Origin of the sequence: Abyssibacter profundi (assembly GCF_003151135.1) — a bacterium.
GTDB lineage: Bacteria > Pseudomonadota > Gammaproteobacteria > Nevskiales > OUC007 > Abyssibacter > Abyssibacter profundi.
In genome coordinates, this window is sequence record NZ_QEQK01000016.1 from 1 (window position 1) to 57,242 (window position 57,242).

Consider the following 57,242-nt stretch of genomic DNA (forward strand, 5'->3'; position numbering starts at 1 on the left):
CAACAGGCGTGCGATGGAACTAAGCGTGGCGCCCTGGCCGTGCTGAATCATGATGGTCGCACGCTCTTCTGGGCTCAGGTGATGGTAGCTGGATGACATGGCAACACTCTTTTTGGATAGTGTTGCACTTGTTTCCTGAGCCTACGCTATGGGCACAACCACAGAGGCCTTGTGATTGAAGTTGATGAAGAAAGGATCACAGAGAACTTTCCAGATATCGACTTTAGAGACGTTGACTATCAGGATGAAGCCCATGATCACATTCTTGATCTTCTTTATACGGCTCTTAAAACTGGGAAGCCTCGTCATACCCATTTTCTCACACAGGCAGTTCTAATTGCCGCGTACTACACGAAGCGAAAGTGTTGGAGCTATGAAGAAGAACGCCGCCTCGTCACTCCGCCAGATCACATCGAGGAATCGAGCGGGTTATTGATTCTTCCTTTGCCTGTATCATGCGTCTCAGGGATTATCTCTGGATATCAGGCGGAGCCAGAAACTGTAAAACTGGCCAAAGATTTAAGCACCAAAATCGGGTGCAACTACTATCACGCCGTAATTGGGAAGAGCACGGCGGAACCGTACTTTTCGGATGCAAAGGACAATATATTCACTTTCAATAACGGCACACTGAGCAGGGCCAAGAGCATTTGTAAAAAGTGTAGAGAGCCTGTCAGTGAAAATGTAAGCATCTGCCCTTGGTGCTCGATTGATGAATCACACCAAAGATACGCGGCTGGACATAACCCCATGCGAGTGATTGATAATTTTGGGCTGCTACAGAATTACTTGCAGGGCATGAGAGAAATTGATGAAGGCAGGGGGCATTGAACCCCGAAGATCGGGGTCAGGTCTTGCATTGCAACAACTGGCCCTAAACCACAATTGAGTGGCATGGCACCTTGAACGAAACGGAAGAAATCCCAGTGATTAAGCGCGTTCGGTGCAGTGGACTCGGCTAGTGGTGTCATTCTGCAATGACCGGACCCTAGGTTCGTTGAATTTGAACAATCCAGCGCTCGCCGGTGCTCTCCGCTCTAGCGCGGTGAACACGTTGGAATCAGGTGTAGCCTTCCATTGCTACCACTGCTCGTAAAGACGAATCTATGGGACTCCACTGCGTGAAACAGACCCACAAGTTACTGAGAACTGACTAGAGCCCCGACATCATGAACCAGGACCAGCTCAACGCGCTTTTCGACCAGCAAGCTGCGGGCTACGACGCCCAGTGGGCGAAGACCCAGGCGGTCAGAGACTGTTTGCACCTGCTGCTGGAGGCCGGCTTTGCTGAGCTGCCGGCACAGGCCTCGATATTGTGCGTGGGTGTTGGCACGGGGGCCGAGTTGGCGCACTTGGCCGGGCAACATCCGGGGTGGCGGTTCACGGCAGTGGAGCCATCAAGCGGCATGTTGGATGTCTGCCGGCAGCGGGCGCAGGCCGACGGCTTTGCTGACCGTTGCGTGTTTCATGAGGGTTATGTGGAATCGCTGGATGCAACGCCGGCATACGATGCGGCGACCTGTTTCTTGGTGTCTCAGTTCATTCTTGATCCATCTGCCCGGATCGCGTTTTTCCGCAGCATCTTCGAGCGGCTGATTCCCGGCGGCGTGCTGGCCAGTACAGACCTGGCTTCGGATGTGGAGTCTGCGGAGTACGACACCCTGCTACGCCTTTGGATGAACATGATGTCGGCATCCGGCGTGACGCAGGAGGGCATGGACCGTATGCGCCACGCCTATGCCCATGACGTTGGCGTGCTGCCACCCGCTGCGGTTGCTGCCATGATCCGCGAGAGCGGGTTCGAATCTGCAGTGCCATTTTTTCAGGCGGGTTCAAGGAAGCACTGATCTATTCGCGCCGCCAAGACGGAGCCGGTTTTCCCGCGAGCCCAGGCGAAGTGAGTGCCGCTTGGTCATTCCAAGTCAGCGAACGACAACGCAGGATCGCGGGAAAACCGGCCCGTTCCGTCAGGATTGCGCCTGCAAACAGGCCAGACTGCGTTGCTCGTCGCTCATTTGGAATGACCAAACTTCATTCCTCGCGCCTTGCCTGGCCAGTTTGCAGGCAGCAACTTGGCGGTGCGAATAGATCAGTGCTTCCTTAATTCATGGCTGGATCTCAAAACGGGCCGGGCGCGAGCCAACGTAGAGACCCGCACTGTTCTGCAGCAGAATCATCAGGGCGGTGGCAACACAGCCACGCTTAAGCACGCGCTGACCGAACTAGGCCGCGCGCCAGCAAAGGGAGCTAGACGATGATCTCAGGGGAATGCTTCTGCGGTGCGGTGAAGTACGAAATGGCATCACCGCTGGTCAAGGCAAGGTGTTGCCACTGCTCCCGGTGCAGAAAGGCATTCAGCGGGGCGGGTTCGGCCTATGCCGAAGTGGCTGCTCCAGATGCCTTCAACTGGGTGCAGGGGCGTGAGTTGCTAAGCACTTATCTGACGCACGCCCCCTGGGGCCTACAGTTCTGCAGCCGCTGTGGCACCACCTTGTGCGGCGTGCATGACGGCGTTGTCCACGGGGTCACGCTGGGCTCTGTGAACGGCGACCCGGGCGTTCAGATTGAGCAGCACATTTTTGTGGATTCGCGCGCACCCTGGGATCACATCGGCGGCGATGCACCGCAATTTTCCGAACACGCACCCTAGGCCCGACCCTATGAACGTTTCCATTGCCCCGCTCTCGGCTGACGATGAAGCCGCGTTTCTTCAGGCCGTGGCGCGTAGCCGGGCCCTGCATGGTGATTGGGTGCAGCCGCCCAGAGATCACGCAGGCTTTCAGGCCCTGCTGACGAAAGCGCAGGGCGAGCGCCATGTCTGCTATCTGGCCCGGACCAGCGAAGGCGAGCTGGTGGGGTGCATCAACCTGAACGAGATCGTACGCGGCGTGTTTCTGTCGACCTACCTCGGCTACTACGCCTTTGCACCCTTGCAGGGCAAAGGCCTGATGCGTGCGGCGCTGGCGGCTGCGGTCGAGCAGGCCTTCGGGCCCCTGGGCTTGCACCGCGTCGAAGCCAATGTGCAGCCGGGCAACACACGATCCATTGCCTTGCTGCGCTCGCTGGGCTTTCGGTATGAGGGCACCTCGCCCAACTACCTGCGTATCGCCGGTGCCTGGCGCGAGCACGCCCGCTATGCGCTGACCACCGAGGATGACTTCGCGGGCGCATGACCCGCTCACCGGCGGTGATACCTTTGGCGACCTCGGCGCTGACGCAGCGCATTTTTTTGAGGAGCCCCGATGTCACTGGCCCGCCTGATGATTCTGCTGACCGCACTGGTGTTTGCCGCCTACGGCGTGGGTTTTATCGTGGCACCGCTGACCATGCTGGAGTGGGCCACGGGCGCTGTGGTGAACACGCCCTCAGCCATCATTGACCTGCGTGCCACCTATGGTGGTCTGTCGCTGGCAGCGGGGCTGGTGCTGTACGGGCTGGGGCGCAGCCAAGGCGGCACACCGCTGGGCTTGCGCGTGGTAATTGCGCTCATGCTGGGCATGGGCGGCGGACGGTTGGTCGGTCTGGTGGTGGACGGCGGCGCCAACGTGGTGATGTACGCCTACCTGGCGCTGGAGATGGTTGCCGCGGCAGTCGCAACCTGGCTCTTACGACGCCTGGAGCAGCCCGAGCACTGAGGCCGCCAACGCGCCCCCGCCTCATCCAGCGGTCGGCGCCTGCAAGCCGGCATGACAGAACAGGAGTGACCCCGTGATCATCGACGCCTGGGCCCAGCACCCGACCCGCCGTCATCTGGCGGACCCGATCTTCGATTCCCTGCGGCGCTGGACCAAGATTCCCCTGCCCGATGAGGAACCGCCCGTACGGACCACGGTGGCGCTGATGGACCAGGCCGGGGTGAATCGCAGCCTGATCTCGGCCTGGGTCGCACCGCGCAACATCATGATCTCCAACGACGAGGTTGCCGGGTTTGTGGCCCAAGCACCGGACCGGCTGGTCGGTGTGGGTTCGGTGGATATTGCTCGCCCGATGGATGCGGTACGGGAGATTCGACGCTGTGTGGATGAGCTGGGTTTCAAGGCCATTCGCGTGCTGCCCTGGCTTTGGGAGGCACCGCCAACCGACCGCCGCTTCTACCCCGTGTACACAGCCTGCTGCGAGCTGGGCATTCCGTTCTGCACCCAGATCGGCCACACCGGGCCGCTCATGCCATCGGAGGTGGGCCGCCCCATTTATCTGGACCAGGTGGCGCTGGATTTCCCCGAACTGGTCATCGTGGGCGGGCATATCGGCTATCCATGGACGGATGAAGCCATCGCAGTCGCGACCAAGCATGAACACGTCTACATCGACACCTCGGCCTATACGGCCAAACGCTATCCGGCGGCGCTGGTGGGGTTCATGCGCGGCCACGGCCGTAGCAAGGTGCTGTTTGGCACCAACTACCCGATGATCACCCCGGCGCAGGCGCTTGCAGACCTGGATGCGCTGGGGCTGGATGCCGAGGCACAGCGGCTGTTTCTCGGTGATAATGCCTGCCGGGTGTTTGGCCTGGATTAAGCAGACGCAGGCGGCGGCATGATGCGGCGCTCATCCGTCCGGACCACTACGATGCGGGTGACCGCATCACCACCATCGAGCCCCTCATGTCTGACCCGACACGCACGCTGATCTTCGGCAACTCAGGCTCCGGCAAGTCGACCTACGCCAAGGCGCTGGCCGAGCAAATGGCTTGCCCGTATCTCGACCTGGACAGCATTGCCTGGGACCCATCCGCGGCCACGCCCACCCGGCGTGCACTGCCTGACAGCGCTGCTGATATTGCCGCCTTTACCCGCCGCTCCGACGCCTGGGTCATCGAGGGGTGCTACGCCGACCTGCTGGAACTGGCGATGGCCAAGGCCACGACCGTGGTGTTCCTGAACCCCGGCGTGGAGACCTGTATCGCCAACGCCCGCAACCGGCCCTGGGAGCCGCACAAATACCCCAGCCCGGAGGCGCAGAACGCCAACCTCGACATGCTCGTTGCATGGATTCGGGACTATGCCGAGCGGGACGATGAATTCTCGCTGGCGGCGCATCGACGGCTGTTTGATGCCTTTACGGGGCCCAAGCGGGAGTTCACATCCAATGAGCGCGGCGTCGATTGAGCTCCGCACCGGCGACACGCGCGTGACCCGATCGCCCGCAGCGGGGCATCATGCGGCCCGGACCCACCCAGTCGGCTCACCGATCATGCGACACCTGCTGTCTGTAGTGCTGCTCTGCGGTCTCTGCCTGCTAGCCCGGCCGGCTAGCGCCCAAGACGCACAGCCCGGCGAGCCCTATTCGCCGGCCGTTCTGCGCGGCGAACTCGCGCATTTGTACGAGTCGCTGCAATCGGCGCATGTCGATTTGTTCGTGCATCGCACCAAGTCGGAGTACGACGAACGATTCAATGCCTCGCTGCGCGCCATCGACCGGCCGATGCGGCGGCTTGATGTGGTCCGGCTGTTCATGCCGTTCGTGGCCTACGGACGGATTGGCCACGCCAAGATTGACTTCCCGATTCAGGACTACATCGCCTACTACCAGGCGGGCGGGACCCTGCTTCCACTGGATATCGCCTTTCGGGACGGCCGCCCGCTGCTGGCGCATGCCTACGTGGATCACCCCGCCCTGGTACCAGGCCGCGAGGTGCTGCGCATCAATGAGCGCCCCATCGCGGACTGGCTGGATCGCACCGGGCGCTTCGTGTCGGCCGAGCGGCCCTACATGGTCAATGCCCAACTGGAGTCGATGTTCCCGCGCCTGATGTGGCTGTCCGAAGGGCGGGTCGATCCGTACAGCGTGACCCTGCAGACGGAAGACGGGGCGCAGGCCACCGTCGAATTGCAGCCCCAGTCGGTGGCCGTGATTGAGGAGGCCAAGGCCGCCCGCGAGGCCGAGGCGCACCGCCGCACGGCCCGCATGCTCGACGACTCCACCGCCTACCTGCGCCCGGGGCCGTTCTATGCGGCAGGCGGCGAGGAATCGCTCGAATCCGTCGTGGCGTTTTACGACACCGCATTCGCAGACTTCATCGCCGCAGGCGCGCAGGACCTGATTGTCGATTTGCGCAACAACCCAGGCGGTGACAATTCATTCAGCGACCCGATGATTGCCTGGTTTGCCGACCGGCCATTCCGTTTCGCGTCGCGCTACGTGCTCAAGGCCAGCCCCGAGACCCGCCGCGTGCTGGATGAGCTGGCCACCCGATACCCCGATGGGGTCTCGGCCCAGATGCAGGCCGCCATGCAGGCCCATGACGATGGAGAGCGATTCGAGTTTGAGATTCCGAAGGTCAGCCCGCGGTCTGGCAAGCGCTTCACCGGGCGCGTCTGGGCGCTGATCAACCGGCACAGCTACTCGAATGCGACCACCGTGGCCGCTATCATCCAGGACAACGGGTTCGGAACGCTGGTCGGTGAACAGACCGCGGACCTGCCGACGAGCTATGCCTCCTCGGCACAGTTCACGCTCCCGGTGACCGGCCTGGCCGTAACCTATCCCAAGGGCTATTTCGTACGCCCCAGCGGCGACACCGCCCTGCGGGGTGTCCAGCCAGACATCCCCCTGCCACCGCCCGCCTTGTCACAGCCTGGCGATGGCGTGCTGGACGCCCTGCGCCAGCACATTGCAAAGCAGGCGCGCTAGGGCGCGGATGAGCTTGCTGCCAATTACCGCCGGATTGACGCTCGGGGCCGGCATTGCCGCGACGGCCCGCTGGGCCGGTTACGACCGCGACCGCAGCTTCTACCCCACCGTGCTGATGGTCGTCGCCAGCTACTACGTGCTATTCGCTGTCATGGGCGGTCAGGCGCTTAGCGTGGAACTGGCCATCGCAACCGGTTTCACCGGTCTGGCTTGGCTGGGCGGGCGGGGGCGGCTCTGGCTGGTCGGGGTCGGCCTGCTGCTGCACGGCCTGTTCGACCTGCTCCACCCCGCCGTTATCGACAACCCTGGCGTACCGGCCTGGTGGCCGGCGTTCTGCGCAGCGGTGGATCTTGTTCTCGGTGGGTGGGTGCTGCTCCTGGCTGGCCGCGTACGCAGGAACGGGCCGCCACCCCACTGAACACGGATTTTTTCAACGCGGCGTCGCTGCTTCAATCCGGCGCATGAAGTCGCTACCCACCCCCGACCTGCGCGCCGCACCGCAGTGGACACAGGACCACCTGGCCGACCTGTTTCGTGATAACTGCACGCCCAGCACTCGCTTTCGGGGTGGTCAGGTGGCGGCCGACAACGCACTCGCGCGCTTCGATGTCTCCGGTTATGCGCAGCGCCGAAATGAAGTGTGGCCGGTGGATCGTCGAGGTGCCTCGGGACTGTCACCGTGGATTCGTCATGGCCTGCTGACGCTGCAGCGGGTTTGGGCGCACAGTGCCGGCAGTCCGGCGCGGGATGTAGGCAAGTTTCGCGATGAATTGCTCTGGCAGGAGTACGCACGCCACGTCTACGCCCGGTTAGGTGACGCCAACGCGCAGCCACTGCGCGGCCAGCCCCACACGACCGCGGACAACGCACACCCGCCTTGGGACCGCGGCATGCGCTGCATGGCGCTTTGCGTGGATGAACTAGAGGCCGATGGGTGGCTGGTGAACCAGACCCGGATGTGGCTGGCGTCGCAGTGGTCGGTGCGTCATGGCGCGGATTGGCAGGCCGGTGAACGGGCGATGTACCGGCATTTGCTGGACGGTTCCAATGCGGCCAACCGCCTGGGCTGGCAGTGGACCATCGGCGCAGGCACACGCAAGCGGTACGGATTCTCGCGCTGGCAGGTCAACAAACGCGCACCAGGACTCTGCGATGGCTGCGCGTTCAGCCATCGGTGTCCCATCGAGCACTGGCCGGCAACCGATCAGACCTCGCCCGCCATCGAGCATCCGGACCCGCGGATCAAACGCGACCCCGATCTGGCCACAACGGCAGGCCCGGATACCCCGCAGATCAGCGGATCGCCGGACGGCGTGTGGATCACCATCGAATCCATGGGCGATGCCGACCCTGCGCTGGCGGCCCACCCCGACCTGCCTGCGGTTTTCGTGTTCGACGAGCCGCTGCTGCGGGAGTGGGACTGGTCCGCCAAGCGGCTGATATTTGTGGTCGAAAGCCTGGCTGATCTGGCCCGACGGCGGCCGGTCGAAATCCTTCGCGGTGACGTCGTAGACGGCCTGCGAAATCGGCGACTGGCCGCTACATTCACGCCGGTCCCCGAATGGCGTCGGGCCGCCGATCAGCTTGATCTGGCAGCAATTTATCCATGGCCGTGGCTGCGCAGCCCGCACGCGCGCTCGCTGCAATCATTCTCGGCCTGGCGCAAGGCGCTGCAGGACTAGGTCCGCTTGCCAGAGGGGCACAGCATCCACCGCTTGGCAGGCCAGCATCATCGCTGGCTGGCCGGACAGCGCCTGCAGGCGAGCTCACCGCAGGGCCGCTTCGCAGCGGCCGAAGCGCTCGCCGGCCGTCAATTCGAGCGTGCTCAGGCTTGGGGCAAACACTTATTCCATCAGTGGGACGGCGATGCCGTCGTTCATATCCACCTGGGTTTGTTCGGAAAATTTCGCAACCACCGACCGCCGGTGCCACCGCCTCGCGACACCGTGCGCTTACGTCTTGAGGCCGAAGACCGCAGTATCGACCTGACCGGCCCCACGACTTGCGAACTCCTGACCCCGAAACAGGCGGCTCGAATCCTGGACCGGCTGGAGCCTGATCCACTGCGCGCCGATGCCGACCCCGACACCGCCTGGGCGCGGATGCAGCGACGGCGCATCGGCATCGGCCAGGCGCTCATGGATCAATCGCTGGTCGCAGGCATCGGCAACATCTATCGGGCCGAGCTTCTGCTCGCCCACGGCATTCACCCGCTGGTGCCGGCTCGATCCATCGACCACGCAACCTGGCTGGCAATGTGGGACACGCTCAGTCGCTGGATGCAAATTGGAGTGAAGACCGGCCGAATCATCACGGTTGCCAACTCAGGCGAGCGTGGCCGGGCGCATGAACGACTTATGGTCTACGGGCGCGATGTCTGCCGCCTTTGCAATGGACCAACGCGCCATTGGACGCTGGCCGCTCGAACGGTCTGGGCGTGTGAGCGGTGCCAGCCGCGACCACAGTCAAGAAGCCTGGAAGGTCCGGGCGATTGAGTCATTCGCACTGGGCCATTTTTGCCATTCGGCGACCAGGCGATCGCGTCCTCTCCGTTTTGCCTCATAAAGCGCTCGGTCCGCTCGGGTCATCACGTCCCGAATTGATCCTCCCGGCGACATCACAGCCATGCCGACGCTACACCTGACATCGACCGCGACGTCATCGACCATCAAAGGAGCTGATCGCAACTTAGCAAGAAAGCGTTGAAGAAATGCTTCTGCTTGGGATTCGCTGCCGACTTGAAGAAGAAAAGCAAATTCTTCTCCTCCGATCCGAGCGGTAAGGTCATACTCTCGCGAGCATAATTTCATCAGGCCGGAGACATGTCGAATGGCCTGATCACCCACATCATGTCCGTATTGATCGTTGATTTTCTTGAAGTAATCGATGTCCAGCACCGCGGCATGCAGCGGGCTGCATTGTCTTCGCGCACGCTCGCGCTCGGCCTCCGCGCGCTCGAAAAACCCTCGCCTGTTTAGCAGGCCAGATAGCGGATCCTCAGTTGCCAGGCGCCGCAGTCGGTTTTCGAGCGCCTCGCGACGCTTGACCTCGCACCGAAGGTCTTCGGTAATCTGCCGCGATGCCGTGATATCGCTCTCGATCGCGTGAAACCCCGTGACTTCACCACCTTCGTCGGTGATAGGCCGCATCGAGATCCTGACCCAGTAAGCGCGCCCTGCTTTGTCGTAGTTTAGAAGCTCCCCGGTAAACGACTGGCCCCGCTGGATCGCCTCTCTCAGTTCGCTGACTGCATCGAGACTCGTCGCAGGACCCTGCAGCAAATCACCCGGCTTGCGCCCGATGAGTTCTTCTCGTGAATAGCCGGTGATCTTCGCAAAGCCCTCATTGCACCACTGGGTCACTCCTACCGCATCAGTGACCACCACACCCTCATGGGTTGACTCAACAATGTCGTTTAGCTGCTCCAGACGTATGCGCTCCTCGACCTCAACCGTACAGTCTTGGAAGACGCCAAACAGGGCGACGACATGGCCCGCCGCATCCGTCTCGACCTCGCCCTTGGCTCGGACGTGCCGAATGCCGCCATCGCGGTGAATCAGTCGGACCTGGAATGTCCAGCCAACCTGCTCGCTGATCGCCCTTTCGACCACGGCGCTGACCTTATCGCGGTCTTCTGGGTGGTAAGCGTTTATCCCGAATTCGAGGTCTGGAATGATCTCATTGGGCTCATACCCATGAATTCGAAAAATTTCGTCGGACCAGAACAAGTCGTCAGACAACAGATCCAGTCGCCAATGCCCCAATCCGGCGAGTCGTTCCGCCGCGAGCAGCATGCGTTGCTGTGTGATCGAGTTGGGTTCCAAATCAACGCTCTGACTGTTTCGGCTCGGGCGCCGAGGGAAGTTGGCGGATTCTCTCAATGGTGGATGTTGATCGGCCGGCTGTGGTCTAACTTGAGCCACCGCCTCGGGCTGCCTATGTCATGAGCCTGCAATCCTCCCGCGCATGGCCGGTTTGGCCTGCACCTGAGAGGCGACGTGAACGTCCGGTGCCTGCAGATTTAGCGTATGGACTCGTCCATCGCGTGCTCCGGCGTCTTCGACGCCGAGAGGGCGAATCAGTCGAAGCTGGCCTAACCCATCGGGACGACTGGCCAGCGCAGCGTGAATGTGGCACCGCGACCGGGCTCGGCGTCTGCAGTGATGCTGCCACCGTGCCGTTCCAGCACAAGCCGGGAGACGGCCAGTCCCAGGCCGGAGCCCTCCGTGCCCCGCTCCAGCCGCTCGAACAGGCGGAAGATTCGCTGGGCGTGCTTGGCTTCGAATCCGCGGCCATTGTCTGCGACGGTTAGCCAGACGGTGGTGTCGTCCTGCCCGCCTGTGATGCGAATAACAGGCGGCTGCTCGCCGCGATATCGCAGGCTGTTCTCGATCAGGTTCTGCAACACCTGGCCCATGAGCCCGGGGTCGCAGAACGCGGTTGGCAGGGCCTGGCGCTCGATCTCGGCCTGGGCGGCATCCAGCTGCGTGGCCAGGTCATCGCAGACGTCATCCAACAGGCGGTCCAGTGATGTGCGCTGCTGGTGCAACGCGGCGCTTCGCACGCGCGAGATCGACAACAGCCCTTCGATGCGGGACTGCATGCGATCCATCGATTGCAGCAGGTACTTCACATAGTGCTCGCGTCGCCCCTCCAGATTCGGCCCCAGCTCCTGAATCAATAGCTCAGAGAAACTGCGCATGTTGAGCAGCGGTGAACTCAGGTCATGGCTGGCCACGTAGGCGAAGTTCTCCAGGCTTTGATTGCTGAGTTCGAGTTCGCGCTGGTGCCGCTCCAGCGCACGCATGTGTTCGACCAGGCGCGCCTGCTCAGCAGCCAGTTGCTGCTTGAGTTCAACCTGGGTGGTGATGTCCTGAAATGCGCCGGTCAAACGGGTGGTGCGGTCATGCTCGCGCTCCGCCTGCCCGACCGCGCGCACCCAGATTCGCGTGCCGTCTGCCTGAATGAACGGCAGCTCCAGATCGTAGGGGGTTCCGTTGTCGAGGCACTTGCGCACGGCCTCCTGAATCACCGGCCGCGCCTCGGGCGCGTAGAACTCGATGGCGCGATCCAGCGACGGCATGTCGCCGATCGACAGTCCATGAATCCGGTAGGTCATATCCGACCACTGGAGCTGGCCGGTTGCGCAATCCAACTCCCAGCCGCCGATGCCCGCGACTTCGCTGACGCGAGCCAGACGCCCCTCGCTGTCCCGCAGGGCCTGCTCGCGCTGCTTGCGCTCGGTGATCAGCTGGTGCACGCCGTACATCCACTCCGGCTGGCCGTCGGCGGTCCAGGTCCGCACCCGGCCACGGTCCAGCACCCAGACCCAGGAGCCGTCGCGGTGCTGCATCCTGGCCTCGCATTCGTAGTACGGCGCTTGCCCGGCGAAATGAGCCTCCAGCGCAGCGCCTGACCGGGCTAGATCGTCCGGATGGGTATGCTGGGTCCAGGTATCGATGGAGGTCGGCTGAAGCTCTTCGAGCCGATATCCGATGAACTCCGCCCAGGCTTCATTGAATCGGGTTTCCCCGGTCTGGACATTCCACTCCCAGGTACCGAACTGGGTGCCGTCCAGCGTGGCGGCCAGCCGCCAGTTCTCTTCTGTCAGCGCAGCGCACCGGGCTTCGAGTGCGGCAGAGGACCGCAACGCCTCCAGCACCCCGGCCATGGCGCTGGACTGAGCCTGCAGTAACGCCATTTGCTGGCCGGGCAGCGGCGCCGCCCCCGTTGTGACCGCACACAGCAGGCCCAGCGGCACACCATCGGCAGTGCGCAGCGGCGTCACGAACAAGCTATCCGCCGCAGGGGCCAGCACGTCGCGCAGGGCGGCCGGCGCGGCAACCTGCGTACTCACGCTGATCACGTGCGCCGCGGTGCCTGCCAGCACATCGGCCAGCTGCGCAGCGGCCGCGGCACTCAGACCCCGCCAGGCCAGCGGCTGCATCTGCTGTTCCGACGCCTGCAGCACCAGCAGCTGATCCAGTCCCGTGCCCAGCGCGAGACTCTCCAACAGCGGCCCCAACACGGACGGCGGCTCGACCGCCGCTCCAAGCGGCAGGTCCTGGGCGGCCGGATCAAGCATTGTTTGGACCGGTCGAGGGGGACGGGATGGCTCGCATTCGGCCGCAACCGGGCTTGCATTGGGGCCTGACAAAGCGGGCACTCCGATCAAGGATGTGGGATTGAACGGACCCTGCCGCAAAGTCTTAAGCGGCTGCAATCACGTTTGCGACCAATGCGTAACGCTCAGCGACGGTCGGTCGCCCCTCGGGCCGGGGCGCAGGCCTCAGCCCGCCCGCGCCTGCTTGATCAGGTCGTAGGCCCGCGTGATCTCGCTGGTCTTCTGCTCGGCCACGGCCCGCATCGACTCGGGCAGGCCCTTGGCGGCGAGGCGGTCGGGATGGTGCTCGGCCATGAGGCGTCGGTAGGCCTTCTTGACCTCGGCATCGGACGCCGAGGAGGAGACACCGATGATCTTGTAGGCGTCGGCGAGTTCATCACGCTGCGGCGGACGACGGCCACCGGCTGCACCCCCGCCCTGGGCCATGCGCAGCGATGCGTCCAGCCGCGCAAGATCCTGCTCGGACAGGCCCAGACCGCGACCGACCCGGAAGATCAACTCACGCTCGTTGTCGGTGATCTGGCCATCGGCAATGGCCACCTGAATCTGCGCGGTCAGAAATACCTGGATGAGGTGGACCTGCCCACGGCAGGTTGCGCGGAACCGGCGCACCTCGTTGTCGACGTCAAAGTCGGGCTGCTTGCCGCGATTAAATGCCGCGATGGCCTGCTTGCGCTGGTCGGGCGTGAAGCGGAAGCGCTGCATCATGGCCTCCAGCGCAGCGATCTCGCTCTTGTCCACCCGACCGTCGGACTTGCTGATGGCGCCCGCCACCGCAAAAGTCGTTTCGAGAAACTGGTGCTGGGCCGCACCGGCGATGAGTTTTGTCGGTGAAATACGGCCGACTTGCCGGCCTATCCACCAGCCGAACGCCGCCCCCATGAGCATGCCGGGCAGACGGCCAAAGGCGAAGCCGAGCACGGCGCCGATCAGAATTGCAGGAAACATGGCGCCGGATTCTACGACAGCTGGTCCTGCGAGGAGATGACAACGCCGCCGGGCGAGTGGACAACCCGGCGGCGCTGACAGGTGGAACGGCTTGGAGCCTGGGCCGGCTAGGGTCGGTAGTCCATGAAGATGCGACCCGAACGGACAACCGGCTGGCCAAAGGCTTCGAGGACCTGATCCCAGTCGGGGCTGTCGTTGGTGGTACCCGGCAGGCTGGCGCCTTCGAAGGTATCGCCATTGTCTTCGCTCACCCACAGCCGGCCATCGGGCGCGGCGACCACGACGTAGTTGCCCACACCGCGGACATCATTGGTTCCCTGCCCGAATACGGTGGTCCAGTTCATCARATCATCGCTGTAGGACAGCCCGCCCGTGGTGGTCACGAAGTAACGCCCATTGATCAGTCGAATTTCGTTGATCGGGCTTTGCAGACCGGGGGGGAGTTCGGTCCAGGTGGACGCATCGGAAGAGCTGTAGAGCTTGCCGCTGCCCCCGCCGAACAGGTACTGGCTGCCGTCGTGGATGATCTCCAGCGAATGGAACCGGCCAGTGCTGCCGCTGTAGACCTGCTCGGGCAACGTCCCGGTGATGTCGGTCCAACCCGTGCCGATGTCGCGGCGAATCTCACTGCTGGAGAAGCCGAACTGCGGATAGGCGAAGAACGTCCCGGCGGCCTCGTCGAGATCGGCGTAGGTGCCGCGCACCAAGGTGTTCTCCAGCGTCCAGTTCTGCGCATCGGCGCTGACGTAGGCGATCACGCGGTTGTCGCTGCCGTCTTCACCGAAGGTGGTCGAACTGATCGCGCCACCGACTGCGACGTACTGCATGCCGCTCCACTCGATTTCCTGCAGCGGCACCTGGCCATTGGGCGAATCGAAGTCCAGCGGCAATGTCTGCTCCTGCCAGCTAAAGCCGCCGTCAAAGCTGATTGCGACAACCGGGTTGATACCGTCTTCGAACCCTCGATCGTCGTAGACAATACGGCTGCCGGCGGCAATGAGCCGATCACCCGCGACGGCCACATCGTTGATTTCGAACGGCGCATGGTGGCTGCGGGTATCCCAGTTGCGGGCATCCGCACTGGCCCAGATCTGACCATTGTTGCCGACGGCGACATACCAGGTCCCGTCATAGGCGATGTCATTGAGCTGCTCGACCGCCTCGCCGACCCGGCCCTGATTGGTCCAGGTCAGGCCATCTGGGCTGGTGTAGACATAGCCACGCACGCCTACGATGACGAACTGCGAACCGTCATACAGGATGGCGCGCGGCAGCCCCAGGCTCACGAAGTGATCGCCAGAGATCGTGTTCCAGGTCCGCCCATCGGTGCTGCTTTGAACGGTTCGGCCATTGAACACGCGGATGAACGTCGTGCCATCAAAGGCGACCGTGGGGCTTTGGTTGGCCTGCAAGGCAGCGATGTACGCGGCATCGTCGGCGGCCTCGACCCAGCTGTGGCCGTCCGGGCTGGTGTAGGTCCGGCTGCCGTTAATGGCCACGAACTGGCTGCCATCGTGGTAGATCTCGTTGACCCGCTCGGTCGGCTCGACCTGACCCCACAAGTCCCCATCAAAGCTCTTGAAGGTGCCTTGCGTGGATCCGCGAACGGCGGCGATGTAGGTCGTGCCGTCGGTCGCAAATGCGGACAGGCTGCCACTGGAGCGATCAAGCAGGCCCGGCGTATTTGCGGCCACCCACAGCTCGGAGTTGGTGCTGCGGAAGATCTGCCCACGGCCGCCGACGGCGAAGAACTGCGTGCCGTCCCACACGATGCGGTTGAGGTCGCTGTAGGTCTGACGTGGTGACACCATCCGCCAGGCGTCGGACGCCTTCGGCGCCGCCGTGTCCTGCGGGTCGCCAAAGTAGCCGGCGCTGCTCTGACCCAGGGCAATGGTGCCGATGGTTCCCGTCGCCACGGTGAGCAAGTCACTGGACAGCGGGTACACCGTCAGGTCACGCAGGTTGGGGCCGATCATCATGACGTCATCACCGACCAGCACGTACAGGCCATTGGCCACCGTGACATCACGCAAATGGGCATTGATGCCGCCCAGCGACAGCCAGTTGAAGCCGTCGGCACTGATCGCAAGCGCATCCTGCCCCACGACCACGAACTGGCTGCCATCCCAGGTCACCGCCCGCAGATCGGGCGTGCCGGGAATCGGGTTGGCCAGCGTCCAAGTCTGACCACCGTCCACGCTGGTGACGATATCGCCGTCCAGCGCCACCGCCACGTAGGTACCGTTGTGCTCGGTGATGTCCTGCAGATTGCGGGAGCTGCCGGTGGCGACTTCGGTCCAGTTGCTCAGATCAGTGGACAGGAAGGCGCGACCGCCCAGTCCGACCCCGACATATCGGCCCGACTGACCCTCCAGGTACTGCATGTTCAGGATGGCCTGATTACCCGGCAGGTCGGTCCAGTTGCTGCCGTCTGTGCTGGTGGACAGGAATGCGCTGCGCACGGCGATGAACTGACTGCCATCGAACTCGATATCGGTCGGACCACCCTCGAACGTGCCCCCACCGGTGAAGTTTGCCCCGTCGGTTGTGACGAACGGCAGGCTGTTGAACTGCCCGGCCATGACGAACCGGCCATTCCCCCATTCGGCATCCAGAATCGTGCCGCTGGGCGGGGTGGCAATCGGTGCCATACCGCCGATCACATCTTCGCAATTGGCATTCAGGATCAAGTCCCGGCCCGGCATGGTGCCCGCCGCCGAGGTCGGGGTGGGTGTACAGCGCTGACCCTCAGGCTGGCGCGTGATCTCGAAGCTATACGGTGCGCCTTCTTCGGCGGTGCCATCCACGATGCGCACCGAGGAGTTGCTCTGCGTGTAGGTGTCCTCCAGCGGCACGCCGTCAAGCGTGAAGCGGTAGTCCAGCGTGGCACCGGTGTCCATGCCACTGATGAACAGATCGACGCTGTAGCGGCCGGCCTCCGAGCAGCTGATGTCGATGTTGGTGATATCGGCACCGTTCACCGCACCCGATCCGTTGGCCACATTGCAGACCAAACCGGACGAGGGCTGTGCCCGCACGGTGTAATCGCTGCCATCGGCCACGGTGGTGGAGTAGGTCACCGCACCGTTGCGCAAGCCGCCATCGTTGGCGATGCCGCCGCCGATCAGCAGCTCCCATTGCCCCATGGATGAGGTTCCGGGCACGCCGGAGATGGTGCCGGACAGCGTGTAGGTGCTCGGCGTCGAGCAGCTGATGTCGACATTGGTGACATGGCCGCCGGACACCGTGCCACTGGCATTGGCCACACTACAGACCAGACCGCCCGACGGCGTGGCCGTCACTTCGTAGCTGGCGCCGTCGGACACGCCGGATGCGTAGATCACCGCTCCGTCACGCAGCGGGCCATCGGCCACCAACGAGCCACCGATGAAGACCTCCCACTGGCCACTGGCCGTGGTGCCTGCTCCGGCAATATTGCCGCTGATGTCGTAGGTGCTGGCCTGGGCCGACATGCAGTTGATGTCGATGCCCGTGACATCAGCACCGGCGACCGTCCCGGCCGCATTCGCCACGGTGCAGCTGTAACCGGTGGGCGCGAAAGCGCGCACGATGTAGCTCGAACCGTCGGCAACATCAGCCGTGTTGTAGGTAATGGGGCCATTGGCCATGGCGTTGCCCGCCACCACCGTGCCATTGACCTCGACCTCGTAGGTTCCGGTGTCCCCGGTGGTGGGCAGCCCGGAGATCGTGCCCTTGAGGTCGTAGCCGGCCTGCTGCGTGCAGCTGATATCGACACCCGTGACATCCGCCCCATTAACCGTGCCTGAGAAGTTCGACGCCGTGCAGTGGAGCCCGCCGGCAGGCGTGGCAATCACCTGGTAGGTGGTGCCATCGGCAACCGGAGACCCGTTGTAGGTGACCGCACCATCGACCAACGGCCCATCGTTGGCCAGCGAGCCATTCAGGAACAGTTCCCACTGGCCGCTGGAGCCGGCGCTGCCCGCACCCGAAATCGTGCCTTCGATATCAAAGCTCGAAGCCGACGCCACCGTCCGCGACGTGAACGCCTGCATCACCGTGCCGACGGTCAGGGTGGTGGTCACGGCCGTGTCAAAGCTGCTGGCCGAGGTATGGCGCACGCACAGTGTCTGACCCACCTCGACCACGCCGGCGGCCGTTGTAAACCCGCTGGGCTGGCAGTTGGGGGACCATTCGCCATTGGCGACCGAGACGTCGACGGTGGAGTCGATCCCGCTGATGGTCACGGTATTGGACGTGACGACCGTATCCAGCGGAACGCCGGTCTGGTCTGCGAAGGCGAACGCATCCGGGGTCTCGTCGGGGCCGCCCGTGCTGGTCATGCGCAGCTGGCCCAGAAATGCCGGTACACCGCTGGCCTGCGCCTGGCTGGCGTCGCCGACATTGATCTCATTGAAGCTGCCACTGTCGTTGTCAGACAGCGCGTACTCGATCTGCGCCGAGCCATCCAGCCAGATGATCTCGGCCGTGTTCGGCGTTCCGCCGAAGCTGCGATAAAAGGGATTGCCCAGGACGCCGGCCGGCACGGTCAGGCGGCCATCGCTGCCCACCGTGACGTTGACCGACTCACCATCGGAGAACGGCCCGCCGGCTGCAGCCTGCTCGTAGGTGAGCGTGTAGCTGCCCACCAGGGCGCTGTTGATCGTGCCCGGTGTGGTGACACCGGCCCCGCCGGTGCGGGTGCCTGGCGCACCGGGGTCAACGACAACCCCGTTGACGACACCATCGTCGTCGCCTCGGCCACCATCGACCAGCGTTAGCGTGACGGTGCGCCCGTTGATTCGCGCGCCCTCGACGCCATCGAAATCAAACGGCGTGAACTGGCCGTTCTGAACCTTGTAGTAGGTGTTTGGAGCGGCCCCAGCAGGCAGTTCGATGGTGACATCCACCGAGCCGCCGGGCGTCAGCCCCGTGACGCTGAAGTCGTAGAACCCATGATCGAAATTAACCCCGGCCGGCGCGGCAGCAGGCGCCGGATTCGGCACCACACGCGCCTGGCTGAGCGTACCTGCCGACGCACTTAGCGAGACGGTACCGCCACCCGGGGCGGTGAGCTGGGTCTGGCCATCGCTGGCATTCAACAGATTGATTTCTGCGGGATCACCGCAGGCGGTAAGCCCAAGCGCCAGAGCGGCGCAGGACAGTGTTCTCAGAATCGCAGGCATGGGTTCCACTCCCCGGGGATTTGGTCGGTGGAACGGTAGGCGCCTGCCGCCCGGGTCCATACCCCCTAGATAGGGGTTCGGAAGAAAGCCGCACAAAAAAGGGCGGCCAAAGCCGCCCTTTTGCTCAACCACTGCCGCGTGAATCCATTACGGTGCCGACAATCGAACCACCCCTGATTCGATCGCAACAGATTCAAGGCGGTTGTCGCGGAAGACTGCTGCGGTTCCGCTGAACGTTGCCTCCAGAAGACCGCCGCTAATCGACGTCACGGTGATCTCGCAGCCCGTATCGCCGGATACGGCGAAAAAGTCGACGCCATCGTTGAGCGAGATTTCGGTATTAACCGGTTCATCATTCCCGGCAAAACGGCAGGCGTGGGTGCCCACTTCGAGCGGGGCCCGCATCGTCCAGCGACGGGTCGCGTTATCTGGGCCTTGCGTATCAGTCACCGCCAGGCCGAAGTAACCATTACCCATATCGTTGTACGGTGAGGCCGACACGATGGTCGTGCGAATGCCATCCACCCGCCCGGAGACACCCGTCTCGCCCATTGCCAACGCGGCATCATCCGACGGATTCCCGGACGCATTGGGCGTCGCAGGATCGTAGTAGAAATAACCGTCGGTCACCGGCAGCTGGGTGACGTTATCGTTGGCGATCAGTGACCCGGTGAAGTAGCCCTCGACAATCGGACCGGCCTGGACCACTTTGATGGTGCACTGACCGTCCTGGGATCCGACACCAGCGTCAGGCCCGGTTCCGGCACCTTGCAAATGCTGCAACTTGACCGCATCCGCAGCCGAGGCATCGTCGGCGCACTCGTAGGTGCCGGCGGCCTTGGTCACGGTTAAGCGCCACTGGCTGGACGGTCCGGTTGCCTGTAGGTAGAAGGTATTGCCGTTGTCCATCAGCACGATGTCATCGGGGCTGGTGTACTCGACACCGTCCACGATCCCGGTGACGCCGTTGTTGACCAGCGCCGCAGGTCCATTGTTGCCCACTTCGGGGTCATTGCTCTCCGCGCCCTGGAGGCTGACCGCGACCTCGCTGCCGGGGCTATCCAGCCCGTCGGTCAGAAAGCGCACCCGCTCCAGATTGCCGTCGCCATCCAGATAGAGATCGTAGGTTGGCTGGTTGCCGTCGCCTTGCACCACCATCTGAATACCCACACGCATGCAACAGTCGATGCGATCGAAGACAGCCTGGTAATCCGATGGTCCGAACTGGATGCCGTCGTCATAGTCGACTGCACCGTTTTCGTCGATCACCACCGTGCCACGGGTGTGGGTGCCATCGAGCACGGTATCGACCGCATAGGTACCGGCCAGCGCAGTCACCAACTCGATCCCGGCCGGACCCTCGCCGCCGCCGGACGACTGATCGACCAACTGCCCCAAGAAGCTAGGAATCCCCTGCGACAATGGATTCGACGCATCGCCGATATTGATTTCGTTGAACGCGCCGGTGGCGTTGTCAGACAACGCGTATTCCAGGTTAGCCGCCGTATCCAGCCAGATGATCTCTGAAGTCTGCGGACTGCCACCGATCTCACGAACGAACGGGTCGGTGAGCACCGGGCCTTCGCCGATCTGCAAGGTGGTGTCGGACACGATCACCATCACCATGTCGCCGTCGGCATAGGGAGACCCGGACTGGTTCTCGGTCGCGGTCAGCGTGTACTGGCTGACGAGTCCGGCGTTGACCGTGCCGGGGGCGGTTGTCCCGTTAGGCCCGGCATTGCCACCGCCGCCGCCTGACGTGCTGACCTGCGTCGACGCCGGGGCCAGCTGTGAGGCATTGGCCTGCAGGTCTGCATTCGCATAGGTGTTCGCTGCCGTGGTCAATGCGGCGGCCATGTCGCTCAGAAAATCACTGTAGGGGGCATTCGCAACGCTGGCGTCGATGGCTCCATCTGCGGCATCGGCCACCAGGGCGCTCAGTACAGCCAGCGCCGGCGACGGCTCACTCGCTGCGACCGTGGCCAGTGCAGCGAGGTAAAGAGCGTAGCGACCGGCATCCGTGTTCGTCAGCGACCCGGCAGCGGTGGTCGCGCCCACCGGGGTCGGTAATGAGGTGATGCTGCTCAGGCCGGGCGCCAGCGCGGCGCGGATCGCCTCATTCGCCGCGTTGACCTCGGTCACAGTGAGCGGAAACAGCCCGTCGTTAACGGCTGTTTGGTAAGCCAACTCGGTGAGCGTCGTCACCGCAATCGACGACCCGGGCGCCGGCGCAAGGGCGCGCAGTCGGGCGCCTGCCGGAAATGGTCGGAGCGTGCCAGCGGCCTCGTCGAAGTACATCGCGTCGATGTCATCGCCGAGAACCTCGACGACCACGGGGCCCGCGTAGGACGAGGTCACCGTCACGTTGACGGCGCCGTCGGCACCCGTCGAACCGGTGCCGATCAACGTCGTGCCGTCGGCTTGGTAGAAGTTGACGTCGGCATCCGTCACCACGCCCAATGAGGCGGCACCGCCGAGTGTCGTGGCCATCGGGGCCGGTGAATCGGCATCGATGTCGATAGACGCGTTGTCGCAGCCAGTCGCCAGGATCGCGAGGCCGAGGGACAGGGCGCAGGACTTGAATTGTTTCATGACGAATCTCGCTCCGTAAAACCAGTCGCAGCGCCCGCCGGGGCGGTACGCCGCCCTTCGCATCGTCACCGGCTCAACGTAACCGGGCTATCCCCCATTCAGGGGGGAGCCCACACCGATACGCTTGTGATTTGCGTCCCGGCTTTCATAATCGGGGCTTGGGTGAGCGCCGTTCTTCGGGAAGCACCGACGGCCATCACAGCGACGGGGAGTGTTCGTGGGGGACGCAGGTTCGCAAGCACAGGCCATGGGCCGTTCGACCGCTGCCCGACGCCTGATCGCAGTGCCCGGCGCGCTGGGCCGTAATGTGGTCGCGTCGCTGTTGTTTGTTGTGGACCTGGTCACGTTCATGCTGCAGGCGCTGCTGCACTGGTGGCAGCGCAGCCCGATTCGCAACCGGGCCACACGCCGGGCGGTGGTGGTGCAGATTCTGTTCAGTGGTATCGATGCCCTGCCGCTGCTTCTGCTGATCGGATTGGCGATGGGCATGGCGCTGACACCACCGCTGCTCATGGCCGGCAATTCCATTGGTGAATCGGAGGAGCTGGCACGCCTGCTGGTCGTGGGTCTGGCGCTGCAGCTCGGCCCACTGCTGACCGCATTGATCCTCATCGGCCGCAGCGGCTCGGCCATTGCGGTGGACCTGGCCCAGATGAAGCTCAACCGCGAAGTCGCCGCGCTGGACCTGCTGGGCATTCGGCTCACCGATTATTTTGTCGCCCCACGCCTGATCGGCGGCGCCATCGCCCAGCTGGCGCTATCCATCTACTTCGGGGCTGTCGCCTTGATTGGCGGCGGACTGGTCAGCGCGTTGGTGTTCAGCGCCGAGCACCTGGCCCTGCTGCCCGCACTGGCGGGCGCGATCACTCCCGGCGATGGCGCCATTTTCGTGATCAAGAACCTGATTTTCGGCCTGATCGTCACGGGCACCGCCTGTTTTTGTGCGCTCAAGGTCGAGGTGTCCCGCACCGAAGTCCCCCAACGCACCCAGCAGGCAATCGCATCCAGCTACGCGCTGGTGTTCGTCATCGCCGCCCTGTTTTCGTTGTTGGAACTGCCATGACGCTGGCGCTGCAATGTCGTGGCCTGCAACCGCAGGGCGAGCCGCCGCTGGCACCGTTGGACCTGGATGTTCGCGCCGGCAGCGTGGTCGTCATCGCCGCTCGCAGTGGTGCGCAGCGGAATCAACTGCTGCTGGCACTGGCTGCGCTGGAACCGGCGCATTGCCGGGCGCACATGATGTCCGGGGTGGATTTGCTGAAGCCGGACCGTCGACGCCGGGGGCGCCGCCCCACCGGCTCGGGGTTCATCAGCCACGCATTCCCCTTGATGAGCAATCTCAACGCCTGCGCGAATGTGATGCTGCCGCTGATGTATCACCGCAAGATGCCCCGGCGCGAAGCCATGTCCGCCGCTCACGCATTGCTCGATGCCGTGGACTTTCGCGCCGACCGCACGGCGCTGCCGGCCTTTCTCGACCGCAGATCGCGCTGGCAGGCCCTGCTGGCCCGGGCGCTGGGCAACCGCCCCCCGTTGCTGTTCATCGACGAACCTTTCGAACTCGACAGCGTGGAGCACTGGACGTCTATTGGTGACTTGCTGCTGTCATTGCAGCAACAGTTCGATTGCACGCTGATTGTGGAGACGGCCAACCTCGAATTCGCGCGTCACCACGCGGAACAAACCGTCTACGCAGACACCCAGACGGCCCTGGTACTCGCGCCCGAAGAAGCGTTTTCGCCGGATAACCCCTATGCCAACTGGACGGCGTACCTGCGCCGGCTTGGCACCTACCCGATACCCGCATGACCACATCTGATCACAGCCGCCCCGCAACCGGCACCGCCCCGCCCCGCCGCGTGCATTACGTGCACACGCTCGACTACAGCTGGCAGGAGCGGCTGGTCGGAGCGTTCGTGATCGGGGCGTTTTTGCTCCTGATCGCAGGCCTGGTCTTCAACGACCGCATCGGCTTTCTGCTCACCGACAGCTTCGAACTCCATGTGCTCACCGACCGGGCCGAAGGTCTGAGCACCCGGACGCGGGTCTACGCCTCGGGCGTTGAGGTGGGGCGTGTTCGCGCCATTGCGGTGGACGAGGCGGGCCGGATCGACGTGGCACTGCAGATTCGCGCCGCCTATGGCGACCTGATCCGCGAGGACTCGGTGGCCACAGTCGGGGCACCGTCCATGCTGGGCAGTGCCACCGTGGACATCAGCGGCGGCAGCGAAGGCGCGCCCCCGATTCTGCCCGGCGCACGGCTGCGGGTGCAGCCCGGCGCTTCGTTGAACGATGCGATCAGTGAAATCGGCCCGGCGGTGCAAAATCTTGCGGACATCCTCAACCAGCTGAATGCACCGAATGCGGACGGCACGCCACAGTTGCAGCAAATGGTGGAGGATGTGGCCGGCGTGACGGCCAATCTCCACCAGCTCAGCGACACGCTGGTCACCGGGGACGGCAGCCTGCCCCGCCTGATCCGTGAGCCGGATGCACTGGCGTCGCTCGAACAAACGCTGGATAACGCCCAGGCGCTCACCCGAAACCTTCAGGAACAAATGCAGGCCATCGAACCGATGATGCAGGATGTGGCGACGATGACGGCGCAGTTGCCGCAACTCAGCGAACGCCTGATGGCGCTGGAAGCCCATGCCAGCGAGCTCATGGCCACATTGGCCGACCAAGGCGAGGCAGTGCCGGGCATGGTTCGCGATATGCAGGCGCTGCTGGATGAAGTCAGCAAGACGGTTGAAGCCGTCAACACGACCTGGCCGATCTCGCGCGGCGTGGAGCGGCAAGAAGCCGCCGAACGCCCCACCCGCACCGTGCTCCCGCCGCAATGAGACGTCTGATTCCAAGCCTGCTGGCCCTCGCCCTGCTGACGGCCTGTGCCGGTCGCAGCGGACCGCAGACACCGCCTCCCAGTGACGCCCAACGGCTGCTCGCTGCCGGCCAGCAGGCACTGGCCGACGAGCATTTCAGCATGGCATTGGGCCGGCTGCAGGACGCCCGCGTGCTCGCCCGCAGTCTCGATGACACCGAAACACAGATTCGCGCTGTGATGGGCCAGATCGATATCGCCCTGATCCGCGAACAATCCGACACGGCCGCGGCATTGGCCGGCACGCTGGATGCCCTGGCACGGCGGGATGGCGTCTCGGCCCTGACCCGCGCCCAGACCACGTACATGCTGGCGCGCGTTGATGCGGCGCATGGACGGTCTGCGCTGGCGCGACAACGCATCGCACCGCTGATTCAGCGTCGGGATGCACTGGGCCAGGTGGCGCGGCTGCTGGACTGCCGGGAGCTGCTGGCTGCCGGACCGTCCAACTGTGCGGAGCCGTTGCATGCCAGCGAGCCGCTGCTCAACGCCCGTATTCAACGTCTGCGGGCCGAGGCGGCCGTGCATGACCACCAGGCCGAACAGGCGATGCAGTGGCTGGAGTCGGCACGAGGCCTGTACCAGCAACTCGGTCAACGCACTGGAGTCGCAGCCACGCTGGAGACACTGGCCCAGGTCGCCGCCCGCGCGGGTGACTGGCCCCGCGCCTGTGACGCCATGACCCGCGGGCTGGGCGCCAACCTGGGGATTCGCAATGCACCCGCCGCGCGGCGTCTGGTCGGCTCATTGGCGCAGCACTGCGCCACCGAACCGCATCGCCAGGCGGTACTGGATCAACTGCGCCTGGCCCTGCCCGAAGAGCGCCCGGCGCGCTGGCATCGCGCGGCGGCGCTGCTGGCGCAGTACGAGGCAACGCTGCACAGCCCCGCGCCTGCCCGCCCTCGGTAGACGCTTGCCGCTGGTCGTGGCCTCAGGTCAGACTTGCCGACCATGTTCACCTCCGTGCTATCAAGCCCCTCGCCACGCCCCTCTTGGTGTGGCCGGCCATGACCTTCTGGCTGGCATTGGCGGTGGGGGTATTGGCCCTTGGCCTGGTCGTGCTGGGTGTGATGCTCAAACGGCAGCAGGCCGCCATCCGAGCCTTGCAGGCCTCGGCCGACTCGCTGAGCACGGCGCAGTCCACACAGGAAGCCATCGCCTCCGAACGCGACCGCATCTACCGGGATTTGCATGACGACATCGGCGGACGGCTGCTGACGCTGGCCCACGGCAGCAGCGATCCGGACACGGCCGCGATTGCCCGGGACGTGCTCCAGGACCTGCGCGCCGTCGTCTCCCGCACCCAGGCTGCGGAGGGCTCATTGCTGGAGATCCTGGCTCAGATCAGAGACGAGATGGAGCAGCGCCTGGACACCATGGGGGTTGCGCTGATCTGGCAGCAAACCACCGACATTCCCGACCCCGACCTGCCGGAGGCGGATGCCCTGCACCTGTATCGCATCGCGCGCGAGGCCATCACGAATGGCGTGCGCCACGCCGAGGCCTCCCGTATTCGTGTCCGCGTCAGCGCGGCCGCCGACCTGCTGCTCATCGACTTCACCGACGATGGCGAGGGCATGCCGCCGGACCGCGTGGGGTCCGGTCGTGGCACGGCCAGCATGCGACAGCGTGCGGAAGAGCTGCATGGGAACATCGACTGGAACCCAGGCACCGAAGGCGGCACCAAGGTGGTCTTGCGGGTGCCGATCCCCCCATCTGAGGGGGGCGCCGGCGCGGGCAATCCCGCATGATCCACCCATGACTGAATCCACCGCCACCCCAGCCCTGCAGCATGGCTTGGTCGTCGAAGACCTGGAAGCCTCCGCGGCCTGGCTTTGTGATGTGCTGGAGGAAGTCTTCCCCGAGATGGCGGTGGCCCAGGCGGGCTGTGTGGCCGAGGGCCGGCAGGCCATCGAAGCCTGCACGCCGCAGCTCGCACTCATCGACCTCGGCCTGCCGGACGGCTCGGGCATCGAACTGATTCGCCAGCTGGCTCATGGCGGTCAGACGCCGCACATCATCGTGTCCACGATTTACGCGGATGATCGCCACCTGTTTCCGGCACTGCGCGCCGGAGCCACGGGCTATCTGCTCAAGGACCAGGCCCGCGAACGGGTCACCAAGTCGCTGCGTGGCATTGCCGCCGGCGAACCCCCGTTGTCGCCTCGGGTCGCCCAGCGCCTGCTGCGCATCTTTGCCCAGGAGCAAACCGAACCCGAGGTGCCGTTGTCACCGCGCGAACGTGAGGTGCTGACACTCATCGCCAAGGGCTTTCGCTTGCCCGATGTTGCCGAGACCATGGGGGTGACCCGCAACACCGCCGCCGGCTACATCAAGGCGGTGTACCGCAAGCTCAATATTTCCAGCCGGGCCGAAGCCGCGCTGGAAGCCAGCCGGCTGGGTCTGGTCGGCGACCTCTAACACCCGCAACAACCCGCCCGCCGGATTTCCAAGCGCTGCAGGCTTGCGTAGTCTTCGCAGCATGTCGCGCCTCGCCATCTATATCCCGCTGTGCCTCTTGCTTGGCGTCGCCAGTGCCGGCGCGCTTGCGCAGCTGCCGGAATTCAGCCAGCCCATTGCCGCCATCGACGATCCAACCACCACCGTGCGCTCGGCCGGCGAGCTGGTGGATTCCGCCGAGCAGTATTTCCGTGCCCATGCCTGGAAAAACCCCGACTGGCATGACGCCTGTCTGACACCGGACTATGTCGCCAAGCCGGCGAAGTGTGCCGCGCCCACCGACCGCATCCCGATGACACGCAACGTGCCCCCCATCATCACGGGCCTGCGCCCCGGTATCGATGCGCGCGATCTGACCAGCCAGTGGTCACTGGCCAATCACTACGACCGCGGGCGCTATCTGCCGCGTGACTATCCCGAAGCCGCCAAGTGGTACGCGGTCGCCGCCCGCGAGGGCCTAGCTGCCGCGCAGTACGAACTCGGCACCCTGTATGCGGAAGGTGTCGGTGTCGAACACTCCGACCAGGCTGCGTTTTCGCTGATGAACTCGGCGGCCGATCAGGCCTATCCACCCGCCGTGGCCTACGAACAGGCCATGCTGGCCGGGCGCGACTATCGCGTCCGCAACGCCGGGGGCGTGCTTTACGATCGCCCGGAGGCATTGACCGGCTATGGCCGGCGCCCTCATCTGCCCGGCGGGATGATCGTGCTGGTCTTTGATCGCCTGCCGCAGTGGTACCGCGTCTACGTCCGCCATCTCGACCGCTGGGGCTGGGTGCGCCGAGACCATGTGGAGTTCCGGGTCGACGGCTAGCCACGGTCTGCCGGTCTGGCCGCTGGCCTGGGCCTGCGGCGTCGTGCCCGCCCTGGCCGTTGTGGCCTGCACGATGCTGTCGATGCATCAAGGACTCGTGCCGAGTTGCGTGCCGTTTGTTGACGGCTGCACAACCGTGAGCGCCACCGGCCGCCACGGCGCGCCGTACTTCATCTTCAAGGCCTTGGTGATTCCCGGTGGCGTACTGTTGATGGCGTTCTGGCTAATCGCCGGCCTCTGGTGCCTGCACCTGCAACGCCGACTCGCGTCGATCGCCCTGCTCGGCGCCGGCATTGGCGGGGGCCTGTTCCTGATTCTCTACGCCACGTTTCTGGGTTCCGACGGCCTTTGGTATGACTGGCTGCGTCGATTCGGTGCCCGGATGTTCTTTGCCTTGACGGCGTTTGCGCAGTTACTGCTGACCGCAGCGGCCTGGCATGGCCTTGCACAGAGCAGGCGGCCCCAGGCTTTGCACGGGATGCTCTGGCTTTGCCTCCTGCAGCTGATCATCGGTGTCACCAGTCTTCCTGCCCCGTGGCTGCTAGAGAATCCAGACGCCGTCCAGAACATCGTCGAGTGGAACTACGGCCTGGCGATGCTGCTGTTCTTTCCCGCTGCCGGGCAGCTCATGCACCGCCAGGGTCTGCGCATGCAGATCGCGTTGTCGCCTGGCGCGCGCTAACCAGCACCAAGCAGGCGTCACGACATCCAAGCGCGTGTTGGGAACGATCGGGCCGGCAAGATGACCGGGGCGCAGACCTCCAGCGACCGGACTAGGGCAGCCGACGAAACCCGAAGCTGACCAACATCAGCGGCACCTGTGATGCCACCGGCGGTACGCTGAGCACCATGTCATTGGGCGCGGCAAAACAGTCACCGGGGCGGGTGTCCTCGGGCACGAGGAACCGATGCTGGCCCAGGGAGCTGTGCTGGAAGAGGAAGCGGGTATCACCGGATAGGACGTAGGTCAGCGAGGCCACGCAGCGTTCCGGCTGATAGGCGGGAATCTGCTGGCCGCGCCGCACGACCAGCACGTCGGCAGTCTGCAGCGCGATGGCATCCGTGTTCATCAGCGCCCGGCAGAACTTGACCGCTCGCAGGCGAAGCAACTCGGCCTCGGGGGTATCCCAGGCATCGAATTCCTCGATGCGGGCATGGCCGCCGGCTCGCGGCGCCGATCGGCTGCGATCTTCTTCGGCTTCTGCCAGGGCCTCGAACAAGGCCTCGTGGTAGCGCGCCTGATCCAGAAAGCGGATACGGCCGATGGTCGGCGAGGTATGCACCAAGTCGATGGCCAGATTCTCTGGCCACACCGTGATTTCACCCGTGTCGATTTGCATGGTCTGAGTCACGGTGTCAGGGCCTCCGGTGCCCATTGGCTGTGGCGACAAAAGCGTGTGCGGCGGTGCTGCTGGCGTTCCAGTTCCAGTACATCCAGGCGATCTGCATGCAGGCTGAGCACGGCGAAATGCTGCCGCGCCGCTGCCTCCGAAACCGATTCGGCGCCCTGTTCCAGCGGCGTGCCGGGCGCGGTCGCCATCTGATACTCACGCCGCTGACCGGCATGCAATCCGGCCCAGGCGGCATCGACGGCGTCGCCCTGAAGATGGACCTTGGCGGTCCCCGCCACGCGCAACTGCAATCCGGCCTCGGCATCGTAGAACATCCACTCCGCCTGTGCTGCCCGCTGGAGTGCAGCGACCTTGTCGCTGCGGCGATCCGTGTAGGCGCACAGCACCGCCAGATCGATGTCCACGGACCGCAGCACGACCATGCGGACCTGCGGCTGGTCGTCTTGCAGGGTGGCCAACGCGCCGACACGCATGGGGTGCCCGCGCTCGGTCGCCGCCCGCACCAATTGCCGCCAGTATGCTGCGCCGGCTGGATTCATTCGGCCAGCGCTGCCTCGATTGCCTTGGTTAGCTCAGGATCATCGGGGCGGGTGGCGCTGGGGAAATCGCGAATGACCTGGCCGTCGCGACCGATCAGGTACTTGTGAAAATTCCACTGGGGATAGCGACCCGCCGATGCGGCCAGCGCCTGGTATAGCGGATCCTGCGTACCTTCGGCGGTGGCTGTTTTTTCGAACATGGGGAACTGGACCCCGTAGGTCAGACGGCAGAATTTGGCCACGGAGGCTTCCGTGCCCGGCTCCTGGCCGCCAAAATCATTGGACGGAAAGCCCAGGACAACCAGCCCTTCATCTCGGCGCTGGTCGTATAGCGATTCCAGCCCTTCGTACTGTTCGGTGTAACCGCATTTGCTGGCGGTGTTGACGACCAGCACGACCTGGTTCGCGTAGGCCTCGCACAGTCGCACGGTCTCGTCGCCGGCCAGCCGCCGTTTGCTGACATCCAGCGGCCCGTTGCAGCTGGCGACAGCGACAAACGCTGCCAGCCAACCCATCAGGATCCAAGCGGTACCAGTTGCCATGTCAACGCTTATTCGTTTGTTCATCGAATCGGCCATCGGGTGTGTGAGGGCAGGAGGCTAAGCACCGACTGCGTGAGGCGCGAGTCGCGCCCGCAAATGTCCAAGGTGTGCATGATCAGCGCTCCGGGTAACCCCGGCCGCCAACCTCGACGTCTGTCACCACACCCTGCTCGATCCAGACCGTGCGCAGCAACTGCTCCGGTCCGAAGTTGTAGATCCACCGCTCGCGCAGCACCTCGATCCGCTGGCCGGTCAAATGCGCGCCATGACCGCCAAAGTCCTCCGGCCGCACCGGACGCAGCACACGGCCGATCTCGGTGTCATCAGGTGGGCCGCATTCCACCAGCAATCGGAACTTGGACCAGCCTGCGACCATGTCGAAGCCGCTGCAGCGCCCCGGCTCGGTCACGCGAAAGCCGTAACCGTCCTGGTCGATCTCCACCAATCGACCTCGGCGGAAGTGCAGCACCCGGATCAGCTGACGCGGCCCGAAGTTGTAGTACCAAGTTTCCTGGTCCGCCTGCAGGGCATGACCGATGACCGCCTGCCCGGGTGCATCGATGAGGTCGGGCTCCCCGCACAGCGAGCGAACCTTCAACCGATTGTCGCCCGTATCGATGATCTGGCCATCGCAGCGAAAGCCTGCATCTGCGGCCGTGGACAGACCCAGCCACAGCACGGCGAGAATAATTGGGCGCCAGGATGGTCTCATCGGCTGTGAGACAATCGCCGGCAACGGTGTTCGTCCTTGTCATCGTCCATTTTCAAGACCGATCTCATGGCCCTAACTTCCGCTACAAGACCACGCAGCCGGTCGGCTGTGCAATGCCTGACTCGGCTGGCGCTGCTCGCCCTGGCCCTGGTCCCGTTGACCGCACCGGCCGAGGCCGTGCGCCAGGACCACATCAACGCCGAACTGGTTGCCGCCACCACGGCCGCCGTGCCCGGCGAGACGCTGACCGTCGCCCTGCGACTGGAGCCGGACAAGCATTGGCACACCTACTGGCGCAACCCAGGCGACTCTGGCCTGCCCACCCGCTTGCGTTGGGATGTTCCCGAATCCATCGAGCCGGGCCCCATTCTGTGGCCGTTCCCCGAGCGCCAGCCCATGGGCCCGCTGACCAACTTCGGCTACTCCGGCGAACATTTTCTGCTCACGGACATCCCGGTCCCCGCCGATTTCGATGCCGAGGAGCTGACCCTGGATGTCGCCGCCAGTTGGCTGGTCTGCGAAAACATCTGCATTCCAGGCTCGGCCGATCTGAACCTGACCCTGCCGGTGCAGGCCAGCGCCCAGCCCTCCCAATGGGCCAAGGCCCTGCAGCAGACCCGCAAGCGGGTGCCCACCCCGTTGACCGCACCTGCACAGTTCGCCGTGGACGGTGAGCACCTGCGGATTCAACTCGCACCGGATGCATTGCCGGCCGGCGACTCGCTGGTGTACTTCCCGGCCACGACCGAACTGGCCAGCAATACCGACACCCCGGTGTTCCGCCACGGTGAGGCAGTCATCGACATCCGGGTGGAGACCAGCGAGTACCTGGGTGCGCTGCCGAAGGAATCCGAGCACGTGGTGGTCATCAACAACCAGCGTGCCGTGGTGTTCACGGCCCGGCAGATCGGCGCGGACGCGCTGATCCCGGTCGATGGTGGCAGCACCGCTGCCGCCGGCGATGCCAGCTTCAACCTGGGCCTGGCTCTGGTCTTCGCCCTGCTGGGCGGACTGATTCTGAATCTCATGCCCTGCGTCTTCCCGGTGCTGTCGATCAAGGCGGTGTCGGTGGCTCAGCAGTCTGGCAGCGCGGCCGGTGAGCGGCGGGTTCATGCGCTGTGCTACACGGCTGGTGTGGTGGGTGGATTCCTGGTGCTGGCCATTGCGCTCATCGCCCTGCGCGAGGCCGGCGAGCGTATTGGTTGGGGCTTCCAGCTGCAGTCGCCGGTGTTTGTCACCGTGCTGGCCTGGATCATGTTCGTGCTGGGCCTCAGCCTGGCCGGCGTGTTCGAGTTCGGCACGCGGCTGATGGGCATGGGTGATTCGCTCACGCATCAAGGTGGCCGGCGCGGCGCCCTGATGACCGGCCTGCTCGCCTGCCTGGTCGCCACACCCTGCACGGCACCGTTCATGGGCCCGGCGATGGGCTTCGCCATCACCCAGCCGGCCATCGTGGCGCTGGCCGTGTTCGCCGCTCTCGGTCTGGGCATGGCCCTGCCCTTTTTGCTGATCGGCTTCGTACCGGCTACCGCCAGGCTGTTACCGCGACCCGGCGCATGGATGCTGACCTTTAAGCAGCTCATGGCCTTTCCCATGTATGTCACGGCCATCTGGCTGATCTGGGTGCTGGGCCGGCAGACCGGCGTCAACGGCATGGCGGTCGGCCTGTTGGGTGTCGTGCTGATCGGCTTTGCGATCTGGCTCTGGAGCAAGCGCCCGCAGCAGGGACCTGCGCGCGTCGGCCTGGCCCTCGCCGCCTGGCTGGCCGTGGCCGGCAGCCTGGCGATGCTCGCGTCGCCATTGTTGCAACCGGCACCTGCCAGCGCTGCCCCCACCGACGTGGCCAGCGCCGCCGGCTGGGGCGTGTATGCCCCCGACACCGTCGCCGAACTACAAGCCAAGGGCCAGCCCGTCTTCGTGAACCTGACGGCCGACTGGTGCGTGACCTGCCACGTCAATGAACGTGTCGCATTGAACACAGCGACTGTCGTGAATGCGATGGAACGCAGCGGCGTTGCGCGACTCAAAGGGGACTGGACCAATCGCGACCCTGTCATCACCGCCGTGCTGGAGCAGTACGACCGCACCGGAGTGCCGCTGTATCTGCTCTATCCGGGTGAAGCCGGTGCCGCACCGATGGTCCTGCCACAGATTCTGACCCCACAACGCGTCGTCGACGCCCTCGACACGCTTTAAGGAGAATTACGATGCGCACGCTGCTTGCTCCCATCGCCCTGCTCGCCCTGCTCGTCGGCACAGCACAGGCCAAGGTTGCGCCGGGGAACCCGGCACCGGATTTCACCCTGCCCAGCGCGGACGGCTCCGACGTCTCGCTCAGCGACTTCGCAGGGAAGACCGTCATTCTTGAATGGACCAATCACGGCTGCCCGTTCGTCCAGAAGCACTACAAGAGCGGCAACATGCAGTCGCTGCAAACGCGTTACACCGGTGACGACGCCGTCTGGCTGTCCATCATCTCGTCGGCACCTGGCAAGCAGGGTCATGTCTCCGCCGACAAGGCGCTCACGCTAACCGAAGCACGCGACGCCAAGCCCACCCATGTGCTGCTGGATGAGGACGGCACGGTGGGTCGCCTGTACGGCGCCAAAACCACACCCCACATGTACATCATCGATTCCGACGGCACGATGATGGCCTACATGGGCGCTATCGACTCGATCCCCAGCGCCGACACGGCGGACATCGAACGCGCCACCAACTACGTGCAGACCTCCATGGCCGCCCTGGCCCAGGATCGCCTGCCCGACCCGGCCTCGACCAAGCCCTACGGCTGCTCGGTTAAGTATTAGCCGATCCGACATGCAGACCGGGGCCGGACGTTGGAGTCAGCGCCCGGCCCGTTCCGACAGAAGGCTAGTCACCGTTGTCGTGGCCCTTGGGGGTATCAAGCAGCGCGAGCACCCGCAGCACGGCCAGCGTCAGCAGCGTGACGCCCAGCGCCACGACCCAGGCCTCGACAGCGATGGTGACGCCGATACCAGCAACCATGAGCAGCGACGCGGCCGTGGTCAGTCCGCGGACCCGGTTCTGGCCCGAGACAAAAATGGTGCCCGCGCCAAGAAAAGACACACCGGCGACGATGGCCTCGACAATACGAATGGGGTCGGTGCGCATGGCCTCGCCGGCTTCGTGGCTGAAGGTTTCGATGAGCAGATCCGACAGCCCCACCAGCAGCGCCGCCGCACCCCCCACCAGCATGTGGGTACGCAGGCCGGCCGCCTTGCGATCCGCCTCGCGCTCAAAGCCGACAAGGCCCGCCAGCACCATCGCGGCGGCCACCTTGCCAAGCAGGTAAAGCTCCTCGATCACCACGCAGGCGGGCTGTCGCGCCGGCCATCGAGATAGGCCTGCAAGGCCAGCAGGTCGTCCAGCCGGGCCTCGACGGCCGGCCAGTCCCGCCGACTCTGGCGACGCTGATTGCGCTGGGCTTCCAGCGTGTCGCGGGCGTCGACATACTCGCGCTGATCCAACATGCCGGCGGCACGCAGATCCTTGATCTGCTCCAGCTGTTGCTGCAGGGCGGGAACATCCGCATCGGGCCGTTGCAGCTGGGTCATCGCCTCCCGGATCCGCAGGCCATGAGCACGGTAGGCGGCGACGCTGCTGTAACCAGCGCTGGTCACACGGGCCTGCGCCGCCTCCACCAGCTGCCCGCCCTCACCCGCAGAGGGCTGCACGGCATGTACGGCCAGCCGGGTCTGCATCCATCGCTGGACCTCCTGGTCGCTCAACCCGCCGCCGGAGGCCATGGCCAGCAGCGGCGCGGCGACCAGGGCGAGCATGAGGCCGCGCGAGCCCATCATTCGTCAGAGTTGAGCTTGGCCATCAATGGTTTGATCAGGTCCATGGGCAGCGGGAAGATGATCGTGGAGTTCTGCCCACTGCTGCCGGTGGTGACATCGAGCAGGGTCTGGAGGTAACGCAGCTGCATGGCCTGGGGTTCCAGCGCCAGTGCCTTGGCGGCTTCGGTGAGTTTTTCCGCCGCCTGCTGCTCACCTTCGGCGTGAATGACCTTGGCGCGCCGCGAACGCTCGGCCTCGGCCTGGCGGGCGATGGCGCGAATCATCGATTCGTCGAGATCCACATGCTTGATCTCGACGTTCGAGACCTTGATGCCCCAGGCATCGGTGTGGCGATCGAGAATGGCCTGGATGTCCTGGTTGAGCTTGTCGCGCTCGGTGAGCATGTCGTCCAACTCATGCTGGCCCAGCACCGAGCGCAACGTGGTCTGGGCGAGCTGGCTTGTGGCCGCGTAGTACTGCTCGACCTGCAGCGTGGCCTTGCCGGCATCCACGACACGGAAGTACACCACGGCGTTGACCTTGACCGAGACATTGTCGCGGGAGATCACGTCCTGGGTCGGCACGTCCATGACGATGACCCGCATATCGACCTTCATCATCTTCTGCAGGAATGGGATGACGAGGATCAGGCCGGGGCCCTTGGTCCCGGTGTAGCGGCCCAGGGTAAAAATCACCCCACGCTCGTACTCGTTGAGAATCTTGATCGCGGACGCGAGCAGCGCGACAACCGCGAAGACGAAAATGCTGATCAATGGGGTCATGCGAACTCTCCGTCGAAAAGATCGTGCCGTTCGAAATCAGTGTTGGGCGGTGGCCCGAACCGGTTCGACCTGTAACTCCAGGCCCTCGCGGTCGATCACGCGAAACCGTTCGCCCGCCTCCAGAGGGGCGGTGGGGCGGATCTTCCAGGTCTCACCCGCCACGATCGACCAACCGGCCTCGCCCGCCGCCAGCGGGGTATCGGCAACGCCGCACTCACCGGCCAGCGCCTCGGAGGCGGTGGAGATCGGCGCGCGACGGGATCGGGCAAACATCCAGGCGCTGAGCACCATCCCTGCGCAGCCCACCGTGGCAATGCCGCCAATGACCCCGAGGTTAACGCCATAGCCGGGCACATCGGTGTCCATAAGCATGATAGAGCCGAAGACAAACGCCGCCAGGCCTCCCAGCCCCAGTGCACCAAAACTGGGCGCAAAGGCCTCGGCGACCATCAGTGCCAGGCCCAGCGCCATGAGAGCCAGACCGGCGTAATTAATCGGCAGCGCCTGAAAGGCGAACAAGGCCAGCAACAAGGCGATGGAGCCCACCACACCGGGCACGATGGCGCCCGGGCTGTAGCCCTCCAGCAGCAGGCCGTAGATGCCGATCATCATCAGGATGTAGGCCACCGTCGGGTTGGTGATGATCGATAGCAGCTCGACCCGCCAGTCAGGCTCCACGCGCTGTAGCGTCAGGCCCTCGGTCGCCAGCGTGACCGAACCGGTGGCCAGCTCCACGGTCCGCCCGTCGATGGCCGCCAAGAGTTCAGGAATGCTCGCGGCCACCAGATCAATGACGTTGTCCGCCAGCGCCGCATCGGCCGACAGGCTGACGCCTTCGCGCACGGCCCGTTCGGCCCAGTCCGCATTGCGCCCCCGACGCTCGGCCAGCCCGCGGATATACGCCACGGCATCGTTCACCGCCTTGCGCCGCGAGGCCGTGCCGGCCGGGGCCACCTCGTCCGGCTGGCTCGCCGGCTGAGCGTCACCAGCCGATTCGTCATCCGACGCGGGCTCGGGCTGCTCCGCTCCGGGCTGGGTCGGCGCGCCACCGGGTGAGCCGCCGACCGGAATCGGTGTCGCCGCGCCCAGATTGGTGGCCGGCGCCATGGCCGCCACATGACTGGCGTAGAGAATGTAGGTTCCGGCACTGGCCGCACGTGAGCCTGATGGCGACACATAGGTCACCACCGGAATCGGGCTGGCCAGGATGCGCTTGATGATGTCGCGCATGGCGCTGTCCAGGCCGCCGGGCGTGTCCAGCTCCAGGATCAACAGCCGCGCCCCGGCATCGATGGCGTCGTCCAGCGCACCCTCGAAGTAGGCCGCCGTGGCCGGACTGATGGCATCGTCCAGCGCGACAACAACAGCCTGTCCGGCGCCCTGGGCCCGGGTCGATGTGGCGGTGAGCGCGAGGCTCCATCCGCAAAGAAGAATGGCGATCCATCGCATGCAATCAGACTACCACCGTCGTCGGCCCTGCGCCGCTCGTGCATGGCGCGTCATCAAAGGTTCATGCAACAGGACGCACTCGCGCCTGAAATCGGGATGACAACGACGCGCTCATCTGCCACTGTCAGCGCTCTCCACTGCGTGCCTCCAACCTGCGCCCATGAGCGTCACCTACTCCGCTGGCGAAGAGATCGCCAACACCGTGACCCACGGCCTCGGGGCCGTGCTCGGCATTGCTGGCCTGGCGGTCCTGGTCGGTTTCGCTGTCCCCACCGGCGATGTGAAACTCATCGTCGGTTGCTCGGTCTTCGGCGGGACGCTGATCCTGACCTACGCGGCTTCGGCGCTGTACCACGGCATACCGATTCCTTCGGCCAAGCCCGTGCTCAAAGCCATCGACCATGCGTCGATCTACCTGCTGATCGCGGGCACCTACACGCCCTTCACCCTGTCGGTGCTGGAGCCACCCTGGGGATGGAGCCTGTTCGCGGTAGTCTGGAGCCTTGCCGGCCTTGGCGTGATCTTCAAAATCTTCACCGCCGGGCGCTACGAATGGTTCTCGGTGGCGCTTTACCTCGGCATGGGCTGGGTGGCCATTGTCGCCACCAAGCCGATTCTGGAGCTATTCCCCAGAGAGGGCATCGCGTTAATGGTCGGAGGCGGCTTGGCCTACACCCTGGGCGTGGCGTTTTATCTGTGGCGGTCGATGCGCTATCACCATGCGATCTGGCATTTGTTCGTGATCACCGGCAGCGTGCTGCACTACTTTGCCGTGTTGCTCTATGTCATCCCATTGGAGCGCGCCTAGGCGTGTCGGACCGGGCACGAATCCAACGTTCGAAACCCGACGAATAACAGGGGCATGACGCCCCCATCCGCCAGACGCCCCCGCACGCCCCGCGCCCTGCGACAATCGATCGTCCGGCGCGCCCCGGAAATCGAACGCAGGGCGTTTGCCCGGTTTTCGAGACGCAATCGATGGGGCGTGCAGATCACCCGCCTGCTGCCGGTGCTGCTGGGCCTATCCATTGCGTTGTGGGCGTTCGCACCGCTGCAAGTCATGCGCGTTCTGACCCCCTATGTGGGCGCCGCGGCCCTGGTCTGCGCCGGGCTATACCTGTTTCGGGTGCTCGCACGCATCGGACATTTCTCCAATGAACACCTGTCCGCCCTGCCCGACAGCGCCCGCCCCGCGCTGCTCCGCCTCAAACGGTCGCTGTACAAGATGGCCTACGTGCTCATCGGCGTCCTGATCATGGCCGGCGGGTACTTCTACCTGTCCGCCACCGTGCTGCGCGAGGCCCACTCGCTAACCGAACCCGGCCTGCTATGGACCCTGCCCATCGGGGGCTTGGTGCTGTCGATCTTCTTCGGCGAGGCTGTTACACGCCTGATCGAGGTAGTGGAAGAGGCCATGGAGCAAATTGCCGCCGAAACAGACGGGGCACCACGGCGCGAGGCTTCCGAATAAGCCGTTTAGAATGCGCGCCATGCAGACTCTCGCGCTCTACCACCTAAAAGGCGGCGTCGGTAAAACCGCGGCGGCGGTCAATCTGGCGTATCTGGCCGCTCGCGACGGCTACCCCACTCTGTTCTGGGATTTAGACCCGCAGGGTGCCGGGAGCTGGTATCTGGAGTCCGCCCCCGGGCAGACGATCGACGCCGCCAAGCTGGTCAAGGGCAAGCTGGCGGTGGGCCGGCTGGTGCGACCGACACGCTTTGAAAATCTGTCGCTGATGCCCGCAGATTTCTCGCTGCGTTATCTGGATATTCTGCTACGCAAAGTCCAGGGTCAGGATGCCCTCAAGCGGCTGCTGGCACCGTTCCGCGAGATGTTCACGCTGGTGGTGCTGGACTGTCCGCCCAGCCTGTCGCATCTGGCCGCCAATATCTTCGCCGCCGCCGATGCGGTGGCCGTACCCATCGTGCCCAGCCATTTGTCGGTGCGGGCCTTCGAGATCGTGCATCAGGAATACAAAGCCCTGGGCCACAAACCGCGACGCCTGCACCCGTTCTTTTCGATGGTGGACCGACGTCGGCGACTGCACAACGCCTTGCTGGCCGAAACGCCCAAGCGACTGAAACGACGCATGGACGCGGTGATCCCCTACGCATCGGTCATCGAACAAATGGGGGAGGAACGCGCCCCGCTAGGCGCGTTTGCACCGCGCCACCCGGCCGCCCAGGCCTATGAATCGCTCTGGTCCGATCTGCGTGCTCGCATGGGCGAGTTCGCCTGACGATGGGCCGCCGCGCCTCCGCCTTTGGGTGGGCCGCGTCGGCGGGCCCGGTGGTAGGCTTGCGCTCCGATTCACAGAGCACAGAACAAGAACATGAAGCTGAGCAACAGCACAGTGCTGGTTACTGGAGGGAGTTCCGGGTTGGGAGGCGCGACGGTCCGTGCGCTGGTCGAAGCCGGCGCCAAGGTCGTGATCGCCGATGTGAACATCGCGGCCGGCGAGGCGCTGGCCGCCGAGCTGGGCGACGCCGCACGGTTCGTCCCCACGGATGTCACCGACGAGGCGGCCGCCCGCACCGCGGTCGACGCTGCCGTCACGCTGGGCGGCCGCATTGACGGCCTGATTAACTGCGCCGGTATTGTCGTGGCCAGCAAGGCAGTTGGGCGTCAGGGCCCACATGACCTGGCCAGCTTCACCCGCTGCATCCAGATCAATCTGATTGGCAGCTTCAACATGATTCGCCTGGCGGCCGCCGCCATGCAGGCGCAAGACGCCAACGACGCCGGCGAGCGCGGCGTCATCATCAACACGGCTTCGGTCGCAGCCTATGACGGCCAGATCGGCCAGGCCGCCTATGCGGCATCGAAAGCCGGCGTGGTCGGCATGACCTTGCCGCTGGCTCGCGAGTTCGCCAAGACGGGCATTCGCGTGCTGACCATCGCACCGGGCCTGTTCGAAACCCCGATGATGGATGACCTGCCCGAAGCGGCCCGCGAGGCGCTCGGGCAAATGACTCCGTTTCCGGCCCGGCTCGGCAAGCCGCAGGAGTTCGCGGCACTGGCCTGTCACGCGCTGGGCAATACCATGTTGAATGGCGAAACCATCCGGCTAGACGGGGCGATCCGCCTGCCGCCCAAGTAGGACACCGAACCCACGCCGCCGGGCGAACGCCCGGCGACAAGCAACGAATTCAATAGTTGAGAGGACACAGAATGAGTGATGATCCGATTGTCATCAGTGGCGCTGCCCGCACCCCCATGGGCGGCATGATGGGCAGCCTCGCGGCGCTCACCGCCGCAGAACTGGGCGCGCTGGCCATCGGCCGCACCGTGGCCGCTGCCGGCATCGCCAACGATGCCGTCGACGAAGTGATCATGGGCAACGTCTTGGGTGCCGGCCAGGGTCAGGCGCCAGCACGTCAGGCTGCACGCGGCGCCGGCCTGGTTGACGCCACCAGCTGCCTGACCATCAACAAGATGTGCGGCTCGGGCATGAAAGCCGTGATGCTGGGCCACGATCTGCTCAAGGCCGGCTCCATCCGCACCGCCATCGTCGGTGGCATGGAGTCCATGACCAATGCCCCCTACCTCGTTCCCAAGGGACGCACGGGCTACCGCTTCGGCCACGCCGAGTTGCTGGACCACATGGCCCTGGACGGTCTGGAAGACGCTTACGAAAAGCGTACGCCCATGGGCGAGTTCGCCGAACGCACGGTCGAGCGCTATGGCTTCACGCGGGAAGACCAGGATGCCTTTGCCATCGAGTCCCTACGCCGCGCCAAACTGGCCAACGAAGATGGGACGTTCGACGCCGAAGTCGTCCCGGCCACCATCAAGAGCCGCAAGGGCGACGTCACGGTCCAGCAGGACGACCAGCCCTTCAAGTCCAACCCGGACAAAATTCCGGGGCTGCGCCCGGCCTTCCGTAAGGACGGCACCATCTCGGCGGCCACGGCCAGCTCGATTTCCGATGGCGCAGCTTCGATGCTGCTGAGCAAAGCGTCGACGGCGGAGTCCATGGGCCTTAAGCCGGTGGCCCGGATTGTCGGCCACGCCTCACACGCGCGCCTGCCCGCCGAGTTCACCATTGCCCCGGTCCACGCCATCCGCAGCCTGCTAGAACAGGTGCAGTGGAGCGTTGACGATGTCGATGTCTGGGAGGTCAACGAAGCCTTCGCCGTGGTGGCCATGGCGGCGATGAAGGACATCGGCATTCCGCATGACAAGCTCAACATCCACGGTGGCGCCTGTGCGCTGGGCCATCCCATCGGCGCATCGGGTGCACGCATTCTCGTGACCCTGCTCAACGCCATGGAGAAACGCGGCGCCAAGCGCGGTGTTGCCTCGCTGTGCATCGGCGGCGGCGAAGCCACGGCCGTGGCGATCGAACGACTGTAGAGCAACGCGTATTAAAAAGCCCCGGTTGGCCAGCGGCCACCGGGGCTTTTTCTTGCCCGCTTAGGCAGGAAAACGGCTAGGAAAGCACTGATTGATTCGCGCCGCCGAGTTGCTGCCTGCAAACCGGCAACACGAAACGCTCGGTGCGCCCCTAATAGAGCAAGCGCGTCTTCAAGGTGCCGGGCAGGGCGGCCAGTTGCTGGCGCATGGCGTTTGCGCCCTGGGCATCGGCATCGATGTCGATGACCACGTAGCCAATAGAGCCCCGCGTCTGCAGGAACTGGGCATCGATGTTCACACGGCTGCCCGAGAAGACCTCGTTAACCGCAGACAGCATGCCGGGTCGGTTCTCGTGAATATGCAGCAGGCGGCGGCTGCCGGCGTGTTCGGGTAGCTGCACCTCGGGGAAGTTGACGGCCGACAGGGTCGATCCGTTGTCTGAGTAGCGGATCAGCTTGCTGGCCACCTCGCCACCGATATTGACCTGCGCTTCCTGCGTGCTGCCACCGATGTGCGGCGTGAGCAGCGCGTTGTCCAGACCGACCAGCGGCGACTCGAAGGCCTCGCCATTGGCCTTGGGTTCCTTGGGAAAGACATCCACGGCCGCACCGGCCAGGTGCCCGTCCTTCAGCGCTTCGGCCAGCGGTTCGATATCGACCACCGTGCCACGCGAGGCGTTGATCAGCATGGCGCCGCGGCGCATGGCGCGGATCTCCGTCACGCCAATCATCCGGCGCGTGGCCGGCGTGTCCGGCACATGCAGGGTCACCACATCGGATTGCGCCAGCAGGTCATCCAGAGTCGAAGCCGGCTGTGCATTGCCCAGCGCCAACTTGGGCTCCACATCGTGGAAGATCACCTGCATGCCCAGCGCTTCGGCCAGCACGCCGACCTGGGTGCCGATGTGGCCATAGCCGACGATGCCCAGCACCTTGCCGCGCACCTCGTAGCTGCCGGCAGCGGACTTCATCCACCCGCCGCGGTGACAGGCCATGTTCTTGGCCGGAATACCGCGCATCAGCATGATCGCCTCGGCCAGCACCAACTCGGCCACGCTGCGCGTATTCGAATACGGGGCATTGAAGACTGGAATCCCCTTCTTCTCTGCGGCTTCCAGGTCTACCTGGTTGGTGCCGATGCAGAAGCAGCCGACGGCCATCAACCGACGGGCGTGATCGAAGACTTCCTGGGTCAGCTGCGTGCGGGAGCGGATCCCGATGATGTGGGCGTCTGCAATCGCTTGCTTGAGATCATCCCCGGTGAGCGAACCGTCCCGATAGTCGATTTGCGTATACCCGGCGTTCTTAAGCGTCCGGACCGCGGAATCCGCCAGCCCTTCCAGCAGCAGAATCTTGATGTCTTCGCGGGGAAACGACGTCGCAGGCATTCCGGGGCTTCCTTGTGGCAATCGGGGCGCGGAGTTTGCCTGAAATCGCGGGTAAATCGAACTTCAGCCCCCCAGGACTTCCGCCCGAAGCCGAGTAAACCGGCCACGATCCGACGGCCGGTTGCATCGACCCGGGTCTGAGGAGTCGAACTCCATAGAGTCGGCGTGTTGGCGTCGACGGTTCAACCCCAGACCTCAAAGGAGCAAGGATGACCCGACAAACACACAGTCGAATCGCCCGAAACGCTGGCGTGGCCCTGCTGGCCATGTCTTTGCCTGCAATGGCCGCCAAGACCACCGTCGTCGGTGGGGCGCAGATGTATCCGTCCAAGAACATCATTGCCAACGCCGTCAATTCGGAAGATCACGAAACTCTGGTCGCTGCGGTTAAGGCCGCCGGCCTGGTCGACACCCTGCAGACCCAGGGCCCCTTCACCGTGTTCGCCCCAACCGATCAGGCCTTTGCAGCGCTGCCGGATGGCACGGTCGACACCTTGCTCGAGCCCGAGAACAAGGAGCGCCTCACCGACGTGCTGACCTACCACGTCATCCCCGGCCGGCTTACAGCCGACCTGCTGGTCTCGCAGATTCGGATCAACGAGGGCCAGGTGCGCTACGCGACGCTGAGCGAAGACGTCCTGAGTTTCTCGCTCAGCGACGGCAGCCTGATGGTCGAGGATGAAGCCGGCAACACGGCCGCGGTCACGATTGCCGACGTCGCCCAGTCCAATGGTGTGATCCACGTCGTCGACACGGTGCTGCTGCCCTAGGGAAGCACGGCGGCTCCGATCCGTGCCCGCCGGGATAGCACGGCCTATTCCGGCGGCGTTCGACCAAGCCGTAAACTCCAGCCATCCGAAATCTGCCAACGAGGTTTGATGCATGGATGGCTATTTGCTCACCGCCACAGACATTGCGGCCATGGCCGGGACCGACAAGGTCCATTTCCTGAACGACAATGCGCGCCGGAACAACAAATCGCTGGGTGATGCCACCGGCCTGACCGGCTTGGGCGTTCATCTCATCGAGGTCCCTGCCGGCTGCGAATCCACTGAGTTCCACGTCCATAGCGACGAGGACGAGTGCACCTACGTGCTCGAGGGCCAGGGCGAGGTCGAGATCGGCGACACGCGCCACCCGATCGGCCCAGGAGACTTCATCGGTTACCGCGCCGGCGGGCTACCGCACAGCATGCATAACACCGGAACCACCCCCCTGCGCTGCCTGGTCATCGGCCAGCGCCTGGTCCATGACGTCGGCGACTACCCGCGCCTGGGCAAGCGCATCTACCGCCGCCAGGGGCATGCTCCGGACCTCGTCGACACCCAGCAGATCAGCCATCCCGTCATGGGCGGAAAATAACTGATGGCGGTTTGGGGCGGTGTGAATGAGACCGCCAATTGATGGGGAACGCTCCAACGCTTACGCTCGAACATCGCCTGATCGAGGCCCGACCCACCCACGCGCGGCTACCCCAGCTTGGCCCCGTTGGCAACGGGCTGATCCGGCACGGCAAGGACCACGGCGCCATCATCGCGATAAAAACCGGTGATCAGACACTCCGAACGCATGGGGCCGATTTGCTTGGGAGGGAAGTTCACGACACCGACCACCTGTTTGCCCACCAATGCATCGCAGTCGTAGAGATCGGTGATCTGTGCACTGGATTTGCGCACACCGATGTCGGTGCCGAAGTCGACCTGCAGCCGGTAGGCCGGTCGGCGCGCTTCGGGAAACGGCTCGGCGGCCACGATGGTGCCAACGCGGAGTTCCACGCGTTCGAAGTCGTCCCAGGTGATGCTGTCCATGACCGAGATTCTGCCGCGCCACCCGCACGCAGGCCAGCAACCGGCCACAAACCCGGCGGGCCTGGTGGCCCCGGTCGCAGGGAGATGGCACCATCAGCGCCCGGAGACATAAACAGCCAAGTACATGACCAAGCCAATCAATCGCCGCGATCTGGATTTCCTGCTGTTCGAATACCTCAACGTCGGTGAGTTGAGCGGCCTGGACCGCTACCGCGAACATGATCGCGCGACCTTTGATGCCGTGATCGATGCGGCCGAGCAATTGTCGGTTGACCAGTTCTTGTCCCACGCCGCCAAGCTCGATGCCAATGAGCCGCACTTCGACGGTGAGCGCGTTCACCTGATTCCGGAAGTCCAGGCTGCCGTGGACGCCTATATCGAAGGCGGTTTCCTGGGCATGGCCTTTGACGCCGAGGATGGCGGCCTGCAACTGCCCTACACGGTGGCACAGGCCTGTGCCTCGCTGTTCTCCGCGGCCAACATCGGCACCGCCGGCTATGCGTTTCTGACCGCGGCCGCCGCCAACATGCTGCGCATTGTCGGCAGCGAAGAACAAAAGGCGCGCTACATGCGCCCGATGATCGAAGGCCGTTTTTTCGGCACGATGTGCCTGTCCGAACCGCAGGCAGGCTCGTCACTGGGCGACATCAAGACCCGAGCCATCCCCCAACCCGACGGCAGCTACAAGCTGGTCGGCACCAAGATGTGGATATCCGGCGGGGAGCACGATTTGTCGGAAAACATCATTCATATGGTGCTCGCCAAGATCGACGCACCGGACACGCCGCCCGGCACCAAGGGCATCTCGCTGTTTGTCGTCCCCAAATTTCTGGTCAACGACGATGGCAGCCTGGGGGCGCGCAACGGCGTGCGGCTGGCCGGTCTTAACCACAAGATGGGTTATCGAGGCACCGTGAACACGGTGCTGAACTTCGGCGAATCCGAAGACTGCATCGGGCATCTGGTGGGCACCCCGCACAAAGGCCTGGCCGGGATGTTCCATATGATGAACGAGGCCCGGATCGGCGTGGGCATGGGCGCTGCCGTGCTGGGCTACGCCGGCTACCAGGTGGCGCTGGACTACGCCAAGAACCGGCCCCAGGGCCGGCCGGTCTCTGGCAAGGACCCGAACGCCAAGCCCGTCGCCATCATCGAGCATGCTGACGTGCGCCGTTTGCTGCTGGCACAAAAGGCCGCCGTCGAAGGCGCGTTCGGGCTGTGCCTTTACTGCGCCAAGCTCGTGGACATCGTGGATGCCAGCGACGACAGCGACGCCGTCGCCCACGCCCGCCTGCTGCTAGAGATTCTGACGCCGATTGCCAAGTCCTGGCCCAGTGAGTTCTGCCTGGAGGCCAACAAGCACGCCATTCAGGTGCTGGGCGGCTATGGCTACACCCGAGACTATCCGGTGGAGCGGCTGTACCGGGATAACCGGCTCAACCCCATCCATGAAGGCACCCACGGCATCCAAGGCCTGGATCTACTGGGCCGCAAGGTCATGATGCAAGATGGCGCGGCGCTTAAACTGCTGGTGGCCACGATCACCGAAACCATCAGCCGCACCGCAGGCACACCGGAACTGGCCGAGTTTTCCACCGAACTCAGCAGTGCTTTGACGGCCGCGGGCAGCACGACACAAACCCTGATCGGCGCCGCCATGAAGGGCGATACCGACCGCTTCCTGGCCAACGCCACGGTGTATCTGGACATGCTGGGCCACATCGTCATGGCCTGGCAGTGGCTGGAACAGGCGGCGGTGGCCGTCGCCGCACGGGCCGATGCCAGCGAGGCAGACAAGGATTTCTATGCCGGCAAACTCACCGCCTGCCAGTACTTCTTCCGATACGAGCTCCCCAAAATTCATACGCAGTGCGCCCTGCTGTCGCGTCTGGATGACACCACGCTGAATGCGCGGGCCGAAACCCTGTAGCCTCAAGGGCGATCGGCGCCATGGAGGCCGATCACCCACCCGGAGTCGCCACTCCGGCATGAAACTTGTTGGCCCTGCGGCCACCGATCCAAGGAACCAGGAACCGCATGCCATGCGCAATGCAGGGTGGCAACGGCGCAGAAGACGCCGGGACCGCCCGTCAAGTCACCCGCTTCGAAGGCTTCCGCCTGGAAAGTGCGTTTCAGCCCATTTTTAGCCACGCCCACCATCGCGCGGTGGGCCAGGAAGCACTGCTGCGGATTACCGATGCCAGCGGTCAACCCGTCGCCCCGCTGCATTTTCTCTGCCGCGACTGGCCCGAAGCCGATGCCATCGCCCTAAACGAGGTGGTGGCGCGGCTGCACGTCGCCAACTTCTGCAGAGCCCGGCCGGGGCAGCAATGGCTGTTTCTGAACGTGGACCCGGTCGATGCCCGGCGCACGCGACTCGCCGCTCAAACCCTGGGCGAAACCCTGGCTGCCGCCAACCTTGACCCCGCGGATGTCGTCATCGAGATTGTCGAACAGGACATTCCCAATCCGGGCGATTTGCTGGACATCGTCGCGGCGTACCGTGAACTCGGCTGCCTGATCGCCATCGACGACTTCGGCACCGGGTTTTCCAACCTGTCGCGCATGATCAGGTTTAGACCCGACATCGTGAAGTTGGACCGCACCTTCGTCACGGACAGCCGCAATGACGTACAGGCCGCGCGCTGCCTGCCGCTCATCGTCAACATGCTGCACGAGATTGGTTCGCTGGTGCTGGCCGAGGGCGTGGAAAACGAGGCCCATGCACTGGATGCCGTTCGCGCGGACGTGGATCTGATGCAGGGTTATTACTTCGCCCGGCCCAGCACAGAGCTCGCCAGCACAGGGCTGGAGCACTTGCCCGCGGGCGGATTGCCGCAAGCCTACGACCAGCAGGTGCAGGATCACGAGTCCGCATTGCAACAGGCGCTCGATGCCTACACACGGGCGTTCATGCAACTGCGCGCCGCCGTGGCCCGGGGTGTCAGTCTCGAGAACGCGGCCTCCGATTTGCTCAGCTTGCCCAGAATGGTCCGCCTGTACTGCCTGGACGATGCCGGGCGGCAGCGGGGTGCGAGTATTGATGGAGCCAATCGCCACGTCCTCAACCGCATGCCACACCGTCCCCTGCTCGATTCGGACGGTGCCAACTGGGCCCATCGCCCCTATTTCCGTCGCGCCCGCACCGACCCCGGCCATCTGCAGGTCACCCGCCCCTATCTGTCGCTAACCGGCTCGTATATGTGCGTGACGCTGTCACAGGTGACACGCATCGGACGCAGCGACTCGATTCTATGCTGCGACCTGGAGTACCCGCTGTAGGCGCGACAAGCGGCCCGCTTGCCTGTAGACTCGCGCAGCTCGCTGCCTGTCCTCCGGTGACGGCGGCATGAACGTCGCTCTGCGACGGCGCCAGACCCGCAGCATCCAGCTGCCCTCATTCATCAGCCTGAACCGGATCGCGCAGCTGCGCGAACAGGCTTCAGGAGATCACATGCATTTTTCCGAACTCGGGCTTCATGAAGCCCTGCTTAGCGCTGTTGCGCGTGAAGGTTATTCCACCCCGACCCCGATCCAGCAGCAGGCCATACCCGCCGTGCTCGCCGGCGGCGACCTCATGGCCGCCGCTCAAACGGGCACGGGCAAGACGGCGGCGTTCACGCTGCCCATCCTGCATCGCTTCGCCAATGAACCGAACCGTCGGGCCGGCGCGCCCCGCGTGCTGGTGCTCACCCCCACACGCGAACTGGCCGCCCAGGTCAGCGAGAGCGTCGAAACCTACGGGGCCGGCCTCAAGCTCAAGACGGCCGTGATCTTCGGCGGCGTCTCACCGCGGCCGCAGATCAGTGCCATCCGCGCTGGCCTGGATCTCATGGTTGCCACACCCGGCCGCCTGCTGGACCACGTACGCGAAGGCCATCTGGATTTGTCCAAGATCGAGGTGTTCATCCTCGACGAGGCCGACCGCATGCTGGACATGGGGTTCATCCATGACATCAAGCGTGTGATCAAGTCGCTGCCGGCCCAGCGTCAGAACCTGCTGTTCTCAGCCACGTTCTCTAACGATATCCGCAAGCTCGCCAAGGGCCTGCTGAACAATCCCAAAGAGATCAACGTCGCGCCGAAGAACTCGACGGCCGAGACCATCGAACAATCGATGGTGCCCGTCGAAAAGCGTCGCAAGCGGGCACTACTGTCCTGGCTGATCGGTTCCAACAACTGGCGCCAAGTGCTGGTCTTCACGCGGACCAAACACGGTGCCAACCGGCTGTGCAAACAGCTGGAAACCGACGGACTCACCGCCGCTGCCCTGCACGGCAATAAGAGTCAGAATGCACGGACCAAAGCCCTCAACGGCTTCAAGGACGGCAGCATCCGTGTATTGGTGGCCACGGACATCGCGGCCCGCGGCATCGATATCGATCAGCTGCCGCATGTAATCAACTACGAGCTGCCCAACGTGGCCGAGGACTACGTGCACCGGATCGGGCGCACGGGTCGGGCTGGCGTTGAGGGCGAGGCCTTGTCCTTGGTCGATGGCGAGGAGGTCAAGCTGCTCAAGGGCATCGAGCGCCTGATCGGCCGCAAGATTCCGCAGCGCGACGTCGAGGGGTTTGACTTCAATGCCCCGCTGCCCGCCCAGGAACGCGATGAACGCGCGGCACGCCCGCCGCGCAAACCCGGTGGACAACCGTCGTCGCGCAACAGCCAGGCCAAACGACGCGGTGGCGGCGGTGAGCGCGCAGGCCAGCCGGGCAAGCCACGGCGCCGACGCCGCGCCTCGGGTGGCGGGGGCAATCGCCCGGCACGCTAATCCCCCTCCGACGCGGACGATCCCCCGCGTCGGAGCCTCCTGCACCGTGCGCGCATAGCCAAGCGTCAGCGAGGTGCTGCGCACCGCCCGATGGCGACCACTACATGGCCTTTACCGGCCGCATTGTTCAATGGCTCTGAATCGGATATCGGAGCGCATTGTCCTGCTTCGCAGGTCACGACAGTGGAGTGGATCGCCAACCCCTACATCGCGGAGTGTGTGCCGTGGGACTGTGTCTCATGGCGCTGCATGCGACACCCGTGCTGGGCAACGGCGCTGGCGCAGATCTGCGAATCATGCTGCAGCTGGCGCCGCGGCTGTTCGTCACCAAGCTGCACACTGAAGACACCTCAGATCACAGCGTGACGGCATCGATGTGCGTGGAGCAACGGGCCGGCGCGGACTACGCGCTGGCGGTGCTCGGTGACACCGGCAAGCAGGCTACAATGCTGCCTGGGCCTGGGGGAGGCGCCTGCCAACGGGGACAAGCGGCAGCGCTGCGAATTGAACGCCACTCGGGTCTCTGGGGCGCACCATCCGATTCAGGCCACGCTGTCATCACGCTACTGGTGATCTCGCAGTAAGTCATCGGTCGGCTGGTTGCATGGACCAACTGACAACAACAATGCGCATGACGGCTTTAAAACCGACCAGCGGCCGGCGGTCCCGGCTTTCCTTATTTCGACTCGGGTTCGTGGGCGCATTGCTGTTCAGCACAGTCGCGTCGGGGAACATGCAGCTGGATCGCACACAGATTGTGTTCGAGACAGATGGCCCTGGCCGCGAGGATGTCATCGTCCGCAATACTGGCGAGCATCCGCTTTATCTCAAACTCGAAGTCCTGGAAGTGACGGCGCCCGGCACGGAGGAAGAGCAACGCGAGGTTGTCGAGAACCCGGAAACGATCGGGCTGATCGCCAGCCCGACCAAACTCGTCATCCAACCAGACCGGCGCCGCGCGATCCGGCTGGTCAACCTGCGGGGACACGGCGAACAGGAACGTGTGTACCGCGTGAACGTGCTGCCTGTCGCACCGCCTGTCGACGCCGAAGGGATTGGCGTGCGAATACTCATCGCCTATCAATTACTGGTCTTTGTCCGCCCCGTCGAAAGTCGCGTTCAGCTGGATGCAGAACGGACCCCGGAGGGCGTCCGACTGCGCAACAACGGCAACGTCAACGTCTTGTTGCGCGATGTGCAGCACTGCCCCGACGCGGCCGCAGACTGCAGCGAGCTGCGCGGCATGCGCCTGTACCCCGGCAACCAGCGCCTGTTGGACGCCCCGGCTGGCGGCCATGTGCAGTTCACGGCTGTGGCCAATGGCCGCAGTCGCACACACCGCTACTGATCACCCACAGGTTGCATCACTTCGCCATGCTGCCCTGGTTGCGTTGGTGGCCGCTGATTCTTGGACTCGGCTTCACCGCACTGGCCAATGACGAATTTCGGGCGACTGTCCAGGGTCCGCCCGCGGGTTTCGAGAGCTTGCTCGAACCACAGATCACAGCCGTTGATGTGTACTTTGGCGGACGATTCCTCGTCACCTCGCTGGCCGAGTTCACGGATGACACCCTCCGGTTCCTGCAGCCGGAACGCATTGTCGAATCGGTCGGTCAGTGGCGCGACCGGGCGCTGGCAGCCGACCTGCTAGCGCAGGATCTGCCCACGCATGGCCACCTGCTCTGCCACGGCCTGCAGTCACCCGACTGCGGCACATTGGTGCCTGAGGCGCTCGGCGTGATTTTTGATGTCACCCGCTTCACCGCCGAATTGTTCGTGGCGCCGCAGCTACTCGCACGCCCGGACACCCAGGAGCAGCGCTACTTGCCGGAGGGCGAGAGCCCGCAGATCACGGCCGTGCAGAACATCAATCTGTTGGTCAGCGGAGATTCGGAGGACAACCGCAACGACATTCGCTACAACCTGTTTGGTCGGACACGGGCGGGGCGCAACGACCGGTTCGGATTCGCCGAGTTCGCCAGCACGGATGAACAAGGCCTGCTTGTTGATGAGCTCGGCTACCACCACGGCTGGCCCGACCACAGCCTGGACATCGGCCTGTTTGAGCAGGACCCGAACACGCTGCGCGCAACCGGCCGGGACTTGATGATGGGCCTGCGGCTGGCCCGTAGCCTCGAACGCCTGTCCAATCGCGAACGATTAATCGCCACACCGCTCGAAGTCTTTCTGCCTCGCCGCAGCCGGGTGAATGTGTTTGCGGAAGGGCGCCTGATCGAGACGGGCTTCTATGAGGCGGGCTACCAACTCATTGAGACAGACGGCTTTCCGGCCGGCAGCTATCTCGTGGAGATTGTTGCGATCGACAGCGCCGGGGTCGAAACCCGCGAACAGCGATTTTTCGTCAAATCCGCCCTGCTGGCACCACTGGGCGAACCGCTGTGGCAGATTGCACTCGGAAGCACCGGGGCACGTGCCACCGAGCAGACCCTGCCGGCCGTGGAACAAGACTGGCAGCTACGCGGCGATTATCGCTGGCGTCAGACGGACTGGCTGGGCCTGGGCGTTGCAGGCGCCGCGAACCAGCAAGAAGGCCTGGGCGAACTTTCGGCTTCGGCCATCACGCCTTGGCTCAGCATCGGAGGCGAGCTGTTCGCCAGCTCCCGCGGAGCGTCCGGCTGGTCGGTGCGCGGATCTGCTCGCTGGCGGAGCAGCCATTTGTCGATGAGTACGCAGCGCCAGTCTGCAAGCAGCGGAGGAGAAGACCACCGGCTCGTTACACAAAGCCTCGCTTCACATTCGGCCTTTTTCTCGCAGCGCTGGGGCAACAGCCTACTCGGTCTGTCGGTGACCAGAAGCCAGCAAACGGATGGCTCTGTCAGTGAACGCAGGACACTTCGACTGTCGCAATTGGTCCGTCTGACCCATAGCAACCGACTGCAGCTATCGGCCAGCCTGAGCCGTATCGAGGACGAGTCCCAGATCGGCCTCAGCCTGCAATGGCTGGCCGGCGGCGCTCGCTGGCGCTACGGCGCAACGCATGAACGGATTCATGATGACCGGGGCGAGCAGACCTCACACCATGCAACATCCGCTTACAGTCGCTGGGACACCAGCCTGGAAGATGGCTCACGCTGGAATGTGAACCTCGGCGCCCGCACCGATGACAGCGGTGATGAGTTGACGCTGGACACAGAGCACCGAGCAACTGGCGGTGACTCCCGCCTGGGACTCGCCCACCGGAGTCTCCAGGGGCGCAACGCGACCCAGTACACCCTGGGTCACCAGAGCAGCTTGACATTGGGCCCTGATCACTCCTTGCGCTGGGGCGGTCTGGACCGGGGGCTGGCCGCCGTGCTGATTAACCTCGAGACCGTCGAGGCTGGAAGAGTCGACGTGCTTGTAGACGGTCGTCGCGCGGTCACGACCGATACCGGTCGCCAGGTGCCGCTGACGCTCAAACCCTATCGGGAGTACGTCATCGATCTCCGCGACCGCGGCACCCAGCTGCTGCAACTGCAAGGCGGGGAGCAGCGCGTCGTGCTCTACCCCGGCGACGTCAAGACTGTCCGCTGGGAAGCCGAGGAGATTCACATCGTGCTTGCCCGGGTCTATACGACGCAGCGCCATTGCCTCGCAGGGCAGCGCTACTGCCTGGATATCATGAAACCGTTGGACTCAGCGCCTGTTCTTGGGGCCAGCGGCTGGGCCGAGACCACCGCCACCGGCTTTCTGCAGGCCGAAATCGCAGCAGGCACCACTCGGCTGGACGCCCGGGACGACTCGGGCCCATGCTGGATCGACCTCGAACCCTTGCCTGAACGCGACGGCATCCTCCGCAGTGAGATGCTGCTGTGTCGACCGATCAGGTCCGCATCTACTCCAGCTCAATCGTGAGTGTCAGCGTGCCCGCGTAGCCGCCGGAAACGATGCCGTCCGTCAGGAATTCGGCCTGATCGATGCGCGCGCTGAGTTCAGCGTTGTTGGACAAACCGTTATTGCAGGTGGCTGAACCCGTGAAGGCATTACCCCGCCCCGGTAGCAACGCACCAGGCGATAGCGGCGCAGGTCCCGAACCATCATCCCAGGTCAGTGAGAGCGGAAGCTCGGCCGCCCCATTCGTAATGACAAAACTGCCACCCGCGCCAGCACCGGTGACGGACACCGCGTAGGGGCCGCCGCTGCGTCGAAACACGCACAGCTGGTCGCTGCCCTGTAAATCCGCACCAGCATAGGTGCCAAGATCGATGTCATCGATCTCGCTGACCTGAACGGAATCCGGGAGGGTCAGCTCGACGTCCAGGCGGGACATGCCCTGGGACTTGCCCTGCCCGTTGTTGGCAACTTCGATCCGGTAGGTTTGCCGGTAGGTTCCAGGGGCCGCACCTGCAACTCCAGCCTCGGGGTAGGTAATGCGCAGACGCCCGTTGTCGCCACCCGGGCAGTTCTGAATCACGCCCGTTTGCGAATCGCTTGTGAACACGTTGGGCGACAGGCTGGTGGCGGACGCGACCTCAAGATCGACCCACTCCAAGACACCCGAGATCGTATTGGCGCCGCTCTCAAGCTCAAACGGACCCTCGACCATGACCCGATAAGGAATCACAGTAGTGGACGTGGCCTGGGGCGCCTGCACAGACAGCACGCAGAAATCCTGGAGAACAACCAGATCGCCCCCAGTCCAGGAGACGACTTGCGCCGGGGCGTTACCGGGATCGATATCGATTCGCGCACTCACCAGTCCGGGCAACAACAGCCCCAGGGTGAGTACAAACCGGCCCCCGCACTTGCGTAACCGCATAACCAGAGAGGGGCGGCCATCGCCGCCCCCCCAAGTCCATTCGGCTCGACAGCCGACGACTTAGTCTTCGGCGACCAGCAGGGTCAGCGTCGCCGTGTAGTCATTTGCGGCCAGCGCGTCTTCCAGCACGGTCTCGTCGATCGTGATTACGAGCTCATCTGCGTCGCCGCTGTCACAGTTCGACACGGCCAGGCTGGAGGCGCTATCCGGCGTGTTGCCAGCCAATGCAGTGTTGTACGTCAGCGGGGAGCCGTTGAACTCGGCAGTGAACGCGATCGAGTCGGAGGCGGTAGCGCTGTCCAGCTGAAACGCGGCGGTATTCGAGGACACGATGACGTTATAGGTCGTGCTGTTGTTCATCAGCACGCAGACATCCGTCGAACCGCTCAGGCCCTCGTTGCTGTTGTCATTGTCCGACGGGTTGTACGTCCCGAGGTTAATGTCAGCCAGGTTGAAAATGCGGATCAAGGGCGGAACGGAAGCCGTCACAGTGGTGGAGCCACTGGACGTGTCGCCGGGATTGCCCTGCGAGGCGGCAAACGCGCCAGTCGCCGAAAGGCCAAGAACAGACAATGAAACAAGCGAAGCCGCACGGACGGCCGTGAAATGAGTTAGACGCACCTGATTTCCCCAATATTTGAATGGATTCCGAAAGCGTCGGTACTCCCCAGCACCGACTCGGAGCCATCTCCTCAAGCACAGGAGGAGACGTTAAATAGATGTTAAACCGACCACATGGGGTAGCAACCACTCATAGGTTTTACGACGCAATGCATCGTAACTGGCAGATCACGAACCGGTCGCCGACGTTGACTGTGCTGTTGCCACCAACTCCAAAATGGCATCGCCGTAGCGTTCCAGGCGTTTGACCGACACGCCGCCAATGGCGCCCAAGGCCGCCGAATCCGCAGGCTTTTCACGGGCGATGTCGCGCAAGGTGGCGTCGTGGAATACCACGTAAGCGGGCACGCCCTGCTCGTCCGCTTCGCTTTTGCGCCAGCGGCGTAATGCCTCGAACAGCCCTTCATCACCGGGCGATAGCGTGGATTGAGCCGCACTGGCGCGGCGACTGCCGCCACTGCCTGTTGCGACTTTGCGACGCACCCGAATGGTCTCCTGCCCCTTGAGCAGCCCCCTGGCGGATTCGCTCAAGCGCAGGCCACCGTAGCCGTCGACATCCACATCCAGGTAGCCGCGGGCAATCAGTTGACGGAACAAACGCCGCCAGCGCTCGGCCGTCAACTCGCGCCCGATGCCGAAGGTCGAGACCTGATCATGGCCAAAACGCTGCGCGCGCTCGTCGGCCTTGCCCATTAAATGATCCACCAGATAGCTGACGCCGAAGCGCTGGCCGGTGCGATAAACCGCCGACAACGCCTGCCGCGCCGGCTCGGTCGCGTCATCGGTTTCCGGCGGCCACAGACAGTTGTCGCAGTTGCCGCAAGCCGTTTCGAGCGACTGGCCAAAATAGCGAAGCAGGGGCTGGCGACGACAGCTGTCCAGTTCGCAGTAGCCCAGCATGGCGTCGAGCTTGCTGCGTTCGACCCGCTTGCGCTCGTCGCCGGCCTCGCCGGAGTCGATCATCTGCCGCCGCTGCACCACATCACCCAGACCGTAGAGCATCCAGGCATCGGCGGGTTCGCCGTCACGGCCTGCGCGCCCGGTCTCCTGGTAATAGGCTTCGACGCTCCCGGGCAGGTCGAGGTGGGCGACGAACCGCACGTCGGGCTTGTCGATCCCCATGCCGAAAGCAATGGTGGCGACAACAATGACGCCGTCCTCGCGCAGAAACCGTTCCTGATGCGCCGCCCGCATTTCGGCCGGTAGGCCGGCGTGGTACGGCACGGCATCGAACCCGGCATCGCGCAGCCACTCGGCCGTGGCCTCCACCTTCTTGCGTGAGAGGCAGTACACCACCCCGGCCTCGCCGGGATGCTCTTTCTGCAGGAACCGCAGCAACTGCTGCTTGGCATTGCCGCGCTCGCTGACGCGGTAGCGAATGTTGGGGCGGTCAAAACTGGCAACGAACCGTGCCGGATCTTGCAGGGCCAAGCGCTGGACGATCTCGTCGCGGGTGGGCACATCGGCCGTGGCCGTCAGCGCCATGCGGGGCACACCGGGAAAACGCGCGGCCAACGCTGACAGGCCCAGGTACTCGGGCCGGAAGTCATGCCCCCACTGCGACACGCAATGCGCCTCGTCGATGGCGATCAGCGCCAGTGGCGACTCGGCGAGCAGGTCCAGCGTGCGTGGCAGCATCAGCCGCTCCGGCGCCATGTACAGCAGATCCAGCTCACCCGCCCGCAGCTGGGCCTCGATCTCGGACGCCTGCTGAAAGTCCAGCGTTGAGTTCAGGTACGCCGCCCGCACCCCGAGCTGGCGCAGGGCCGCGACCTGATCGGACATCAGCGCGATCAGCGGCGAGACGACAATCCCCACCCCCTCGCGGACCAGCGCCGGGATCTGATAGCAAACGGACTTGCCGCCTCCCGTGGGCATGAGCACCAGCACATCTCGTCCGGCGACGGCGGCATCGATGATGGCCTCCTGCTCTCCCCGAAATGCCGAATACCCGTAAACCCGCTGCAAGACTGCTTGTGCTGACATCCAGATATTGTGAGGCACAGCGCAGGCGGCGGCGAGCCCTTCACAGCCCTCGACGCCGGGCACCCAGCTTGTTCAATATGATGGTTTGACCCTCGGACACTTCGCCATGGAACGGCCGTCTCGAATTGTCACGTCTTGGCCTGCAGCGCTACTGGCCTTTTGGGTGTCGACGCTTGCCGCCGCCCAGCCCACTCCCGTGACGGCGGAGACCATTGAAGCGTCTCACGCCGCCGCGCCGCTGCGGTTGTCCGGCACGTTTACGGCGCGTCAGCGCGCTGATCTGTCGCCCGCCGTCGCCGGGTTGATCCAGACCTTGGCCGTCGATGTCGGCGACCGGGTTGACGCGGGTACAACGCTGCTGGGGCTGGACCCCGAACTGGCCGAGCTGCAGCTCGCCCGTCTGCAGGCTGCCGCCAAAGAAGCCGAGGCGCTACGCGATGAGGCCCAACGTCAGGCACAGCAGGCCCGCGTGCTGGCGGAGTCGGGCGACCTGTCGGCCTCGCTGGCCCAGACCCGTGCGGCGGAAGCAGCCACCGCCGAGGCGCGGTTCGCGAGTCGCCAGGCGGAAGTGCGCGAGCAGGCCGCGCGTCTGCGACGACACCGCCTGTAGGCCCCTTTTGCTGGCGTCGTTACGCGGCGCTACGCCGATATCGGCGAGTGGGCCGTCCCCGGCACACCGGTGCTGGAACTGGTCGACCTGACCAGCCTGCGCCTGGATGTTCCGGTGCCACAGGCTCGTTTCGCAGCCATCACG

At 64.4% G+C, this 57,242-nt stretch carries 54 protein-coding genes and 1 pseudogene (1 of these 55 running past the window's edge); 36 read left to right on the forward strand and 19 right to left on the reverse strand.

Going from position 1 to position 57,242, the window contains the following annotated elements; translation table 11 throughout:
• Nucleotides 1–99 (reverse strand): helix-turn-helix domain-containing protein (locus DEH80_RS17835; RefSeq protein WP_133249082.1); only part of this gene is annotated, 99 nt, incomplete at its 3' end.
• A 36-nt stretch (nucleotides 100–135) separates the two neighbouring features.
• On the opposite strand from DEH80_RS17835, the gene DEH80_RS14870 reads away from it, so the two are divergent.
• The 11 genes from DEH80_RS14870 (at nucleotide 136) to DEH80_RS14920 (ending at nucleotide 9,128) form a co-directional block, all read left to right on the forward strand.
• Nucleotides 136–831: a DUF2971 domain-containing protein gene (locus DEH80_RS14870; RefSeq protein ID WP_109721308.1), complete on the forward strand. Its 696-nt coding sequence runs from the start codon at nucleotides 136–138 to the stop codon at nucleotides 829–831.
• 338 nt (nucleotides 832–1,169) lie between these two features.
• Complete coding sequence (locus tag DEH80_RS14875) at nucleotides 1,170–1,847, forward strand: class I SAM-dependent methyltransferase (protein WP_109721309.1); 678 nt, start codon at nucleotides 1,170–1,172, stop codon at nucleotides 1,845–1,847.
• Nucleotides 1,848–2,254: 407 nt separating this feature from the next.
• Entirely contained in the window at nucleotides 2,255–2,650 is a 396-nt protein-coding gene (locus tag DEH80_RS14880) for a GFA family protein (protein WP_109721310.1), read from the forward strand.
• Nucleotides 2,651–2,660: 10 nt separating this feature from the next.
• Entirely contained in the window at nucleotides 2,661–3,173 is a 513-nt protein-coding gene (locus DEH80_RS14885; protein ID WP_109721311.1) for a GNAT family N-acetyltransferase, read from the forward strand.
• Between the two features lie 69 nt (nucleotides 3,174–3,242).
• Entirely contained in the window at nucleotides 3,243–3,635 is a 393-nt protein-coding gene (locus DEH80_RS14890) for a DUF4345 domain-containing protein (RefSeq protein WP_109721312.1), read from the forward strand.
• 73 nt (nucleotides 3,636–3,708) lie between these two features.
• The gene (locus DEH80_RS14895) at nucleotides 3,709–4,518 is read left to right on the forward strand and encodes an amidohydrolase family protein (RefSeq protein ID WP_109721313.1); all 810 of its coding nucleotides are present in this window, start codon (nucleotides 3,709–3,711) and stop codon (nucleotides 4,516–4,518) included.
• Nucleotides 4,519–4,604: 86 nt separating this feature from the next.
• Nucleotides 4,605–5,108 (forward strand): AAA family ATPase, encoded by a 504-nt coding sequence (locus tag DEH80_RS14900; protein WP_207774635.1) that lies wholly within the window; start codon nucleotides 4,605–4,607, stop codon nucleotides 5,106–5,108.
• The gene (locus DEH80_RS14905; protein WP_165831495.1) at nucleotides 5,089–6,633 is read left to right on the forward strand and encodes a S41 family peptidase; all 1,545 of its coding nucleotides are present in this window, start codon (nucleotides 5,089–5,091) and stop codon (nucleotides 6,631–6,633) included. The genes DEH80_RS14900 and DEH80_RS14905 overlap by 20 nt, the downstream gene beginning before the upstream one ends.
• A 7-nt stretch (nucleotides 6,634–6,640) precedes the next feature.
• Complete coding sequence (locus tag DEH80_RS14910; RefSeq protein ID WP_207774636.1) at nucleotides 6,641–7,051, forward strand: DUF6010 family protein; 411 nt, start codon at nucleotides 6,641–6,643, stop codon at nucleotides 7,049–7,051.
• Nucleotides 7,052–7,094: 43 nt separating this feature from the next.
• Nucleotides 7,095–8,315, forward strand: a complete 1,221-nt coding sequence (locus DEH80_RS14915; protein WP_109721315.1) for an FAD-binding domain-containing protein — start codon at nucleotides 7,095–7,097, stop codon at nucleotides 8,313–8,315.
• Between the two features lie 6 nt (nucleotides 8,316–8,321).
• Nucleotides 8,322–9,128, forward strand: coding sequence for an Fpg/Nei family DNA glycosylase (locus DEH80_RS14920; RefSeq protein ID WP_109721316.1), 807 nt, complete (start codon nucleotides 8,322–8,324; stop codon nucleotides 9,126–9,128).
• Here the strand turns inward: DEH80_RS14920 and DEH80_RS14925 are convergent.
• The 5 genes from DEH80_RS14925 to DEH80_RS14945 form a co-directional block, all read right to left on the reverse strand.
• On the reverse strand, nucleotides 9,099–10,457 hold the full coding sequence (locus DEH80_RS14925; protein WP_133249264.1) for a sensor domain-containing diguanylate cyclase: 1,359 nt from the start codon (nucleotides 10,455–10,457) through the stop codon (nucleotides 9,099–9,101). The two genes, DEH80_RS14920 and DEH80_RS14925, sit on opposite strands and share 30 nt — an antisense overlap.
• 269 nt (nucleotides 10,458–10,726) lie before the next feature.
• A complete protein-coding gene (locus DEH80_RS14930; protein WP_109721318.1) occupies nucleotides 10,727–12,718 on the reverse strand; it encodes a sensor histidine kinase in 1,992 nt (663 codons plus the stop codon).
• 204 nt (nucleotides 12,719–12,922) lie between these two features.
• Nucleotides 12,923–13,705: a co-chaperone DjlA gene (gene djlA, locus DEH80_RS14935; RefSeq protein ID WP_109721319.1), complete on the reverse strand. Its 783-nt coding sequence runs from the start codon at nucleotides 13,703–13,705 to the stop codon at nucleotides 12,923–12,925.
• A gap of 107 nt (nucleotides 13,706–13,812) precedes the next feature.
• Nucleotides 13,813–18,870 (reverse strand): choice-of-anchor U domain-containing protein, encoded by a 5,058-nt coding sequence (locus tag DEH80_RS14940; protein WP_109721320.1) that lies wholly within the window; start codon nucleotides 18,868–18,870, stop codon nucleotides 13,813–13,815.
• A 147-nt stretch (nucleotides 18,871–19,017) separates the two neighbouring features.
• Complete coding sequence (locus DEH80_RS14945) at nucleotides 19,018–21,462, reverse strand: hypothetical protein (protein WP_109721321.1); 2,445 nt, start codon at nucleotides 21,460–21,462, stop codon at nucleotides 19,018–19,020.
• A 247-nt stretch (nucleotides 21,463–21,709) separates the two neighbouring features.
• Between DEH80_RS14945 and DEH80_RS14950 the strand changes: the two genes are divergently transcribed.
• From DEH80_RS14950 to DEH80_RS14985, 8 genes are all read left to right on the forward strand, one after another.
• Nucleotides 21,710–22,525 carry an MlaE family ABC transporter permease gene (locus DEH80_RS14950; RefSeq protein ID WP_109721322.1) on the forward strand — a complete coding sequence of 272 codons (816 nt, stop codon included), beginning with the start codon at nucleotides 21,710–21,712 and terminating at the stop codon, nucleotides 22,523–22,525.
• Complete coding sequence (locus tag DEH80_RS14955) at nucleotides 22,522–23,271, forward strand: P-loop NTPase family protein (RefSeq protein WP_109721323.1); 750 nt, start codon at nucleotides 22,522–22,524, stop codon at nucleotides 23,269–23,271. Before DEH80_RS14950 ends, DEH80_RS14955 begins: the two co-directional genes overlap by 4 nt.
• A complete protein-coding gene (locus DEH80_RS14960) occupies nucleotides 23,268–24,305 on the forward strand; it encodes an MlaD family protein (protein WP_109721324.1) in 1,038 nt (345 codons plus the stop codon). The genes DEH80_RS14955 and DEH80_RS14960 overlap by 4 nt, the downstream gene beginning before the upstream one ends.
• Complete coding sequence (locus DEH80_RS14965) at nucleotides 24,302–25,252, forward strand: hypothetical protein (RefSeq protein WP_109721325.1); 951 nt, start codon at nucleotides 24,302–24,304, stop codon at nucleotides 25,250–25,252. The genes DEH80_RS14960 and DEH80_RS14965 overlap by 4 nt, the downstream gene beginning before the upstream one ends.
• A 98-nt stretch (nucleotides 25,253–25,350) precedes the next feature.
• Entirely contained in the window at nucleotides 25,351–26,094 is a 744-nt protein-coding gene (locus tag DEH80_RS14970) for a sensor histidine kinase (protein WP_109721326.1), read from the forward strand.
• A gap of 7 nt (nucleotides 26,095–26,101) precedes the next feature.
• Complete coding sequence (locus DEH80_RS14975) at nucleotides 26,102–26,764, forward strand: response regulator (RefSeq protein WP_207774637.1); 663 nt, start codon at nucleotides 26,102–26,104, stop codon at nucleotides 26,762–26,764.
• Nucleotides 26,765–26,825: 61 nt separating this feature from the next.
• Nucleotides 26,826–27,617: a tetratricopeptide repeat protein gene (locus DEH80_RS14980; protein WP_109721327.1), complete on the forward strand. Its 792-nt coding sequence runs from the start codon at nucleotides 26,826–26,828 to the stop codon at nucleotides 27,615–27,617.
• Nucleotides 27,592–28,299: a hypothetical protein gene (locus DEH80_RS14985; protein WP_109721328.1), complete on the forward strand. Its 708-nt coding sequence runs from the start codon at nucleotides 27,592–27,594 to the stop codon at nucleotides 28,297–28,299. Before DEH80_RS14980 ends, DEH80_RS14985 begins: the two co-directional genes overlap by 26 nt.
• Nucleotides 28,300–28,390: 91 nt before the next feature.
• Here DEH80_RS14985 and DEH80_RS14990 read toward each other — a convergent pair whose 3' ends face one another.
• The 4 genes from DEH80_RS14990 to DEH80_RS15005 form a co-directional block, all read right to left on the reverse strand.
• Entirely contained in the window at nucleotides 28,391–28,969 is a 579-nt protein-coding gene (locus DEH80_RS14990) for a hypothetical protein (RefSeq protein ID WP_133249266.1), read from the reverse strand.
• Nucleotides 28,966–29,508 carry a pyridoxamine 5'-phosphate oxidase family protein gene (locus DEH80_RS14995; protein ID WP_109721330.1) on the reverse strand — a complete coding sequence of 181 codons (543 nt, stop codon included), beginning with the start codon at nucleotides 29,506–29,508 and terminating at the stop codon, nucleotides 28,966–28,968. Before DEH80_RS14995 ends, DEH80_RS14990 begins: the two co-directional genes overlap by 4 nt.
• A complete protein-coding gene (locus tag DEH80_RS15000; protein ID WP_109721372.1) occupies nucleotides 29,505–30,023 on the reverse strand; it encodes a glutathione peroxidase in 519 nt (172 codons plus the stop codon). The genes DEH80_RS14995 and DEH80_RS15000 overlap by 4 nt, the downstream gene beginning before the upstream one ends.
• 142 nt (nucleotides 30,024–30,165) lie before the next feature.
• Nucleotides 30,166–30,762, reverse strand: a complete 597-nt coding sequence (locus tag DEH80_RS15005) for a DUF2845 domain-containing protein (RefSeq protein ID WP_109721331.1) — start codon at nucleotides 30,760–30,762, stop codon at nucleotides 30,166–30,168.
• 108 nt (nucleotides 30,763–30,870) lie between these two features.
• Between DEH80_RS15005 and DEH80_RS15010 the strand changes: the two genes are divergently transcribed.
• Nucleotides 30,871–32,958, forward strand: a complete 2,088-nt coding sequence (locus DEH80_RS15010) for a protein-disulfide reductase DsbD family protein (RefSeq protein WP_165831497.1) — start codon at nucleotides 30,871–30,873, stop codon at nucleotides 32,956–32,958.
• Nucleotides 32,959–32,969: 11 nt separating this feature from the next.
• The gene (locus tag DEH80_RS15015) at nucleotides 32,970–33,572 is read left to right on the forward strand and encodes a redoxin domain-containing protein (RefSeq protein ID WP_109721333.1); all 603 of its coding nucleotides are present in this window, start codon (nucleotides 32,970–32,972) and stop codon (nucleotides 33,570–33,572) included.
• Between the two features lie 64 nt (nucleotides 33,573–33,636).
• On the opposite strand, the gene DEH80_RS15020 is transcribed toward DEH80_RS15015, so the two are convergent.
• The 4 genes from DEH80_RS15020 to DEH80_RS15035 are packed head-to-tail and all read right to left on the reverse strand — an operon-like array spanning nucleotide 33,637 to nucleotide 36,796.
• Nucleotides 33,637–34,092, reverse strand: a complete 456-nt coding sequence (locus DEH80_RS15020) for an MgtC/SapB family protein (RefSeq protein ID WP_207774638.1) — start codon at nucleotides 34,090–34,092, stop codon at nucleotides 33,637–33,639.
• The gene (locus tag DEH80_RS15025; protein WP_165831498.1) at nucleotides 34,089–34,565 is read right to left on the reverse strand and encodes a hypothetical protein; all 477 of its coding nucleotides are present in this window, start codon (nucleotides 34,563–34,565) and stop codon (nucleotides 34,089–34,091) included. The genes DEH80_RS15020 and DEH80_RS15025 overlap by 4 nt, the downstream gene beginning before the upstream one ends.
• A 17-nt stretch (nucleotides 34,566–34,582) precedes the next feature.
• On the reverse strand, nucleotides 34,583–35,347 hold the full coding sequence (locus DEH80_RS15030) for a slipin family protein (RefSeq protein WP_109721335.1): 765 nt from the start codon (nucleotides 35,345–35,347) through the stop codon (nucleotides 34,583–34,585).
• A 36-nt stretch (nucleotides 35,348–35,383) separates the two neighbouring features.
• On the reverse strand, nucleotides 35,384–36,796 hold the full coding sequence (locus tag DEH80_RS15035; RefSeq protein WP_109721336.1) for an NfeD family protein: 1,413 nt from the start codon (nucleotides 36,794–36,796) through the stop codon (nucleotides 35,384–35,386).
• A 160-nt stretch (nucleotides 36,797–36,956) separates the two neighbouring features.
• On the opposite strand from DEH80_RS15035, the gene trhA reads away from it, so the two are divergent.
• From trhA to DEH80_RS15060, 5 genes are all read left to right on the forward strand, one after another.
• On the forward strand, nucleotides 36,957–37,604 hold the full coding sequence (gene trhA, locus DEH80_RS15040) for a PAQR family membrane homeostasis protein TrhA (protein ID WP_109721337.1): 648 nt from the start codon (nucleotides 36,957–36,959) through the stop codon (nucleotides 37,602–37,604).
• Between the two features lie 54 nt (nucleotides 37,605–37,658).
• On the forward strand, nucleotides 37,659–38,267 hold the full coding sequence (locus DEH80_RS15045) for a hypothetical protein (RefSeq protein ID WP_133249269.1): 609 nt from the start codon (nucleotides 37,659–37,661) through the stop codon (nucleotides 38,265–38,267).
• A 19-nt stretch (nucleotides 38,268–38,286) separates the two neighbouring features.
• Nucleotides 38,287–39,036, forward strand: a complete 750-nt coding sequence (locus DEH80_RS15050) for a ParA family protein (RefSeq protein WP_109721374.1) — start codon at nucleotides 38,287–38,289, stop codon at nucleotides 39,034–39,036.
• Nucleotides 39,037–39,129: 93 nt separating this feature from the next.
• On the forward strand, nucleotides 39,130–39,897 hold the full coding sequence (locus tag DEH80_RS15055; protein ID WP_109721339.1) for an SDR family NAD(P)-dependent oxidoreductase: 768 nt from the start codon (nucleotides 39,130–39,132) through the stop codon (nucleotides 39,895–39,897).
• 71 nt (nucleotides 39,898–39,968) lie between these two features.
• Nucleotides 39,969–41,153 carry an acetyl-CoA C-acyltransferase gene (locus DEH80_RS15060; RefSeq protein ID WP_109721340.1) on the forward strand — a complete coding sequence of 395 codons (1,185 nt, stop codon included), beginning with the start codon at nucleotides 39,969–39,971 and terminating at the stop codon, nucleotides 41,151–41,153.
• 151 nt (nucleotides 41,154–41,304) lie between these two features.
• On the opposite strand, the gene serA is transcribed toward DEH80_RS15060, so the two are convergent.
• Nucleotides 41,305–42,540 (reverse strand): phosphoglycerate dehydrogenase, encoded by a 1,236-nt coding sequence (serA, locus tag DEH80_RS15065; RefSeq protein WP_109721341.1) that lies wholly within the window; start codon nucleotides 42,538–42,540, stop codon nucleotides 41,305–41,307.
• Between the two features lie 209 nt (nucleotides 42,541–42,749).
• On the opposite strand from serA, the gene DEH80_RS15070 reads away from it, so the two are divergent.
• A complete protein-coding gene (locus tag DEH80_RS15070) occupies nucleotides 42,750–43,310 on the forward strand; it encodes a fasciclin domain-containing protein (protein WP_109721342.1) in 561 nt (186 codons plus the stop codon).
• A gap of 112 nt (nucleotides 43,311–43,422) precedes the next feature.
• Nucleotides 43,423–43,902 (forward strand): cupin domain-containing protein, encoded by a 480-nt coding sequence (locus DEH80_RS15075; RefSeq protein ID WP_109721343.1) that lies wholly within the window; start codon nucleotides 43,423–43,425, stop codon nucleotides 43,900–43,902.
• Between the two features lie 107 nt (nucleotides 43,903–44,009).
• Here the strand turns inward: DEH80_RS15075 and DEH80_RS15080 are convergent, their stop codons facing one another.
• Nucleotides 44,010–44,348, reverse strand: a complete 339-nt coding sequence (locus tag DEH80_RS15080; protein WP_109721344.1) for a tRNA-binding protein — start codon at nucleotides 44,346–44,348, stop codon at nucleotides 44,010–44,012.
• Nucleotides 44,349–44,472: 124 nt separating this feature from the next.
• Here DEH80_RS15080 and DEH80_RS15085 point away from each other — a divergent pair, with 124 nt between their 5' ends.
• The 6 genes from DEH80_RS15085 to DEH80_RS15110 all read left to right on the forward strand — a co-directional run bounded on the left by DEH80_RS15085 (nucleotide 44,473) and on the right by DEH80_RS15110 (nucleotide 52,977).
• Complete coding sequence (locus tag DEH80_RS15085) at nucleotides 44,473–46,278, forward strand: acyl-CoA dehydrogenase (RefSeq protein WP_109721345.1); 1,806 nt, start codon at nucleotides 44,473–44,475, stop codon at nucleotides 46,276–46,278.
• Between the two features lie 107 nt (nucleotides 46,279–46,385).
• Nucleotides 46,386–47,630, forward strand: a complete 1,245-nt coding sequence (locus DEH80_RS15090; RefSeq protein WP_109721346.1) for a sensor domain-containing phosphodiesterase — start codon at nucleotides 46,386–46,388, stop codon at nucleotides 47,628–47,630.
• Nucleotides 47,631–47,802: 172 nt separating this feature from the next.
• Entirely contained in the window at nucleotides 47,803–49,122 is a 1,320-nt protein-coding gene (locus DEH80_RS15095; RefSeq protein WP_109721375.1) for a DEAD/DEAH box helicase, read from the forward strand.
• Between the two features lie 224 nt (nucleotides 49,123–49,346).
• The gene (locus tag DEH80_RS15100; RefSeq protein ID WP_133249270.1) at nucleotides 49,347–49,706 is read left to right on the forward strand and encodes a hypothetical protein; all 360 of its coding nucleotides are present in this window, start codon (nucleotides 49,347–49,349) and stop codon (nucleotides 49,704–49,706) included.
• Between the two features lie 110 nt (nucleotides 49,707–49,816).
• On the forward strand, nucleotides 49,817–50,470 hold the full coding sequence (locus DEH80_RS15105) for a fimbrial biogenesis chaperone (protein ID WP_165831499.1): 654 nt from the start codon (nucleotides 49,817–49,819) through the stop codon (nucleotides 50,468–50,470).
• Nucleotides 50,471–50,496: 26 nt separating this feature from the next.
• Nucleotides 50,497–52,977, forward strand: a complete 2,481-nt coding sequence (locus tag DEH80_RS15110; protein ID WP_109721349.1) for a TcfC E-set like domain-containing protein — start codon at nucleotides 50,497–50,499, stop codon at nucleotides 52,975–52,977.
• Here the strand turns inward: DEH80_RS15110 and DEH80_RS15115 are convergent.
• The 3 genes from DEH80_RS15115 to recQ all read right to left on the reverse strand — a co-directional run bounded on the left by DEH80_RS15115 (nucleotide 52,958) and on the right by recQ (nucleotide 56,488).
• Nucleotides 52,958–53,881, reverse strand: coding sequence for a hypothetical protein (locus tag DEH80_RS15115; RefSeq protein WP_109721350.1), 924 nt, complete (start codon nucleotides 53,879–53,881; stop codon nucleotides 52,958–52,960). The genes DEH80_RS15110 and DEH80_RS15115 overlap by 20 nt on opposite strands.
• A gap of 60 nt (nucleotides 53,882–53,941) precedes the next feature.
• Nucleotides 53,942–54,502: a hypothetical protein gene (locus tag DEH80_RS15120; protein WP_165831500.1), complete on the reverse strand. Its 561-nt coding sequence runs from the start codon at nucleotides 54,500–54,502 to the stop codon at nucleotides 53,942–53,944.
• Nucleotides 54,503–54,670: 168 nt separating this feature from the next.
• Nucleotides 54,671–56,488 carry a DNA helicase RecQ gene (gene recQ / locus DEH80_RS15125; protein ID WP_109721376.1) on the reverse strand — a complete coding sequence of 606 codons (1,818 nt, stop codon included), beginning with the start codon at nucleotides 56,486–56,488 and terminating at the stop codon, nucleotides 54,671–54,673.
• A gap of 106 nt (nucleotides 56,489–56,594) precedes the next feature.
• Here recQ and DEH80_RS15130 point away from each other — a divergent pair, with 106 nt between their 5' ends.
• On the forward strand, nucleotides 56,595–57,098 hold the full coding sequence (locus DEH80_RS15130) for an efflux RND transporter periplasmic adaptor subunit (protein ID WP_109721352.1): 504 nt from the start codon (nucleotides 56,595–56,597) through the stop codon (nucleotides 57,096–57,098).
• 12 nt (nucleotides 57,099–57,110) lie between these two features.
• A pseudogene (locus DEH80_RS15135) lies at nucleotides 57,111–57,242 on the forward strand (efflux RND transporter periplasmic adaptor subunit) (its annotated part continues 447 nt past the right edge of the window); the annotation flags it as partial.

Bases quoted from the DNA above. Each gene is read 5' to 3' on its own strand.
- DEH80_RS15025 (WP_165831498.1), bottom strand. From the start codon at position 34,565: ATGCTCGCCCTGGTCGCCGCGCCGCTGCTGGCCATGGCCTCCGGCGGC.
- DEH80_RS15015 (WP_109721333.1), top strand. From the start codon at position 32,970: ATGCGCACGCTGCTTGCTCCCATCGCCCTGCTCGCCCTGCTCGTCGGC.
- DEH80_RS15055 (WP_109721339.1), top strand. From the start codon at position 39,130: ATGAAGCTGAGCAACAGCACAGTGCTGGTTACTGGAGGGAGTTCCGGG.
- DEH80_RS14950 (WP_109721322.1), top strand. From the start codon at position 21,710: ATGGGCCGTTCGACCGCTGCCCGACGCCTGATCGCAGTGCCCGGCGCG.
- DEH80_RS15095 (WP_109721375.1), top strand. From the start codon at position 47,803: ATGCATTTTTCCGAACTCGGGCTTCATGAAGCCCTGCTTAGCGCTGTT.
- DEH80_RS15115 (WP_109721350.1), bottom strand. From the start codon at position 53,881: ATGCGGTTACGCAAGTGCGGGGGCCGGTTTGTACTCACCCTGGGGCTG.
- DEH80_RS14885 (WP_109721311.1), top strand. From the start codon at position 2,661: ATGAACGTTTCCATTGCCCCGCTCTCGGCTGACGATGAAGCCGCGTTT.
- DEH80_RS15050 (WP_109721374.1), top strand. From the start codon at position 38,287: ATGCAGACTCTCGCGCTCTACCACCTAAAAGGCGGCGTCGGTAAAACC.
- DEH80_RS14930 (WP_109721318.1), bottom strand. From the start codon at position 12,718: ATGCTTGATCCGGCCGCCCAGGACCTGCCGCTTGGAGCGGCGGTCGAG.
- DEH80_RS14945 (WP_109721321.1), bottom strand. From the start codon at position 21,462: ATGAAACAATTCAAGTCCTGCGCCCTGTCCCTCGGCCTCGCGATCCTG.
- DEH80_RS14985 (WP_109721328.1), top strand. From the start codon at position 27,592: ATGTGGAGTTCCGGGTCGACGGCTAGCCACGGTCTGCCGGTCTGGCCG.
- DEH80_RS15090 (WP_109721346.1), top strand. From the start codon at position 46,386: ATGCCATGCGCAATGCAGGGTGGCAACGGCGCAGAAGACGCCGGGACC.
- DEH80_RS15130 (WP_109721352.1), top strand. From the start codon at position 56,595: ATGGAACGGCCGTCTCGAATTGTCACGTCTTGGCCTGCAGCGCTACTG.
- DEH80_RS15060 (WP_109721340.1), top strand. From the start codon at position 39,969: ATGAGTGATGATCCGATTGTCATCAGTGGCGCTGCCCGCACCCCCATG.
- DEH80_RS14910 (WP_207774636.1), top strand. From the start codon at position 6,641: ATGAGCTTGCTGCCAATTACCGCCGGATTGACGCTCGGGGCCGGCATT.
- DEH80_RS14980 (WP_109721327.1), top strand. From the start codon at position 26,826: ATGTCGCGCCTCGCCATCTATATCCCGCTGTGCCTCTTGCTTGGCGTC.
- DEH80_RS15110 (WP_109721349.1), top strand. From the start codon at position 50,497: ATGCTGCCCTGGTTGCGTTGGTGGCCGCTGATTCTTGGACTCGGCTTC.
- DEH80_RS15005 (WP_109721331.1), bottom strand. From the start codon at position 30,762: ATGAGACCATCCTGGCGCCCAATTATTCTCGCCGTGCTGTGGCTGGGT.
- DEH80_RS15080 (WP_109721344.1), bottom strand. From the start codon at position 44,348: ATGGACAGCATCACCTGGGACGACTTCGAACGCGTGGAACTCCGCGTT.
- DEH80_RS14970 (WP_109721326.1), top strand. From the start codon at position 25,351: ATGACCTTCTGGCTGGCATTGGCGGTGGGGGTATTGGCCCTTGGCCTG.
- DEH80_RS14875 (WP_109721309.1), top strand. From the start codon at position 1,170: ATGAACCAGGACCAGCTCAACGCGCTTTTCGACCAGCAAGCTGCGGGC.
- recQ (WP_109721376.1), bottom strand. From the start codon at position 56,488: ATGTCAGCACAAGCAGTCTTGCAGCGGGTTTACGGGTATTCGGCATTT.
- DEH80_RS15035 (WP_109721336.1), bottom strand. From the start codon at position 36,796: ATGCGATGGATCGCCATTCTTCTTTGCGGATGGAGCCTCGCGCTCACC.
- DEH80_RS14960 (WP_109721324.1), top strand. From the start codon at position 23,268: ATGACCACATCTGATCACAGCCGCCCCGCAACCGGCACCGCCCCGCCC.
- DEH80_RS15030 (WP_109721335.1), bottom strand. From the start codon at position 35,347: ATGACCCCATTGATCAGCATTTTCGTCTTCGCGGTTGTCGCGCTGCTC.
- DEH80_RS14965 (WP_109721325.1), top strand. From the start codon at position 24,302: ATGAGACGTCTGATTCCAAGCCTGCTGGCCCTCGCCCTGCTGACGGCC.
- DEH80_RS15075 (WP_109721343.1), top strand. From the start codon at position 43,423: ATGGATGGCTATTTGCTCACCGCCACAGACATTGCGGCCATGGCCGGG.
- djlA (WP_109721319.1), bottom strand. From the start codon at position 13,705: ATGTTTCCTGCAATTCTGATCGGCGCCGTGCTCGGCTTCGCCTTTGGC.
- DEH80_RS14905 (WP_165831495.1), top strand. From the start codon at position 5,089: ATGAGCGCGGCGTCGATTGAGCTCCGCACCGGCGACACGCGCGTGACC.
- trhA (WP_109721337.1), top strand. From the start codon at position 36,957: ATGAGCGTCACCTACTCCGCTGGCGAAGAGATCGCCAACACCGTGACC.
- DEH80_RS14890 (WP_109721312.1), top strand. From the start codon at position 3,243: ATGTCACTGGCCCGCCTGATGATTCTGCTGACCGCACTGGTGTTTGCC.
- DEH80_RS15045 (WP_133249269.1), top strand. From the start codon at position 37,659: ATGACGCCCCCATCCGCCAGACGCCCCCGCACGCCCCGCGCCCTGCGA.
- DEH80_RS14915 (WP_109721315.1), top strand. From the start codon at position 7,095: ATGAAGTCGCTACCCACCCCCGACCTGCGCGCCGCACCGCAGTGGACA.
- DEH80_RS15000 (WP_109721372.1), bottom strand. From the start codon at position 30,023: ATGGGTTGGCTGGCAGCGTTTGTCGCTGTCGCCAGCTGCAACGGGCCG.
- DEH80_RS14995 (WP_109721330.1), bottom strand. From the start codon at position 29,508: ATGAATCCAGCCGGCGCAGCATACTGGCGGCAATTGGTGCGGGCGGCG.
- serA (WP_109721341.1), bottom strand. From the start codon at position 42,540: ATGCCTGCGACGTCGTTTCCCCGCGAAGACATCAAGATTCTGCTGCTG.
- DEH80_RS15070 (WP_109721342.1), top strand. From the start codon at position 42,750: ATGACCCGACAAACACACAGTCGAATCGCCCGAAACGCTGGCGTGGCC.
- DEH80_RS14900 (WP_207774635.1), top strand. From the start codon at position 4,605: ATGTCTGACCCGACACGCACGCTGATCTTCGGCAACTCAGGCTCCGGC.
- DEH80_RS14975 (WP_207774637.1), top strand. From the start codon at position 26,102: ATGACTGAATCCACCGCCACCCCAGCCCTGCAGCATGGCTTGGTCGTC.
- DEH80_RS15085 (WP_109721345.1), top strand. From the start codon at position 44,473: ATGACCAAGCCAATCAATCGCCGCGATCTGGATTTCCTGCTGTTCGAA.
- DEH80_RS14880 (WP_109721310.1), top strand. From the start codon at position 2,255: ATGATCTCAGGGGAATGCTTCTGCGGTGCGGTGAAGTACGAAATGGCA.
- DEH80_RS14955 (WP_109721323.1), top strand. From the start codon at position 22,522: ATGACGCTGGCGCTGCAATGTCGTGGCCTGCAACCGCAGGGCGAGCCG.